The sequence below is a fragment of the Novosphingobium sp. genome (assembly GCF_965228995.1).
Lineage (GTDB): Bacteria > Pseudomonadota > Alphaproteobacteria > Sphingomonadales > Sphingomonadaceae > Novosphingobium.
The window spans coordinates 513,807-570,919 of the sequence record NZ_OZ245852.1 but is presented as its reverse complement, the minus strand read 5'-3'; the positions used below and the strand labels follow the sequence as shown (position 1 = coordinate 570,919).

Annotated in this window: 50 protein-coding genes, 1 tRNA gene and 1 pseudogene (1 of these 52 only partly in view); 34 read left to right on the top strand and 18 right to left on the bottom strand. The window is 65.4% G+C overall.

Going from position 1 to position 57,113, the window contains the following annotated elements; translation table 11 throughout:
* Positions 1 to 41 precede the first annotated feature (41 nt).
* Positions 42 to 1,505, top strand: a complete 1,464-nt coding sequence (locus ACO056_RS02535) for a PQQ-dependent sugar dehydrogenase (RefSeq protein WP_421851351.1) — start codon at positions 42 to 44, stop codon at positions 1,503 to 1,505.
* A 12-nt stretch (positions 1,506 to 1,517) separates the two neighbouring features.
* Here the strand turns inward: ACO056_RS02535 and ACO056_RS02530 are convergent, their stop codons facing one another.
* Together ACO056_RS02530 and ACO056_RS02525 are read right to left on the bottom strand one after the other, a co-directional pair.
* Complete coding sequence (locus tag ACO056_RS02530) at positions 1,518 to 2,339, bottom strand: DUF815 domain-containing protein (RefSeq protein WP_421851348.1); 822 nt, start codon at positions 2,337 to 2,339, stop codon at positions 1,518 to 1,520.
* Complete coding sequence (locus ACO056_RS02525; RefSeq protein ID WP_421851345.1) at positions 2,336 to 4,069, bottom strand: acyl-CoA dehydrogenase; 1,734 nt, start codon at positions 4,067 to 4,069, stop codon at positions 2,336 to 2,338. Before ACO056_RS02525 ends, ACO056_RS02530 begins: the two co-directional genes overlap by 4 nt.
* A gap of 47 nt (positions 4,070 to 4,116) precedes the next feature.
* On the opposite strand from ACO056_RS02525, the gene ACO056_RS02520 reads away from it, so the two are divergent.
* On the top strand, positions 4,117 to 5,064 hold the full coding sequence (locus ACO056_RS02520; protein ID WP_421851342.1) for an L-threonylcarbamoyladenylate synthase: 948 nt from the start codon (positions 4,117 to 4,119) through the stop codon (positions 5,062 to 5,064).
* Here ACO056_RS02520 and ACO056_RS02515 read toward each other — a convergent pair.
* The 8 genes from ACO056_RS02515 to ACO056_RS02480 form a co-directional block, all read right to left on the bottom strand.
* Complete coding sequence (locus tag ACO056_RS02515; RefSeq protein WP_421851339.1) at positions 5,061 to 5,342, bottom strand: hypothetical protein; 282 nt, start codon at positions 5,340 to 5,342, stop codon at positions 5,061 to 5,063. The two genes, ACO056_RS02520 and ACO056_RS02515, sit on opposite strands and share 4 nt — an antisense overlap.
* A gap of 83 nt (positions 5,343 to 5,425) precedes the next feature.
* Positions 5,426 to 6,166, bottom strand: coding sequence for a head GIN domain-containing protein (locus ACO056_RS02510; RefSeq protein WP_421851337.1), 741 nt, complete (start codon positions 6,164 to 6,166; stop codon positions 5,426 to 5,428).
* A gap of 202 nt (positions 6,167 to 6,368) precedes the next feature.
* Positions 6,369 to 6,893, bottom strand: a complete 525-nt coding sequence (locus ACO056_RS02505) for a CarD family transcriptional regulator (protein WP_067906430.1) — start codon at positions 6,891 to 6,893, stop codon at positions 6,369 to 6,371.
* Positions 6,894 to 7,213: 320 nt separating this feature from the next.
* A complete protein-coding gene (fdxA, locus tag ACO056_RS02500) occupies positions 7,214 to 7,552 on the bottom strand; it encodes a ferredoxin FdxA (protein WP_147159436.1) in 339 nt (112 codons plus the stop codon).
* A 20-nt stretch (positions 7,553 to 7,572) separates the two neighbouring features.
* On the bottom strand, positions 7,573 to 7,890 hold the full coding sequence (locus tag ACO056_RS02495; RefSeq protein ID WP_421851334.1) for an RNA-binding S4 domain-containing protein: 318 nt from the start codon (positions 7,888 to 7,890) through the stop codon (positions 7,573 to 7,575).
* Complete coding sequence (locus ACO056_RS02490) at positions 7,890 to 10,415, bottom strand: helicase-related protein (protein WP_421851331.1); 2,526 nt, start codon at positions 10,413 to 10,415, stop codon at positions 7,890 to 7,892. Before ACO056_RS02490 ends, ACO056_RS02495 begins: the two co-directional genes overlap by 1 nt.
* 111 nt (positions 10,416 to 10,526) lie before the next feature.
* Positions 10,527 to 10,871 (bottom strand): DNA-directed RNA polymerase subunit omega, encoded by a 345-nt coding sequence (rpoZ, locus tag ACO056_RS02485; protein WP_298189497.1) that lies wholly within the window; start codon positions 10,869 to 10,871, stop codon positions 10,527 to 10,529.
* 101 nt (positions 10,872 to 10,972) lie between these two features.
* Positions 10,973 to 12,496: a replicative DNA helicase gene (locus tag ACO056_RS02480; RefSeq protein ID WP_421851328.1), complete on the bottom strand. Its 1,524-nt coding sequence runs from the start codon at positions 12,494 to 12,496 to the stop codon at positions 10,973 to 10,975.
* Between the two features lie 148 nt (positions 12,497 to 12,644).
* Here ACO056_RS02480 and ACO056_RS02475 point away from each other — a divergent pair, with 148 nt between their 5' ends.
* The 5 genes from ACO056_RS02475 to ACO056_RS02455 are packed head-to-tail and all read left to right on the top strand — an operon-like array spanning position 12,645 to position 16,114.
* Entirely contained in the window at positions 12,645 to 13,127 is a 483-nt protein-coding gene (locus ACO056_RS02475) for a UPF0262 family protein (protein WP_421851324.1), read from the top strand.
* A gap of 54 nt (positions 13,128 to 13,181) precedes the next feature.
* A complete protein-coding gene (locus ACO056_RS02470) occupies positions 13,182 to 13,880 on the top strand; it encodes a glycoside hydrolase family 25 protein (RefSeq protein WP_421851321.1) in 699 nt (232 codons plus the stop codon).
* Entirely contained in the window at positions 13,877 to 14,320 is a 444-nt protein-coding gene (locus ACO056_RS02465) for a cytidine deaminase (protein ID WP_421851319.1), read from the top strand. The genes ACO056_RS02470 and ACO056_RS02465 overlap by 4 nt, the downstream gene beginning before the upstream one ends.
* A 38-nt stretch (positions 14,321 to 14,358) precedes the next feature.
* Positions 14,359 to 14,913, top strand: a complete 555-nt coding sequence (dcd, locus tag ACO056_RS02460; RefSeq protein ID WP_421851317.1) for a dCTP deaminase — start codon at positions 14,359 to 14,361, stop codon at positions 14,911 to 14,913.
* Between the two features lie 25 nt (positions 14,914 to 14,938).
* Entirely contained in the window at positions 14,939 to 16,114 is a 1,176-nt protein-coding gene (locus ACO056_RS02455) for a saccharopine dehydrogenase family protein (protein ID WP_421851314.1), read from the top strand.
* Positions 16,115 to 16,133: 19 nt separating this feature from the next.
* On the opposite strand, the gene ACO056_RS02450 is transcribed toward ACO056_RS02455, so the two are convergent.
* Positions 16,134 to 16,577, bottom strand: coding sequence for a globin domain-containing protein (locus ACO056_RS02450; RefSeq protein WP_421851312.1), 444 nt, complete (start codon positions 16,575 to 16,577; stop codon positions 16,134 to 16,136).
* An 83-nt stretch (positions 16,578 to 16,660) separates the two neighbouring features.
* Here ACO056_RS02450 and ACO056_RS02445 point away from each other — a divergent pair, with 83 nt between their 5' ends.
* Positions 16,661 to 17,113: an RrF2 family transcriptional regulator gene (locus ACO056_RS02445; RefSeq protein WP_421851310.1), complete on the top strand. Its 453-nt coding sequence runs from the start codon at positions 16,661 to 16,663 to the stop codon at positions 17,111 to 17,113.
* Here ACO056_RS02445 and ACO056_RS02440 read toward each other — a convergent pair.
* Positions 17,097 to 17,519 (bottom strand): hypothetical protein, encoded by a 423-nt coding sequence (locus tag ACO056_RS02440; RefSeq protein ID WP_421851307.1) that lies wholly within the window; start codon positions 17,517 to 17,519, stop codon positions 17,097 to 17,099. The genes ACO056_RS02445 and ACO056_RS02440 overlap by 17 nt on opposite strands.
* Positions 17,520 to 17,672: 153 nt before the next feature.
* Here ACO056_RS02440 and ACO056_RS02435 point away from each other — a divergent pair, with 153 nt between their 5' ends.
* Positions 17,673 to 18,674: an adenosine kinase gene (locus ACO056_RS02435; protein WP_421851305.1), complete on the top strand. Its 1,002-nt coding sequence runs from the start codon at positions 17,673 to 17,675 to the stop codon at positions 18,672 to 18,674.
* A 4-nt stretch (positions 18,675 to 18,678) separates the two neighbouring features.
* Here the strand turns inward: ACO056_RS02435 and purD are convergent, their stop codons facing one another.
* Positions 18,679 to 19,971, bottom strand: coding sequence for a phosphoribosylamine--glycine ligase (purD, locus tag ACO056_RS02430; protein ID WP_421851302.1), 1,293 nt, complete (start codon positions 19,969 to 19,971; stop codon positions 18,679 to 18,681).
* Between purD and xseA the strand changes: the two genes are divergently transcribed.
* The 5 genes from xseA to ACO056_RS02405 all read left to right on the top strand — a co-directional run bounded on the left by xseA (position 19,970) and on the right by ACO056_RS02405 (position 27,686).
* The gene (gene xseA / locus ACO056_RS02425) at positions 19,970 to 21,439 is read left to right on the top strand and encodes an exodeoxyribonuclease VII large subunit (protein WP_421851299.1); all 1,470 of its coding nucleotides are present in this window, start codon (positions 19,970 to 19,972) and stop codon (positions 21,437 to 21,439) included. The two genes, purD and xseA, sit on opposite strands and share 2 nt — an antisense overlap.
* A 42-nt stretch (positions 21,440 to 21,481) precedes the next feature.
* Positions 21,482 to 21,685, top strand: coding sequence for a DUF2093 domain-containing protein (locus ACO056_RS02420; protein ID WP_421851296.1), 204 nt, complete (start codon positions 21,482 to 21,484; stop codon positions 21,683 to 21,685).
* 134 nt (positions 21,686 to 21,819) lie between these two features.
* Positions 21,820 to 22,620, top strand: coding sequence for a M23 family metallopeptidase (locus ACO056_RS02415; RefSeq protein ID WP_421851293.1), 801 nt, complete (start codon positions 21,820 to 21,822; stop codon positions 22,618 to 22,620).
* Positions 22,621 to 22,977: 357 nt separating this feature from the next.
* Positions 22,978 to 26,001, top strand: a complete 3,024-nt coding sequence (locus tag ACO056_RS02410) for a TonB-dependent receptor domain-containing protein (RefSeq protein ID WP_421851290.1) — start codon at positions 22,978 to 22,980, stop codon at positions 25,999 to 26,001.
* Positions 26,002 to 26,114: 113 nt separating this feature from the next.
* Positions 26,115 to 27,686 carry a sulfotransferase gene (locus tag ACO056_RS02405; protein ID WP_421851287.1) on the top strand — a complete coding sequence of 524 codons (1,572 nt, stop codon included), beginning with the start codon at positions 26,115 to 26,117 and terminating at the stop codon, positions 27,684 to 27,686.
* On the opposite strand, the gene ACO056_RS02400 is transcribed toward ACO056_RS02405, so the two are convergent.
* Complete coding sequence (locus ACO056_RS02400) at positions 27,674 to 28,714, bottom strand: hypothetical protein (protein WP_421851284.1); 1,041 nt, start codon at positions 28,712 to 28,714, stop codon at positions 27,674 to 27,676. The genes ACO056_RS02405 and ACO056_RS02400 overlap by 13 nt on opposite strands.
* Before the next feature lie 79 nt (positions 28,715 to 28,793).
* Here ACO056_RS02400 and ACO056_RS02395 point away from each other — a divergent pair, with 79 nt between their 5' ends.
* From ACO056_RS02395 to dxs, 6 genes are all read left to right on the top strand, one after another.
* Positions 28,794 to 29,969, top strand: a complete 1,176-nt coding sequence (locus ACO056_RS02395; RefSeq protein ID WP_421851281.1) for an aspartyl/asparaginyl beta-hydroxylase domain-containing protein — start codon at positions 28,794 to 28,796, stop codon at positions 29,967 to 29,969.
* Between the two features lie 84 nt (positions 29,970 to 30,053).
* Positions 30,054 to 30,356 carry a hypothetical protein gene (locus ACO056_RS02390; protein ID WP_421851278.1) on the top strand — a complete coding sequence of 101 codons (303 nt, stop codon included), beginning with the start codon at positions 30,054 to 30,056 and terminating at the stop codon, positions 30,354 to 30,356.
* Between the two features lie 267 nt (positions 30,357 to 30,623).
* A complete protein-coding gene (locus tag ACO056_RS02385; protein ID WP_421851275.1) occupies positions 30,624 to 30,764 on the top strand; it encodes a hypothetical protein in 141 nt (46 codons plus the stop codon).
* Positions 30,761 to 31,438 (top strand): peptide-methionine (S)-S-oxide reductase MsrA, encoded by a 678-nt coding sequence (msrA, locus tag ACO056_RS02380; protein WP_421851272.1) that lies wholly within the window; start codon positions 30,761 to 30,763, stop codon positions 31,436 to 31,438. Before ACO056_RS02385 ends, msrA begins: the two co-directional genes overlap by 4 nt.
* A gap of 54 nt (positions 31,439 to 31,492) precedes the next feature.
* Positions 31,493 to 31,972: a Fur family transcriptional regulator gene (locus ACO056_RS02375; protein ID WP_421851269.1), complete on the top strand. Its 480-nt coding sequence runs from the start codon at positions 31,493 to 31,495 to the stop codon at positions 31,970 to 31,972.
* An 84-nt stretch (positions 31,973 to 32,056) separates the two neighbouring features.
* On the top strand, positions 32,057 to 33,976 hold the full coding sequence (dxs, locus tag ACO056_RS02370; RefSeq protein ID WP_421851266.1) for a 1-deoxy-D-xylulose-5-phosphate synthase: 1,920 nt from the start codon (positions 32,057 to 32,059) through the stop codon (positions 33,974 to 33,976).
* Positions 33,977 to 33,998: 22 nt separating this feature from the next.
* Here the strand turns inward: dxs and ACO056_RS02365 are convergent, their stop codons facing one another.
* The 4 genes from ACO056_RS02365 to ACO056_RS02350 all read right to left on the bottom strand — a co-directional run bounded on the left by ACO056_RS02365 (position 33,999) and on the right by ACO056_RS02350 (position 39,268).
* Positions 33,999 to 34,667, bottom strand: coding sequence for an NnrU family protein (locus ACO056_RS02365; protein ID WP_421851263.1), 669 nt, complete (start codon positions 34,665 to 34,667; stop codon positions 33,999 to 34,001).
* A gap of 76 nt (positions 34,668 to 34,743) precedes the next feature.
* Entirely contained in the window at positions 34,744 to 36,090 is a 1,347-nt protein-coding gene (locus ACO056_RS02360) for an amidohydrolase family protein (protein ID WP_421851260.1), read from the bottom strand.
* Positions 36,087 to 37,499, bottom strand: a complete 1,413-nt coding sequence (locus tag ACO056_RS02355) for an amidohydrolase (protein ID WP_421851256.1) — start codon at positions 37,497 to 37,499, stop codon at positions 36,087 to 36,089. Before ACO056_RS02355 ends, ACO056_RS02360 begins: the two co-directional genes overlap by 4 nt.
* Positions 37,496 to 39,268: a peptide MFS transporter gene (locus ACO056_RS02350; RefSeq protein WP_421855258.1), complete on the bottom strand. Its 1,773-nt coding sequence runs from the start codon at positions 39,266 to 39,268 to the stop codon at positions 37,496 to 37,498. The genes ACO056_RS02355 and ACO056_RS02350 overlap by 4 nt, the downstream gene beginning before the upstream one ends.
* Positions 39,269 to 39,533: 265 nt before the next feature.
* On the opposite strand from ACO056_RS02350, the gene ACO056_RS02345 reads away from it, so the two are divergent.
* From ACO056_RS02345 to ACO056_RS02280, 14 genes and pseudogenes are all read left to right on the top strand, one after another.
* Complete coding sequence (locus tag ACO056_RS02345; protein ID WP_421851253.1) at positions 39,534 to 39,896, top strand: GntR family transcriptional regulator; 363 nt, start codon at positions 39,534 to 39,536, stop codon at positions 39,894 to 39,896.
* 182 nt (positions 39,897 to 40,078) lie between these two features.
* A complete protein-coding gene (locus tag ACO056_RS02340) occupies positions 40,079 to 40,360 on the top strand; it encodes an integration host factor subunit beta (protein ID WP_298189562.1) in 282 nt (93 codons plus the stop codon).
* Positions 40,361 to 40,521: 161 nt separating this feature from the next.
* Positions 40,522 to 40,606: transfer RNA gene (locus tag ACO056_RS02335), tRNA-Leu, on the top strand.
* Between the two features lie 612 nt (positions 40,607 to 41,218).
* A pseudogene (locus tag ACO056_RS02330) lies at positions 41,219 to 42,655 on the top strand (FAD-dependent oxidoreductase); the annotation flags it as partial.
* Entirely contained in the window at positions 42,652 to 44,325 is a 1,674-nt protein-coding gene (locus ACO056_RS02325) for an FAD-binding protein (protein ID WP_421851250.1), read from the top strand. The pseudogene ACO056_RS02330 and the gene ACO056_RS02325, both read left to right, overlap by 4 nt.
* Positions 44,326 to 44,515: 190 nt before the next feature.
* Positions 44,516 to 45,778, top strand: coding sequence for an aromatic ring-hydroxylating oxygenase subunit alpha (locus tag ACO056_RS02320; protein WP_421851247.1), 1,263 nt, complete (start codon positions 44,516 to 44,518; stop codon positions 45,776 to 45,778).
* Positions 45,766 to 46,371 carry a TetR family transcriptional regulator C-terminal domain-containing protein gene (locus tag ACO056_RS02315; protein WP_421851244.1) on the top strand — a complete coding sequence of 202 codons (606 nt, stop codon included), beginning with the start codon at positions 45,766 to 45,768 and terminating at the stop codon, positions 46,369 to 46,371. The genes ACO056_RS02320 and ACO056_RS02315 overlap by 13 nt, the downstream gene beginning before the upstream one ends.
* Positions 46,372 to 46,821: 450 nt before the next feature.
* The gene (locus tag ACO056_RS02310; RefSeq protein ID WP_421851241.1) at positions 46,822 to 52,740 is read left to right on the top strand and encodes a beta strand repeat-containing protein; all 5,919 of its coding nucleotides are present in this window, start codon (positions 46,822 to 46,824) and stop codon (positions 52,738 to 52,740) included.
* Between the two features lie 99 nt (positions 52,741 to 52,839).
* On the top strand, positions 52,840 to 53,442 hold the full coding sequence (locus ACO056_RS02305) for a response regulator (RefSeq protein ID WP_421851238.1): 603 nt from the start codon (positions 52,840 to 52,842) through the stop codon (positions 53,440 to 53,442).
* Positions 53,443 to 53,466: 24 nt separating this feature from the next.
* Entirely contained in the window at positions 53,467 to 55,272 is a 1,806-nt protein-coding gene (locus ACO056_RS02300) for an ATP-binding protein (protein ID WP_421851235.1), read from the top strand.
* A gap of 131 nt (positions 55,273 to 55,403) precedes the next feature.
* The gene (locus ACO056_RS02295; RefSeq protein ID WP_421851232.1) at positions 55,404 to 55,670 is read left to right on the top strand and encodes a hypothetical protein; all 267 of its coding nucleotides are present in this window, start codon (positions 55,404 to 55,406) and stop codon (positions 55,668 to 55,670) included.
* A 107-nt stretch (positions 55,671 to 55,777) separates the two neighbouring features.
* A complete protein-coding gene (locus ACO056_RS02290) occupies positions 55,778 to 56,005 on the top strand; it encodes an alpha/beta fold hydrolase (protein WP_421851229.1) in 228 nt (75 codons plus the stop codon).
* A 67-nt stretch (positions 56,006 to 56,072) separates the two neighbouring features.
* The gene (locus ACO056_RS02285; RefSeq protein WP_421851226.1) at positions 56,073 to 56,324 is read left to right on the top strand and encodes a helix-turn-helix domain-containing protein; all 252 of its coding nucleotides are present in this window, start codon (positions 56,073 to 56,075) and stop codon (positions 56,322 to 56,324) included.
* Between the two features lie 279 nt (positions 56,325 to 56,603).
* Positions 56,604 to 57,113: the 5' portion of a M10 family metallopeptidase C-terminal domain-containing protein gene (locus ACO056_RS02280; RefSeq protein WP_421851223.1), read on the top strand. Its footprint extends 279 nt past the window's final position; 510 of the gene's 789 nt are visible here — the first part of the coding sequence; the start codon lies at positions 56,604 to 56,606; the stop codon falls past the right edge of the window.

Here is a 57,113-nt window from a genome sequence, read left to right as displayed (position 1 = left end):
GGCCATTGCGGGAAGGTGGTGCGGCCTCTAGACAAGGTGCCATGTCTACCATCCGCAAAACCCTGACCGGGCTCATCGTCGTCCTCGTGGTTCTTGGTCTCGCCGCCTTCTGGCTCTTGCGCGGCGATACCGCGCAGCTTGCACTCGACAAGACCACCGGGCCCAAGCCTGAACTTGCCGAGGCTGCACCGCAGTGGTTTCCCACGATCGGTATCGCCAAGCCCGTGGGCTGGGCCGCGGGTGAGGCCCCCGTCGCTGCCGAGGGCCTGAAAGTCACCCGGTTCGCCGACAAGCTCGATCATCCGCGCACCCTGACCGTACTTTCCAACGGCGATGTCCTGGCCGCCGAAACCAACGGTCCGCCGCAGCGTGGGCCGGGCGGGATCATGGGCTTTGCCATGGGTTATCTCATGTCTGCCGCCGGCGCGGGCGAGGCTTCGCCCAACAAGATCGTGGTCCTGCGCGACAGCAATGGCGACGGCGTTGCCGACCAGCGCTTCGAGATGAGCAATCCCGGCTTGAACTCGCCGTTCGGCATGGTGCTGCGTGAGGGCCGCTTGTATGTAGGCAATCACGATGCGGTGGTGTCGTGGCCCTTCACGCCGGGGCAGACCACGCTCTCAGGCAAGCCGGAAAAGCTCATGGACCTGCCCGGCGGCGGCAATCACTGGGCGCGCAATCTTGTGCTGAGCCCGGACGGCAAGCTGCTCTATGTCACGGTCGGTTCGGCCTCGAACATCGGGGAGAACGGGCTCGACAAGGAGAAGGGCCGCGCGGCGATCTACGAGTACGATTTCGACCGCAAGAGTTCGCGCAAGTTTGCCGAGGGTCTGCGCAATCCCAACGGCCTCGATTGGAACCCGCGCAGCGGCGAATTGTGGACCACGGTAAACGAGCGCGACATGCTCGGCTCCGATCTGGTGCCCGATTACCTCACCAACGTGCCGCTCGGCGCGCAGTACGGCTGGCCGTGGGTCTATTGGAAGAAGAATATCGATTGGCGCGTGACCGATCCGATGCCGCGCGACCTGTTCTTCTATGTCCGCAAGCCCGAATATGGCCTTGGCTCGCACGTCGCGGCACTGGGGCTGGCCTTCGCGCGCGGGGGCAACCTGATGGGCGATCGCTTTGCCAGCGGGGCCTTCGTGGCGCGGCATGGCTCTTGGAACCGCAAGCCGCTATCGGGCTATGATGTGGTTTTCGTGGCGTTCGACAACAACGGCAATGCACTGCCAAAGCCGCCGGTGCCGGTGCTGACCGGTTTCCTCACCAAGGACAGCAAAACGCATGGCCGACCGACCTGGGTCGCGTTTGCCAAGGATGGTGCGCTGTTGGTGAGCGACGATACCGGCGGCGTGATCTGGCGCGTGGTGGCGCCCGGCGCAAAGCCCGCACCCGAAATCGCCGCCATCCCTGCAACACCGATGCCGCCTGCGCCCAAGCCCGGCACCAAGTTCATCGTCAAGCCGACGATGGATTCGGACCTGACGAAGGCGCAGAACTAGAGCGCCCCGGAATTAAAGGCTGCGGCCCACGCGCCCTGCGAGTTCGTTGACGTATTGCCAGGCGACGCGGCCCGAGCGACTGCCGCGCTGCTTGGACCATGCCAGCGCGTCTGCCTCGGCGAATGTGAGGCCGTAGTGCGCGGCATATCCGGCGATGATCGCAAGATAATCATCCTGCGAGCAGGCATGGAAACCGAGCGAAAGGCCGAACCGGTCCGCCAGTGCGAGGCGGTCATCGACGACATCGCGCGGGTTGATCGGGTCGTCCTGCTCGGCCATGTGGCGCTCGACGATGGCGCGGCGGTTGGATGTCACTGCGAGGCGTACGTTCGCCGGGCGGGCTTCGACGCCGCCTTCGAGCCAGGAGCGCAGGCGGCGGGCCGAGCTGGCATCTCCCGCATCGAAGCCGAGATCATCCAGCAGGATCAGGAACCGGCGATTGCTGACGCGCAGCTCGGCGAGCAGGGCCGCGAGGCTCTCGTCCGGCGCGGCCTGGATCAGGGCGATCCCGCCGGGATGCGCTTCCTGCGCGGCGCGGACGGCGGCGCGGACAAGCGCGGACTTGCCCATGCCGCGCGAGCCCCACAGCAGCATGTCGTGCGCCGCCGCGCCGGACGCGAGGCGCAGGACGTTCTCGGCGACGGCGGCCTTCTGGGCGTCGACACCCTTGATCAGCGCAAGCGGCGGCGCTTCGAGCGGATCGACGGCGCGCGCACTGGTACCCGTCCAGACATAGGCAGGATGCACGAGCCAATCAGTGACCGCCGGTGCCGGCGGCGCGAGGCGCTCCAGCGCGGAAGCGATGCGTTCGAGCAGCGGCTCGTCGGCGCTCATCCGGTGAGAGCCTCGCTATCGAGCTCGTAATAGAGCGCCGCACCAGCCATCGCTGCCGCTCCGAGCCCGCGCGCTTCTGGCACGATCGTGCGGTTGAATACTTTGGTGACGCCGGTCTTCTCTGCCGAACCGGTGGCGCGGGCCTGACGGGCGAGCTGCCACCCCGCGACCGCGACGGCGCACATGGTGAGGAATGGCACGCTCCCGGCAAGCTTGTCATCGAGAGTGGCATCGCCGCTCGCCATCCACGTGCCGATGGCGGCGGCATCCTTGGCGAGCGAGGCCACTTCGGGCACGTCCTGCATTTCGGCGGAGATATCGGCCATCAGTGCTTGCAGCACGCCGCCCGCTTCCATGCCGAGCTTGCGGGTGACGAGGTCGGCTGCCTGAATGCCATTGGTGCCCTCGTAGATCGGTGCAATGCGCGCGTCGCGGTAGTGCTGCGCGGCGCCGGTTTCTTCGACGAAGCCCATGCCGCCGTGGATCTGGATGCCCAGACTGGCGACTTCGCAGCCGATATCGGTGCCCCAGGCCTTGAGCAGTGGCACGAGGAGTTCAGCACGGCTCTGCGCGGCCTTGTCACCCAGCAGGCCGCGATCGACTTGTCCCGCAGTGTAGTAGAGCAGCGCACGCGAACCTTCAGTCAGCGCGCGCATGCGCAGGATCATGCGGCGCACATCGGGATGCTCGATGATCGGCACCGGGTTCTTGTCGGGCGAGCCGGCGCGGGCCGACTGGACGCGGTCACGCGCATAGGTTCGTGCCTGCTGAAGCGCGCGTTCGGCGATCTGGACACCCTGGCTGCCGACGTTGATGCGCGCCGAGTTCATCATCGTGAACATGGCCTTCAGGCCTTCGTTCTCGTGGCCCACCAGTTCGCCGATGCATTCACCCCCGGTGGTCGTTCCGTCGCCGTACGACATCACGCAAGTGGGCGAGACATTGATGCCGAGCTTGTGCTCGATGGACACGGCGCGCAGGTCATTGCGAGCGCCGAGCGATCCATCGGCGTTCACGTGGTACTTGGGGACGACGAATAGCGAGATGCCGCGCGATCCCGCAGGCGCGCCGGGGGTGCGGGCGAGGACAAGGTGGATCACGTTCTCGGCCAGTTCGTGCTCGCCCCAGGTGATGTAGATCTTGGTGCCGGCGATGCGGAACTTGCCCGCGTGCGGGCCTTCCTCGATCGGCGTCGCAGTGCTGCGCAGCGCGCCGACATCAGACCCGGCCTGCGGCTCGGTGAGGTTCATCGTGCCCGACCATGCGCCCGAGATCAGCTTGGGCAGGTACATCGCCTTCTGCGCGTCGCTGCCATGGTGATCGAGCGCTTCGATCGCGCCCACGGTGAGCATGGGGAGCAGCGTGAAGCCCATGTTTGCCGCGCCAAGCGTTTCGAGCACGCAAGTCGCGAGCGTGAAGGGAAGGCCCTGTCCGCCGAACTCGGCCGGCCCGGCAATCGAGCCCCAGCCCTGCTCCACGAAAGCCTTGTAGGCTTGCGGGTAGCCAGCCGGAGAGGAGACCACGCCATCCTTGCAGTGCGCGCCTTCGCTATCGCCGATTCGGTTGAGCGGTGCCCATTCGCCTGCCGCGAAGGCACCGATGCCTTCAGCAATCGCCTCGACCACGTCGGGAGTGGCTGCGCCGTAGCGTTCATGCGCCGCGAGCTCGTCGATTCCGGCGCAGATGCGCATGGCAAGGACCTGATCTTCGGTGGGGGCGATAAAGCTCATGCGCTGTTTTCCTTGGCAGCCTCTGCGCAGGCCTATAGCGGCAAGGCATGAACACGCAAACGCCTCCAAAAGTGCTGCCGCCTGATCAGGCCGGGATCGCCGAGGCCGTGCGCGTCCTGGTGGCAGGCGGGACCGTGGCAGTGCCCACCGAGACGGTCTACGGCCTTGCCGCACGCGCGGACCATGCAGAGGCCGTGGCGGCGATCTACCGTGCCAAAGGGCGGCCTGATTTCAATCCGCTTATCGTCCACGTGCCCGATATGGCGGCGGCCGAAGCGCTGGCGGTGTTCGATGCGCGGGCGCGCACACTTGCGGCGGTGTTCTGGCCGGGTCCGCTGACGATGGTACTGCCGCGCCGCGACGATGCGCCACTTGCTGCGGCGGTGAGTGCTGGTCTGCCGACCGTGGCGCTGCGCGTGCCCGCGCACACAGCGATGCGCGCGCTACTTGCGGCGGCTGGACTGCCGCTGGCCGCACCGTCTGCCAACCGCAGCGGCGGGGTGAGCCCGACGAGTGCGGCACATGTCGCGGCCTCGCTTGGCGCGCGGGCTGATCTGATCCTCGATGGCGGGAACACGGAGCGGGGGCTTGAATCAACCATCGTGGCGGTCCGGCCGGGCGGCGGCTGGGAGATCCTCCGACCGGGGCCAGTGACCGAAGCAGAGATTGCCGCCGTGCTCGGCGAAGCGCCGATCGAGGAACGCCGCGGGATTATCGAGGCACCGGGCCAGCTCGCGAGCCACTATGCACCGGGCAAGCCCGTGCGGCTGGGTGCAGAGCAGGCGGAGCAAGGCGAGTTCCTGATCGGATTTGGCGCGGTGGCGGGCGATGTCTCGCTATCGCCATCAGGCGATCTCGCCGAGGCCGCGGCGCGGCTCTATGCGTGCCTCCACGAAGCCGCCTCCGCGGCCGAACCGCGCATTGCAGTGGCGCCGATTCCGGAGGAGGCGATTGGCGCTGCGATCAACGACCGCTTGCGGCGGGCGGCCGTTTAGCGGTCTGCGCGCAGGAGCGTGATCTCGCCGCTGATCTGATTGGCTTCGGCACAAGCTGCTGTTTCGCCGCGGTTGCAGGCTTCGAGGCGGCGGCTGTACTTTTTCTCGAGCTTCCTGATCTTCTCGTCGCGTTTGCGGATGGCGCGGCTGGTGCTTTCGCTGGCATGAGACGTATCGGCCGCCACCGCCACAGGCCCGGTGCTTGCGGCGGCGTTCGTCATCGAGGCCGGGAGAATCAGCGCAGCAATTGCGGCCACAAGCGGCAGGGAACGGGGCAAGGCATGGCCTTTCGGGCAGGGTTTGACCGTGCCTAGCCCAAGCTTCCTTGCATGGACATGACGCGTTCCGCCTCTCCGTGCGTTCAAGGCTCGCAGGTAAGCGTGCCCGAGCCCATGGCATTGACCTTGCACTGTGCGCGGCCCTTCACCTTCACTGAGCCCGAGCCCATGATGTCGGCCTTGACCTGCCCGTCGGAGGCGAAACTCGCATCCCCCGATCCCGCGATCTCGACTTTGGCTTCATCGACGGTGAGACCCGCGAGATCGGCTGAACCCGAACCGGCCAGCGAGATCTTGAGCGATTTCGCCCGCCCGCCAGCCTTGAGATCGCCCGAGCCGATCACTTCGACCTTGAGATCCTGCGTATCGACGATCGGCACGTCGATATCGCCGGAGCCAGCAATGCTGACGCTGGCTGCGTCACCCCGCAGCGCGTCGGCGTGCATCGTGCCGGATCCGGCCATCACCAGCCGCCTCGCGGCGGGCACCGTCACCTGGATCGTGGCGAGATCGTCCGAGCCGCCGATCTTCCAGCCTTCGCGTCCGATCGCGAGTTTGCCGTCCTTGAGCACGAAGCGCAGCCGGTCCTTGGCATCCTGATTGCCTTCGACCGTGATGGCGAGCTTGTCCCCCTGCACGACGCGGACCGTATCGGGGCCGAGCAAGGTGATTTCGTCGGGCGCCTTGGCCGAGAGATCGAGCTGCGCGAGCGGCACGCCCTTCATGCCGCCCATTTCGACCGTCGCGCCACCACAGGCCGAAAGCGAAAGTGCGACGGCGGCGACGGCAATCCCGCCGAGTGTGCGCGCGATATCCTTGATCATGGAGCACTCCTGGAAACTGGTGTATTACCTCTATAACGCACCAAGTGCCTCCACGCCAAGTCGCTCGCCGATCCGGATCGGTTGTTCGCCGGACGGAGCGGACGCAAACTGAAGGCATGAAAAAGGGCCGCCGGATCACTCCGGCAGCCCTTTTTGGTCAGCGTCTCCGCGTCTCCCCTAAGACGCAGCAGCGCAGTTGGCCTCAGGCCGTTTCGTAGTACTTTGGCGCGTGCTCGTTGAGGATCGCGAGGATCTTCTTGAGCGCGGCAGGCTCGTCAGTCTTTTCCATGGCGGCAAGCTCACGCGCGAGGCGCGAGGAAGCGGCCTCGAAGATCTGCCGTTCGGAATAGCTCTGTTCCGGCTGGTCGTCAGCGCGGAACAGATCGCGCGTGACTTCGGCGATCGAGACGAGATCGCCCGAGTTGATCTTGGCTTCGTATTCCTGCGCACGGCGCGACCACATCGTGCGCTTGACCTTGGGCTTGCCCTTAAGGGTATCAAGTGCTTCGCGCAGCGTCTTGTCCGAAGACAGCTTGCGCATCCCGATCGCTTCAACCTTGTTCACGGGTACGCGCAGGGTCATGCGTTCTTTTTCGAAGCGCAGCACGTAGAGCTGCAGCTTCATGCCCGCGATTTCCTCGTTTTGCAGTTCCACTACACGGCCAACGCCGTGCTTGGGATAGACGACGTAATCCCCAACATCGAAGGCAAGTGCCTTGGTTGCCATTGCTTATCCTTTCGGCGCAGCAGGAACGATTGCAAAGTGGGGCAGACACGCCCCCGGACAGCATTCCGGGCCCTTTGGGGGAGAGGTCCGGCAAACGACCGTCTTTAAACGCGGTCTACAAGTACTGCGATCCGTTTGCCGATTGTCCTGCCTTAGCGTGTTGTTGGCGACCGGGAGGAACGTTCCGCCCAGCGCTTGCGGGCGTATATAGCAGCTCTGTCACAAAAATGCCAGAGGTAAGGGCACGCTTACTGCGCCAAAATGCCGCAATTCCGGGGGCGCAGGCCTTTTCGACCTCTCCCGCGCCCTTGGCAGGGCGATCAGTCGCCTTCACCAGGCTCGGCAGAGAAGTACTTTTCGAACTTGCCGTCCTCACCCTTGTGGTCGTCAGCGTCGGCCGGTGCGTCCTTCTTGGTGGTGATGTTGGGCCACTCGGCCGAATACTTGGCATTGAGCTCAAGCCACTGCTCGAGGCCGCTTTCGGTATCGGGGAGGATCGCTTCTGCCGGGCATTCCGGCTCGCACACGCCGCAATCGATGCATTCGCTGGGGTTGATCACCAGCATGTTGTCACCCTCGTAGAAGCAATCCACCGGGCAAACCTCGACGCAATCCATGAACTTGCAGCGAATGCAGGCTTCGGTAACGACATAGGTCATGGCAGTGGCAGTCCCTCAGCTTAAGGATGGGCAGGGTTGATTTCCTGACCTGCTAGAGGGGGTGAGCCCGCCGCGTCAAGCACCTCATAGCAACCCCTGGCTTCTTCGACAGGCCCGCGGCGCCTGGGCAGTGTCCCGACCGCGATCACCTTGACACCTGCGCGGAGCGGCAGGACCAGCACATCACCGCAGCGCACCGCGGTGCTGGCACGCTCGATGCGGCGGCCATTGAGGCGGATATGACCTTCCGCGACCCAGTCCTGCGCGAGGCTGCGTGATCCCGCAAAGCGCAGAAACCAAAGCAATTTATCGATGCGCAGGGAGCTTTCGCCCGTCATCAGCGGATAAGCTCGGCAAGGGCGGCAAAGGCGCCGTGCGGCGGCGGCGGCCGTGTCGCTGCTGTGCGCTCTGGTACACTGCGGGGCGGGCGCCAATCCCACATCGGTGGGGCCGGGGGTCCGTGTGCGGTATCTGCCAGCAGACGCGCCATATGAACGCGAAAACCGGCGGCGCGCAGCAGCGCGGCGTAGCCAGCCGTGGCAAGCCCCATCGAACGGGCGAGCGCCGGATCGAGCGGATAGCGCTTGCCCGCCGCCCCGATCCGGCGGCGGTGGGCGGCCTGGAGCAGCTTCTCGGCCATGTCGACGCGGATCGCCTGTGCCCCCGCACGGCGATAGCCGGCTGGCGGCACCTTGGCGGCAACCACGGGTGGCAGATTGGGCGGCGGCTGCACCGGCGCTTCGCCGCGCAGCACCGCCAGCCGGCACCACAGGCCGAGCGGACCGGGCTTGAGCACGCCTGGGACAAACAAGTCGAGCGCGCCGGTCCGCACGCCGAGCCGGCGCAGCGCATCGCGCTGGCGGGGATCGAGTCGCTCGAGCGCAGCCTCCTCGCGCGGAAGCACGCCGCCTCCTGCAACCAGCCGCAGCAGCAGGGCGCGCAGATCGGGGCCCGATTCAGACGCGCGCGCTGCCTCGGCAAGACGAACCAGCGGCCCAAGGTCGGCCAGGATCGTGCGCGAAAGCCAGCCTTCCAGCGCGGCGACAAGCAGCGGGCGCTGGCGAGCCGAGAGCAGGCCCAGCGACGCATCCAGCCGCAGACGCGGTTCCAGCACGGATTTGCCCGGCTCGAGCCGCCCGACCACCAACCCGTTCCAGGCGAGCGCACCGTCTTCGAGCTCGAGGCCGCCCGGTTCGCCAGCGGCGGCGATCAGGGCATCGGCGCGGGCCAAGAGCAGACCCGGCAGATGGCGCTCGGCAGCTGCCAGCAGTAGCTTGCGGTCTGCCGCGCGGGCCAGCGGATCGACGACGAAGCGGAAGCCTTCGAGGTGGCCGATGGGTTCATCGTCGACCAGCACCGCGCCCGCATCGCTGATTCGCACTGGCAGCAGCGATGCATCACCGCCCGCCTTGCGCATCAGCACAGTGGTGCGGCGATTGACGAAGCGTTCGGTGAGGCGCGCGTGGAGCGCATCGGACAGGCGCGTTTCGACCGCACGGGCGCGTGCGGCCATTTCATCGCGCGCGAGCACCCAGTCCGGGCGCTGGGTGATGTAGGCCCATGAGCGGACCGCAGCGATGCGGCCCTGCAGCGTGTCGATATCGCCGGACGGATTGTCCTGCTGCGCGATCGCCTGCGCGACATAATCGGCGCCGAGGTAGCCGTGGCGCAGGTCCTGCCACAGCCGGGCGACGAAGCGGGAATGGGTCTCGGCCCCTTGCTGGCGGAAATCGGGCAGCGAGCAGACCTGCCAGAAGCGCTGCACCGAACCGCGACCGCGAACTGTGCCAGCGATATCGGACTCATCGGCAAGGCGCTTCAGCACGGCAAGATCAATGGAAGGCGGCGCGGCAGAAAGCTCGGGCTGCGGCGGCGGGCTTTCAAGGTCATCGATCAGCGTCGTCAGACTATCGAAGCGGGGCTCGGACTCGCGCCAGAACAGGCGGGTGAGCGGGGGGAAGCGATGCTCCTCGATCGCGTAGACTTCCTCGTCGGCGAACTCCGGATCATGCCCGCCCATTCCCGCGAGCGTGCCGAACGTGCCGTCCTTGTGGTGGCGCCCGGCGCGGCCGGCGATCTGCGCCATCTCGGCGGAGGTCAACCGGCGGTGGCGGTGGCCGTCGTACTTGGAGAGGCTGGCAAAGGCGACGTGGGTGACATCGAGGTTGAGGCCCATGCCAATCGCGTCGGTCGCGACGAGGTAATCGACCTCGCCCGCCTGATACATCGCGACCTGGGCGTTGCGCGTTTGCGGGCTGAGCGCGCCCATGACGACGGCCGCACCGCCGCGGAAGCGCCGGAGCATCTCGGCCATGGCGTAGACTTGCTCGGCGGAGAAGGCGACGATGGCGCTGCGCGGTGGAATGCGGCTCAGCTTCTTTGACCCGACATGGCTCAGGGTGGAAAAGCGCGGGCGGCTGACGACGTCGACCCTGGGGACGAGCGCGCGGACCATCGGCTCGAGCGTCTGCGAGCCGAGGAGCATGGTTTCCTCGCGCCCGCGCGTGTTGAGCAGCCGGTCAGTAAACACATGGCCGCGCTCGGGATCCGCCGCGAGCTGGGCTTCATCGAGCGCGACGAAGGCGAGGTCCGGCCTGCTGGGCATGGCTTCGACTGTGCAGAGGTGCCAGCGCGCGTTCGGCGGTTCGATGCGCTCTTCGCCGGTGATCAGCGCGACATTGGCCTCGCCCTTGATCTTGCAGACGCGGTCGTAGACCTCGCGTGCGAGCAGGCGCAGCGGGAAGCCGATCGCGCCGGAGGAATGGGCGCAGAGGCGTTCGATGGCGAGGTGAGTCTTGCCCGTGTTGGTCGGGCCGAGCACGGCCTTCACCGGCGGGCCGGTGCGGTCAGCGCGCGGAGGCATGGGGCTGGCCATGCCTCTGAATGTGGCAAGGCCGCCTGCGCGGTGCAAGCGGCCTTTGGGGTTTTATCCCCCTCCCGTCATTTCTTCCGAACTCCGCGAGGGAGCAGGCCCTCAGCCGTCGTAATCAGCGCCGAGCGAGGTGTTGCGCACAGGCGCGGCTGCGGTGATGCGCAGCGCTTCGGCCGACTGCGAGAGCGAGCCGATTTCATCGACCTGATCGTCGTCGTCCGGCAGCACGCGCTGAAGCGACTGGATGAGGTTTTCCTTGAGCACGGTGGGACGCACGGTGGCGTCCGCGATCTCGCGCAAGGCGACGACCGGGTTCTTGTCGCGGTCACGGTCGACAGTGAGTTCCGCGCCGCCCGAGATGGCACGCGCGCGCTCGGCGGCGAGCAGCACGAGATCGAAGCGGTTGGGGATCTTGTCGACGCAATCTTCGACAGTAACGCGCGCCATGCGGTGCACTCCGAGAAACAGGAATGGATGGAAGAGCGGCGAGCTAGGGCGCACCTGCCCGAAAGTCAAGAAAATGCGGTCTAGCCGAGTCGCGTGCCCGCTCACTCGTCGCCGTAGTCGTAGGCCATGTGATCGGGTGCGAGGTCGCTGAAGCGGGTGATCCGCGCCTCGAACTTCAGGCGCACCTTGCCAGTCGAGCCGTGGCGCTGCTTGGCGACGATCAGTTCGGCAAGGCCGAACACGCGCTCCATTTCGGCCTGCCAGGCGGCGTGGGCTTCCTGCACCTTGGCGTCGTCGGTCCCTTGCGGAACCTTGGGCTCGCGCGAGGCGACGTAATAATCCTCGCGGAACACGAACCACACCATGTCCGCGTCCTGCTCGATCGAGCCCGATTCGCGCAGGTCCGAAAGCATCGGGCGCTTGTCGTCGCGCTGCTCGACCGCGCGGCTCAGCTGCGAGAGCGCGATCACCGGTACGCCGAGTTCCTTGGCCAACGTCTTGAGGCCGCGGCTGATTTCCGAGATTTCGTTGACGCGGTTGTCGTTCGCGCGGCCCGAACCCTGCAGCAGCTGGAGGTAGTCGACCACGATGAGTCCAATATCATGGCGGCGCTTGAGACGGCGCGCGCGGGTGCGCAGTGCGCCGATGGTGAGCGCGGGCGTGTCGTCGATATAAAGCGGAAGCTCGGCAAGGCGCTGGCTGGCAAAGGACAGCTGCTGGAAATCCTCCCGGCTGATGCGGCCCATGCGCAGCGCCTCGGAACTGATGCCCGATTGCTCGGCAAGGATACGCGTGGCGAGCTGGTCGGCGCTCATTTCGAGGCTGAAGAAAGCGACGCTTGCGCCGACGCGTTTGTTCGCGGGGGTTCCGTTCTGCTCTTCTTCCATCCATCGCGCGGCGCAGTTGTAGGCAATGTTGGTGACAAGCGAGGTCTTGCCCATGCCGGGACGTCCGGCGAGGATAATAAGGTCGCTGTCGTGCAGGCCGCCGATCTTCTCGTTGACCGACGTAAGCCCGGTCGTCTTGCCCGAGATATGGCCGCCTGAAAGCAGCGCCTTCTCGATCATCTCGAGCGAGGCGCGCGTGGCAATGCCGAAGCTCTGCGCCTCGTTCCCGGACTGCGCGCCTTCCGCCACGGCATAAAGCGCGGCTTCTGCGTGCTCGATCTGCTTGAGCGGCGCCACCGTTTCGCTCGTGTCCATCGCGCCGGAGACGAGATTGCGACCGACGGTGATAAGCTCGCGCAGCAGAGCCAGATCGTAGATTTGCTCGGCAAGTTCCTTCGGGGCGAGCAGGCCCTGTCCGTCGGCAGTCAGCCGCGCGAGATAGGCGGTGCCGCCAAGCTCCTTGAGGCCTTCGTCCGCTTCGAAATAGGGCTTGAGCGTGACGGGAGTTACCACCGCCTTGCGGTCAATCAGCGCCTGGATGCGTTCGTAGACCCGGCCGTGCACCGGTGCGAAGAAGTGCTCGGCACGCAGCGGGGTGGGCAGCTCCTCCAGAATCCGGTTGTCGATCAGAACCGCACCGAGAAACGCGGCCTCCGCCTCCACGTTGGCAGGAAGCGAGGCGGCGGCGGAACCGGATTGATCGGGCTCACGCAAGGGGATTGACTGGACAACGGACATCCCCTCCTTGTGAAGGACCGCCGCCCTCGCGGCAAGCGGCGCGGATGCCACACCGCCTGTGGATAGCGGGGAGGGATGAGGAAAGAGCGCGGATTCCTTGCGCAAATGGCTTGCCCGCGCGGGAACCGTCTGCAAGACACTGGCCGCCATGGCCGACCCGCGCATTTCGCATATCGAGCTCGACGAAGCGACGATCGTGTGGCGCAATGCCGATATCGAGCAGGAACGCCGCATCGCGATCTTCGATCTGATCGAGGAAAACACGTTCCGCCCGGTGCGCGCGGCGGCAGCGGGATTTGAAGGCCCCTATCGTCTGCGGCTCTCGGTGGATGACGGACGGCTGGCGCTGGCAATTGCGGCGGACGATGGCAGCCCGCTCGAGACGATCGTGCTCGGGCTCGGCCGGTTTCGGCGTCCGATCCGTGATTATTTCGCGATCTGCGATTCGTATTACCAGGCGATCCGCCGCGCGACCGCGCAGGAAATCGAAACGATCGACATGGCGCGCCGCGGCGTCCACAACGAAGCAGCCGAAATGCTCCTGGAGCGGCTGGAGGGCAAGATCGAGACCGATTTTGCCACCGCGCGGCGGCTCTTCACCCTGATTTGCGTCCTGCATATCAGGGGATGATTGGCCCCCGATACTGAACCCGGCCCAAGACTAGATAAGGCAAGGCGACTCAGCGTGAACATCCCCGGAAAGCCAGCGCGTCGGCGCGTTTGGATCCTGCTGGCCGTGCTGCTGCTGGCCGGCTTGGCCGCGGCTGTCTGGTGGGAAGCGCGGCATTGGGAGCCTGATCGCGCGCGCTTTCCCGTGCAGGGCGCCTGGCTCGATGCGCATGACGGCGAAGTCGAATGGCCGCTGATCAAGGCGCATGGGGCGGATTTCGTCTACCTCACCGCCAGCGAAGGCGCGGGCCGGCGTGACGATACGTTCACCGCCGGACTCGAAGCGGCGCGCAAGGCCGGGCTGCAGGTTGGCCCGGTTCATGTCTACGATCTCTGTGCCCCGGCCGATGCGCAGGCGGGCAGTTTCGTCACCGTGGTGCCGCGCGATGATGCCCTGCTGCCGCCCGCAGTGTCGCTCGATCTCGATTCGCGGTCCTGCCCGCAGCCACCCGGGGAATCGGCGATGCAGAGTGAACTGACGACGTTCCTCAACCAGATCGAGAAGCACACCGAACGCCCGGCAATCCTGATGGTCTCGCGCTCGTTCGAGGCGCGCTATCACTTGGCCGGGCGAGTCGATCGCAATCTCTGGCTCGCGGGAGATTTTCTCGAACCTTCCTACGCCGGGCGGCCCTGGGTGATGTGGACCGCGACCTCGCGGCTGCGTCTGGCTGGCGCGGCTGGCCCGGTGCGGTGGGTGGCGGTGCATCGATGAGCGCGCCGCCGGTTTCCGAACTGGTCGAAGCGGCCACGGCAGCGGCGCGCGGCGCTTATGCGCCCTATTCGGGCTTCCATGTCGGTGCGGCGCTGCTGTTTGACGATGGCGCGGTGGTGGGCGCGGCCAATGTCGAGAACGCCAGCTATGGCCTCTCGCTCTGTGCCGAGGCCAATGCCGTGGCCCGCGCGATGGCTGAGGGTCGTCGGGGCGGGCTGGTTGCCGTCGCCATCGTGGGCGGACGGCCGGATGCGGCGGGCGCAGTGGTGCCGGGCTCTGCGCCGGTCATGCCGTGCGGGCGCTGCCGACAGATGCTGCACGAACTGGCCGCGCTTGGCGGCACCGATCCCGAGGTGATCGGGGTGGCGGAGGGCGGTCATACCCGCTTGCCGCTTTCGGCCCTCTTGCCCCATGCGTTCGGACCGGCCAATCTGGCCTGAACTTCCAACTTCCCTTCCCATCATTCCGGAGCGCCGCATTGGCCATTCTTTCCGACAAGTGGATCCGCACGCAGGCCACGGAACACGCCATGATCGAGCCGTTCGTGGAGAGCCAGCGCCGCGAAGGCTGCATTTCCTATGGCCTCTCGTCCTATGGTTATGACGCGAGGGTGGCGGACGAGTTCAAGATCTTCACCAACATCGATTCGTCGGTGGTGGACCCGAAGGATTTCGACTCCAACTCGTTCGTCGATCGCAAGACTGACGTTTGCGTGATCCCGCCCAATTCCTTCGCGCTGGCGCGGACGGTGGAATACTTCCGCGTGCCGCGCGATGTGCTGGTCATCTGCCTCGGCAAATCGACCTACGCGCGCTGCGGGATCATCGTGAACGTGACGCCGCTCGAGCCGGGCTGGGAAGGCCACGTGACGCTGGAGTTTTCCAACACGACGCCGCTGCCTGCTAAGATCTATGCCAACGAAGGCGCGTGCCAGTTCCTGTTCCTGCAGGGGAACGAGCCCTGCGAAGTGAGCTACGCCGACCGTGCGGGCAAATATATGGGGCAGCGCGGGGTGACCCTGCCGAAGCTGTGAACACAAACAATAACGGGAGAGAGAAATGGCAACGACCAAGGCCGAACGGCCCTTCGATATCATCGTCTATGGCGCCACCGGCTACACTGGGCGGCTGGTGGCTGAATACCTGGCGCACCATTACGGCAACGACGGCCCGCGCTGGGCCATGGCCGGGCGCAGCGCGGAGAAGCTTGCTGAGGTGCGCGACCTGATCGGCGCGCCGGCCGATACGCCGCTGGTCGTTGCCGATTCGAGCGATCCCGCCAGCCTTGCCGCGATGGCGGAGCAGACCCGCGTCATCGTCACGACGGTCGGCCCGTACCAGCTCTATGGCGAGCCAGTGCTGCGTGCCTGCGTTGCGGCGGGGACGGACTATGCCGATCTCTGCGGTGAGCCGGTGTGGATGCGCCAGATGGTCGATGCGCTGCATGAACAGGCGAAGGCGACGGGCGCGCGGGTGGCGTTCTCCTCGGGCTTCGATTCGATCCCCTTCGATCTCGGTGTCTTCATGCTGCAGCAGGAAGCCATGGCCCGCTTCGGTGCGCCGGTGCCGCGCGTGAAGTGCCGCGTGCGGGCGATGGTGGGCGGTTTCTCTGGCGGTACGGCGGCGAGCCTGGGTGCAACGCTCAAGGCGCTCGGCGCGAACCCTGCGCTGATCCCGATCATGACCAGCCCCTTCGGCCTGACGCCGGGCTTCGAGGGGCCGCCGCAGCCCGCGGGTGACAAACCGTTTCTCGATGACGCCACGGGCAGTTGGGCCGCGCCCTTCATCATGGCGGTGATCAACACCAAGAACGTTCACCGCACCAATTTCCTGCGCGGTCACCCTTATGGCGCGGACTTCGTCTATGAGGAGATGATGCTGACCGGGCCGGGCGAGCAGGGTCAGGCGATTGCCGAGCATATCACGAAAACACCGATGATCGGTGGGCCGAATGATCCCAAGCCCGGCGAAGGCCCCACGGCGGAAGAGCGGCTCAACGGGCACTATGACGTGCTGTTCATCGGCGAGACGGCGGATGGACGTGAGATCCGCTATGCCGTCAAGGGTCGCTACGATCCGGGCTACGGCTCGACCAGCCGCATGCTGGCCGAGACCGGCATTGCGCTGCTCTCCTGCGAGGCGGAAGGTGCGATCGCCACGCCGGGGGCCCTGCTCGGCGAAGCGCTGGTCGAACGCCTGCGCGCCCATGCCGAGATCGCGTTCGCGCCGGAATAAGGATTAACGGACCGCCGGTTCAGGCAGCTTCGGCGTAAGCCTCGGCTTCGGCGGCAATCAGGATATCGGCGAGCATCCAGTAAGCCTCACCCCAGGCGGCGAGCACTTCGTCGGTGGCGACCTCTGCGCCTACGACATCGCGAATCGCCGGGAGCAGCGCCTCTGCGACATGGGGATAGTGCTCCGCCTTGACGCCGGTCTCGACATGGCGGCGGACCATCTTGCCAACGGCCGAGCCAAGCTTCTCGAGATGATCGATGTTCTTGGCATAGGCGAGAATCGCGTTGGCCAAACGGCGCGGCTGCTCGCCGCTGTCCTGCGCGGCGGCATCGAACATGGCCTTCACATCATCGTTCACGAACAGGCGCTTGTACATCGCGGTGGTGATGGCAAGCCCGTGCTTTTCGATCACGGGAGCGGTGGCCTTGACGATGGTGCGGGCATGTTCGGAAGCAGTGCGCATGGCGTTCTCCAATCAGGTATTACAAATACCGGTATTTAATCTGCTTGATTCAGGCAAGCGAAAAATGGATTCGTGAAAGTGCGATGCAACTCACCCAGCACACCGATTTCGGCCTGCGCCTGCTGATCGTGCTCGCCCGCGAGGGCGCCTCTATCAGCCTGCCTGCGTTCTCCGCGCAGCAGGGACTGAGCTATCATCATGTTGCCAAAGTGGCGCAGGCGCTGGTCTCTGCGGGGTTTGCCGTCTCACACCGCGGGCGCAGTGGCGGAATCGCGTTGGCGCGGCCGGCAGCGCAGATCACCGTCGGCGAAGTGGTGCGTACGCTCGAAAAGGGCCTGCGGCTCGCCGATTGCGCAACATGCGCGCTGCGCGCCGATTGCGCGCTCAGCGGCGTTCTGGCCGAGGCGCTGGACGCTTTTCTCGGCGTGCTGGATCGCTACACGCTGGCGGATGTTTCGCGGGAAGGTGTGGCGGCCTTTGCGCCCTGGGCCATGCTTCCAGCGCCGGCTACGTGCGCCGTTAGTGAGGCTTCCTGAGCGCAGCCACGCAGGCCGCCCGATCGACATCGCGCCCGTCGCCGCGCCGCGCATCGACATACGTCGCGGCCGCGCGGCCACCACCATCGGGCGGATAGAGGTAAGCATCGAGCACGCAGGGGCTGCCGCTCCATTGCAGCTTGCGCGCATCGCCCTCGCGTACGTCAAGCCGTGGCGTGCCGAACTGGCGGGTCAGCGCCTCGGTATCAGCTCCGATCACACCTTCGAGCCCCGGCAGCACTTGAATGCGCGCATGGGGACGCTGGGTCTGGATCGCCGCCGGGGGCGCGGGGCGGACCAGTTTTGGCGGCGGCGGCGCCGGGAGCGGGCGCACCGCATCGGTGCTACCGCCGCAGGCGGCGAGCGCAAGCAGCGCGGGAAGGGCAAGCAGGTGACGTCCGTTCATCGCCCGGGTGAATCGCCGCTGAGCCGCGCCCTGTCAACGAATCGCCGCACGGCGCAGCGCGGCGTTGCACCATGTCGCCCCGCCCGCTACGGCCCGACACAGAGATTCACACCCGAGAGCAGCACGCCCGTGTTGCCAGTCTGGAGTTACCGGATGAGCCCTGCCCCCGCGCGTTTCGACGTCATCGCCATCGGGAATGCCATCGTCGATGTCATGGCCCCGGCCGCGGAAGTCGATATCGAACGGCTCGGTCTCGCCAAGGGCGGCATGACGCTGATCGACACGGCGCGTGCGCATGAGCTTTATGAAGCGATGGGCCCCGCGCGCGAGATTTCCGGGGGTTCTGCGGCGAACACGCTGGCGGGTCTTGCGGCGCTGGGCGCGAAATGCGGCTTCATCGGCCAGGTTGCCGATGATCAGCTCGGCGAAGTCTTTGCACACGATATCCGCGCTGGCGGGATCGCGTTCGATACGCCGGCACGCGGTGATGATCCGGCAACCGCGCGCTGCCTGATCTTCGTGACGCCCGACGGGCAGCGCACGATGAACACCTACCTCGGAGCCTCGCAGTTCCTTCCGGCGACCGCGCTCGACGAAGACACCATCGCGGCGGCTTCGGTCCTCTATCTTGAAGGCTATCTCTGGGATCCTGAAGAGCCTAGGCAGGCGATGCGCCGCGCCATCGGCGCCGCGCGCGCCGCCGGGCGTCAGGTGGCTTTCACGCTGTCCGACGGCTTCGTGATCGCCCGCCACGGCGATGATTTCCGCGCGCTTATCGAGGCGGGCGAGATCGACATCCTGTTCGCCAACGAACACGAGCTGGCAGCGTTGACCGGTGAGGATGACTTCCACGCCGGTATCGACAAGCTGGCCCCCAAGGTGCCGGTGCTGGTCGTCACCCGCAGCGAGAACGGCGCGCACGCCGTGGCGCATGGCGAGCATGTCCACGTCCCCGCCGAGCCGGTGGAGCGTGTGGTCGATACGACCGGTGCGGGCGATCTCTTCGCGGCCGGGTTCCTGTTCGGCCACGTGCGCGGTCGCAGCCTTGCGGACTGCCTCAAGCTGGGCGCGATCTGCGCCGCCGAGATCATTTCGCACTACGGTGCACGGCCCGAGGCGGACCTTGCCGCGCTCGTGGCTGAACGGGTGGGCTAAGGGTTCAGGCCTGCCGCGCCAGCTCGCGCCAGCCTATATCGCTGCGCGAGAAGCCGTCGCCGAAACGGATCTCCGCCAGCGCGGCGTAAGCGCGGTCGCGCGCCTGCCGCAGAGTTGCACCACTCGCCGTGACGTTGAGCACGCGCCCGCCCCTGGCGACGAGCTTGCCTTCTGCCGTTTCAGAAGTACCTGCGTGGAACACCTTGGCGCCGTGCGCTTCGGCAGCGGGGATGTTTTCGATTGTGCCGCCACTTGCAGGCGCGGCGGGATAGCCCCTGGCTGCCATGACGACGGTGATCGCGCTTTCGGCTGACAGCGCAGGCGTGGGGGTTCCTGCCAATTCGCCCCGCGCGCAGGCATCGAGCAGCGCCACGAGATCGCTTTCCAGCCGCATCATCAGCACCTGGCATTCAGGATCGCCAAAGCGGCAATTGTATTCGATCAGTTTGGGGCCGTTCGCCGTCAGCATCAACCCGGCGAACAGCACGCCCGAATAGGGCATACCGGCATCCGCCATGGCCTTGACGGTGGGGGCGATGATCTCGGTCATGGCGCGGGCTTCGAGCTCTGCCGTGAGCACTGGCGCCGGGCTGTAGGCGCCCATTCCGCCGGTGTTGGGGCCAGTATCGCCCTCACCCACCCGCTTGTGATCCTGCGCCGAGCCGAACAGGGCGATGGCGCTGCCATCGGTGAGCGCGAAGAGGCTCACTTCCTCTCCCTCGAGGAATTCCTCGATCACCACTTCGGCCCCCGCCCCGCCGAAAGCGCCGCCGAACATGTCATCGATCGCGGCGGCGGCCTCCTCGGCCGTCTGGGCGATGACCACGCCTTTGCCTGCCGCCAAGCCATCAGCCTTGATCACCACCGGCAGAGAGAACCCGGTCAGCGCGGCGTGGGCGTCTGCGGCGGTCTTTGCTCGGACATAGCCGGCGGTTGGAATCCCGGCGCGGGTGCACATGTCCTTGGTGAAACCCTTGGAGCCTTCGAGCTGGGCTGCGGCCTTGCCCGGCCCGAACACCGCAATACCGGCGCTGCGCAGCGAATCGGCAAGGCCATCGACCAGAGGCGCTTCGGGGCCGACGACCACGAGCGCGATCGCATGTTCTGCGCAGAACGCGGCAACAGCGGCGTGGTCGGTGAGCGTGAGCTCTACGCAGCCGCCCTCCCTTGCCCCGATGACCTCGGCGATGCCGGGGTTCCCCGGCGCCGCCCACAGCTGCGCGCAACGCGGCGATTGCGCGAGCTTCCATGCCAGCGCATGTTCGCGTCCGCCCGAGCCGATGAGCAGGATATTCATGCCAGACATGCCGCCTTACCGTGAAGAAGATGCTGGGCTGTTAGCCGTACAGACCGCAGGCGACAACGCCCCGGCGCTTTCGATCAGCGAGATTTCCCAGCTGCTCAAGCGGACGGTCGAGGACCGCTTCGGGTTCGTGCGCGTGCGCGGCGAGCTTTCGGGCGTGAAGCGGGCGGCTTCGGGGCACCTCTACCTCAGCCTCAAGGACGAGAACGCGCGGCTCGACGGGGTGATGTGGCGCGGCGGCGCGCAGCGGCTGGGCTTCGTGCCGGAAGACGGCGTCGAGGTGATCGCGACCGGCAAGCTGACGACCTATCCGGGACGTTCCAACTACCAGATCGTGATCGAGCGGATGGAAGTGGCCGGCGAAGGGGCGCTGCTGGCGCTGCTTGCCAAGACCAAGGCGCGGCTGGAAGCGGAAGGCCTGTTCGCGCCTGCGCGCAAGCGGCCCCTGCCCTATCTGCCGCGCGTCATCGGCGTAGTCACTTCGCCCACTGGCGCGGTGATTCGCGATATCCTGCACCGGCTTCGCGACCGGTTTCCCACTCATGTCGTGGTCTGGCCCGTGCTGGTGCAGGGACCGGGCGCGGCGGCGCAGATCGCGGCTGCCGTCCGCGGCTTTTCGGCGCTGGAGCCGGGCGGTCCGGTGCCTCGCCCCGATCTGGTGATCGTCGCGCGCGGGGGCGGCTCGATCGAGGACCTGTGGTGCTTCAACGACGAGGACGTGGTCCGCGCGATCGCCGCGAGCACGATCCCGACAATCAGCGCGGTGGGGCACGAAACCGACACCACGCTGGCCGATTTTGCGGCCGACGTGCGTGCCCCGACGCCGACTGCGGCAGCCGAGATCGCGGTGCCCGTGCGCGGCGAATTGATGGCGGCTCTAGCGGACTTGCACGCCCGCAAGAGCCGCGCGGTGGTGCGGCTGCTCAGCCTGTCGCGCGAACGTCTGGAACAAAGGGCGCGGCGGCTCCCCCAGCCGCAGGCCCTGCTTGAGGGACAAGCGCAGCGACTCGACGATCTCGGCGACCGGCTGCGCCGCGCGCTGGTGCACCGGACAGGCCTCGCCGCCACGCAGCTGGCGCAGCGCGCAGCGGGGCTAAGGCCCGCCGTGCTCGAGGCGCGGCTGCGGCAGGGGCAGGACCGGCTTGCCGCGCAGCGTCTGCGGCCCGCGCTGGTGCTGCAGCGGATCGAGGCGGCGCGGACCGGGCTCGCCGCGCTGGACCGGGTGCGGCGTTCGCTCGATCCCAAGGCACCGCTGCGGCGCGGTTATGTACTGGTGACCGATGCTAACGGACAGCTGGTCCGTTCGCACAAGGTGGCCGAGGCGGCGGGCCTGCTTCGCCTAGAATTCAGCGACGGGCTGCTCGATGTCGTGCCCGGAAGCGCACCGCCCTCCGCCGCTCCTCGTCCCGCGCCGAAACCGCGTGGGCCCGCGCCGGGGGATACGCAGCCGAAATTGCTTTGAGCCGAAATTGCTTTGCGGGGCATCACGCACTAGATTGTCCGCATGCTGATGAATCCTGCCAACCGCCTCGCGCGCCTGCACTACCTGCCTAGCCATTTCCGCCAGATCAGTGCGGGCGATCACGTGCTCTGCGCAGTGAGCGGCGCGCGCATCGGCCTCGACATGTTGCGCTATTGGAGCGTGGAGCGGCAGGAAGCCTACGCCAGCGCCGAAATCGCGACGCGCCGCTTGCTCGGCGAGGAATGATCCGGCCGGGGATGTCTCCCCTGGGCGCTGCCATGCGCGGCGCGCTTTCTGCCATCGCTGTGCTGGGCGCATGTGGCGCGAGCCAGGGGCCCGCCTTATCCGCTCCGCCCGCGGTTCCACAGCCCGCCAAATTGTTGGCCCAACCCGCCCCCGATCCGGCGACGGTCGCTGTCGGCGGCGTCCAGTATCGCGGAAAGTTGACGCAGGGCGGCCGGATCCGCGGCATCGCCCCGGCCGGCACGCGAAGCGTCGCGCTGGCCGGAACATCGCTTCCGCTGGCAAGCGACGGCACGTTCTTCGCCGCCTTTGATCGCGATGCGCCCGCAAGCCTCGCCCTCACGGTGACGGCAGCCGATGGCTTCTCGCTTTCCACCGAACTCGCCGTGGCCCCGCGCAGCTGGCGCATCGAAGCCGTCAATGTGGCCAAGCGTCCCGGCGCGCTGCCCGATGCCGAGTTCAAGCTCAAGCGCGCAGCGGAACTAGGCCGAATCGGTGCGGCGCGCGCGAAGGGCAGCGGCGCAGACGGGTGGCGCCAATCCATGATCTGGCCGGCAATCGGCCGCATTTCCGGTGAATTCGGCGCGCAGCGGATCTATCGCGGTGAACCCGGTGCTTATCATGCCGGCGTTGATCTCGCCGCGCCGCAGGGTGCGGAGATTCGCGCGCCGGCCGACGGGGTGGTGACACTGGCCGCCAATGATGCGCCCTTCACGCTCGAAGGGCATCTGCTGATCCTCGACCACGGCATGGGGCTCACGTCAGCGTTCCTCCATTGCTCCGATCTGGTGGTGCATGAGGGTGACACCGTCACTCAGGGTCAGCTGATCGGACACGTGGGCATGACCGGCCGCGCAACCGGTCCTCATTTGCATTGGGCGCTGACCTGGCACGGGCGGCGGCTGGATCCGCAGCTGTTTGCGCTCCCAGCGCGTTGAATCTGCAGGGCTGCGCACATTTCTTTCCTGAAAACGCAGACATATCGCAAAAAATTATCGCAGGACCGATCCGGATGTAATTAACGAGCGCATCCGGTTCTACCCAGTATGACAGCCTTGCGTTGCGAACTGCTGACAGCCTGTTGCAATCTCGCCACACAAGAGGGACGTTTTGATGTTAGCATGCAGAACCTCCTTCCAAGAACCCGGCTAAATCTCCCAGTAAGCCTCATCGTTCCTCGCAGATCGAATGTCATCTTCCGTGCCCGGCGCAGACTGGGCGAGAGACAGTTTCGATAGAGGGGCTTCTTCCGGCGGTCTTGGGGATCGAGGCCGCCCATTGAAGGGACTGGACACGTGAAGACCAACAACAACGCCGCCTTGAAGGCGGGTGCCGCGCCTTTCGCACTCGCGCTGGCGCTCGCTTCTGCCCCCGCTTTCGCACAGCAGGCCGCTCCGCAGGCTGACGCCGCTACCGAGACGAGCGAGCCGACCGCGATCGTCGTGACCGGCAGCCTCATCCGCAACCCCAACCTGGTTCAGGCCAACCCCGTCAACGTCACCACGTCCGAGGAAATCCAGCTCAAGCAGTCGAACACGGCTGAAGAAGTTCTGCGCGATGTTCCGGGCATTGTTCCGAACCTCGGCTCGGCCGTGAACAACGGTTCGACCGGTGCTTCGTACGTCGATCTTCGCGGCCTCGGCTCGAACCGCAACGTCGTCCTGCTTGATGGCCAGCGCATCGTTCCGTTCGGCCTGTCGGGCGTGGTCGATCTCAACAGCATCCCGCTCGCGCTGGTCGACCGTGTCGACGCGCTGACCGGTGCAGCCGTGACGACCTATGGCGCGGACGCGATCACCGGCGTGGTCAACTTCGTCACCAAGAAGCACTTCACCGGCATGGATCTGACGGTCAGCGACCAGATCACTCAGCGCGGTGACGGCAACTATTTCCGTGGCGACCTGACCGTCGGTTCCGACTTCGCGGATGACCGCGGCAACGCGGTCCTGAGCCTCGGCTACCAGGATGCCAACCCGGTTTATCAGGGCGATCGCGATTTCTCGCGGACCGCGATCGACAGCTTCTCGGGCACCGCTGGTGGTTCGGGTACGCCGACCCCGGCGCGCATCTCGCTGCAGGATCAGGGGACCTCGAACTCGATCGACCCGGCGACCGGCAAGATCGTCAAGGGCTACATTCCCTACAACTTCAACCCGTTCAACCTGCTCCAGACCGGGTACAAGCGGTACAACATCTTCGCGCAGGCCAACTACCAGGTTTCGGACGCGATCGAAGTCTACACCCGCGCGCTGTTCACCAAGACCAAGATCCTTTCGGTTCTTGCGCCGGGTGGTTCGTTCTCGACCAACGTCGATATTCCGCTCAGCAACCCATTCCTGCCCGACGCGGCTCGTCTGCAACTTTGCGCAGGCAACCGTGCAGCCAACTTCCACGGTGCGATCGCGGCAACGGAAACCACCCCAGCCCTCGCCGCGTCGCCGCTCACCCTGGACGAGTGCAACGCCGCCGCGAACGCCAACAGCCCGTCTGACCCGAATTATCGGACGATCAACACCACCATTCGTCGCCGTACGCCCGAAGCCGGTACCCGCGATTACCGGTTCAGCACGACCACGTTCGACGTGATGTTCGGTTTCCGCGGCAAGATCACCGATCACCTCGATTGGGATCTCCACGGTTCCTACGGTGAGAACGAAAACTCGCAGGTCATCTCGGGTTACCTGCGCACGTCGCGTCTGAAGGAGGCTCTGCTTGCCACCAAGACCGGCTGCGTCAGCGGCAACGCCGCCTGCGTGCCGTTCAATCTGTTTGGCCCGACCGGGTCGATCACGCCGGAAATGGTCGCCTTCCTCACGGCGCCCTCCACCACCTCGATCAAGACCAGCCTCGCGCAGGTTCATGGTCAGGTTTCGGGTGACCTCGGCTTCAGCTCGCCTGCGGCCTCCACTCCGATCAGCATCGGCGTCGGCGGTGAATTCCGCAGCTACACGGCGAGCCAGGATGCGGACGTGCTCTCGACCATTCCGGGCGAGTTCAGCGGTACGAGCGGGTCGACCCCGATCTATCACGGCGCCTACAAGTCTTACGAAGGCTTCGCCGAACTGATCGCGCCGCTGGTTGAAGACAAGCCCGGGTTCAAGAGCCTGACGGTTGAAGGCGGCGTGCGCTATTCGTCTTACTCGGTCCAGGGCCGCGTCACGAAGCCGAATACGACCACCTACAAGGCCGGTCTCTCGTGGGAGCCTACCGACGGTATCAAGTTCCGCGCGAACTATGCCCGCGCCGTGCGCGCTCCGAACATCCTCGAGCTGTTCCTTCCCAGCACGACGCAGCTGACCAACCTCTCGGTTGATCCGTGCGCCGGCGCTGCTCCGCTGACCAACGCCACGCTCAAGGCAGTCTGCATCGCGCAGGGTGCTCCGGCCAACGTGATTGGCCAGATCAGCCAGCCCTCGGGCGGCCAGGCCAACTACTACGGCGGCGGCAACATCAACCTGAACCCGGAAAAGGCCAACACCTGGACCGGCGGCGTTGTTCTGCAGCCCTCGCAGGTGCCCGGGCTCAACCTCTCGGTCGATTACTACAGCATCAAGGTGAACAACGTCATCGGCACGCCGCTGCCGGGTGACGCGCTGTCGGCTTGCTTCAACAACCCCGATCCGGCCAGCGCCGCGTGCCTTGCGATCCGCCGCGATCCCAAGACCGGCGGTCTTGACGGTGACGCCTCGACCACTCCGGGTCTGCCGCTGAACTACAGCAACCTGGGCCGTCTCGACACGGCCGGTATCGATCTCACGATCAACTATCGGCACACGTTCGGTGCGGTGAAGTGGACGCTTGGCATCACGGGCAACCACACCCTGCACTCGCGCTACCAGGCCACTCCGACCTCGGTTAACCGCGAATGCGTGGGTTACTACTCGATCAATTGCTCGTTCACCGGCTCGCTGCAGCCCAAGTGGCAGTGGTCGGTCCGCAACACCTTCTCGGTGGGCGGCTTGGATGCCTCGCTGCTTTGGCGCCACCTCTCCGGCTTCAAGCAGGAGCCGCAGTCGATCCTCGAAGGTTCGGCGACCGAAGCGTTCCATGGCACGCTTGGCAATGATTTTGGTTCGCTTTCCGGCCAGACCGTCGATTTCCGTCGTACGCCTTCGTACAACATCTTCGACCTGACCACGCGCTTCAAGGTCAACGACAACTACGCGTTCACCTTCGCCGTGCAGAACCTGTTCGACAAGGGCGCGCCGCTGACCGGCTACAACATCGGTTCGACGACGTTCAACAGCGGCAACACCTACCCCTCGACCTACGATACTCTGGGTCGTCGCTTCGCAGTGTCGTTCAACGTCAAGTACTGAGCCTCACAGAAGCTTACCGGGTAAAATCGGGGGCGGGCAGCAATGCCCGCCCCCTTTTTGTGCGAGCGCCGGACCCTTGACCGCAGGCGCCGTGCATCCGATGGCTGGGCATCATGGCCGAAGACCTTGAAATTGCCGCCCGCCGTGCCGCCGCTGCCCTTGGTGCCGGGCGCGGAACTGCGGCGGATCTCACCACATTAGGCTGGTACCGTGTCCTGTCCGGCGAAGCCGGCGAGGCCGCTGCACTGTTCGAACGCGCGATCGCGCTGAACCCGCGCGAGGTAGAGGCCATGGTCGGCCTCGCCAGTCTGCACAGAACCGCTGGCCGCCTGCGCGATGCTGCGCTTTCCTGCGATGCCGCGCTCGCCATTGTTCCGGAATATGCCGAGGCCTGGCTTGAGCGGGCCTATGTCATGGCAGCAGGCGGGGCGATGAACGAGGCCAGGCGCTGCTACGGCGAAGTCCTCGCCCATGCGCCGGTGCATGGCGCCCACCGGGCGGCGGCGCATGCGGGGATGGCCACGATTGCCGCGCGGGACGGTGAAGCCGAGGGTGGACGCCGCCATGCCCACGCGGCGCTCGCGATCGATGCTGGCAATACCGGAGCCGTAGCCGCGCTGGCGACGATCGAGCTCGAAGCGGGCGACGCGCAGACCGCGCACGACCTTGTGGAGCCAGCCCTCGCACGGATGGCCGCCCCCTCGCTTGAGCGCATGGAACTGCTCCACACACTCGGCGACGCCTGCAACCGCCTGCGCGACCATCCCGCCGCCTTCGCCGCCTACGGCCGCGCGAAGCAGGACTTTGCGGCGATCCACGCCGCAACTTTCGCGGGAAGGCCGCCTCACCGGGAGTTCATCGACGGCGTCGCGGAAGGGCTGGCCGCGATGGACCTCTCCGGCTGGCCCGGTACCTCAACGCCGGGCGTGAATGCGCATATCTTCGTGCTTGGCTATCCGCGCAGCGGCAACACGCTACTCGAGAATGTGCTGGCCTCGCTCCCCGGCACGGCCGCGATCGAGGAAATGCCGACACTGCGCGAGGCAGACATGGCCTTTCTGGCCGAACCCGGCGCGCTTGCGCAGTTCGCCCGCCTCGATGAAGCGGCGCTCGCGCCCTATCGCACCGCCTATTGGCAGCGGGCGGGCCAGACATTGGGACGAGATCCTGCAGGCAGCAGCCTCGTCGACATGGATCCGCTCAAGTCCATCCGTTTGCCGCTCATCGCGCGGCTGTTTCCTGCGGCCAGGGTGCTGCTGGTGCGCCGCGATCCGCGCGATGTGGTGTGGAGCTGCTTTCGCACCAGCTTCGCGCTGACCAATGCGGCGATGGATTTCACCACGCTGGAGGGGGCCGCGCGGCATTATGATGCGCTGATGCGGCTGACCGAGGCGGCGCTCGCCAGATTACCCATGGCCGTGCTCGAAGTGCCCTATCACCGCATGGTGCAGGATTTTGATGCCATGACGCTCGAGATTTGCCGGTTCGCCGGCCTCGAATGGACCGAGGATCTCAAGCGCTTCGACCGCACCGCCCGCGCACGCGGCGTTTCGACAGCCAGCGCGCGGCAAGTCCGGCGCGGGCTGTTCGACGGTACCCGCCAGTGGGAACCCTATGCTGAATATCTCGCGCCGGTCATGCCGATCCTTCAGCCGTGGATCGAGAAGCTGGGTTACGCGGCCTGAAGTAGCGGGCTGGGTGCATCCATGGCGATGCCGACCTGCTGCGCCACCTGCGCTGCCCAGTTGAGCACCATGTCGATCTCGTCGGCATGGGCCGTGCGGGCAGCAGCATATTCGTCGCGGCGCTGTGCGGGCGTGAAGGCGGCGCCGGACTTGGAATGCCGGGTGAAGGCAGGCCCCGCTGCGATCCGTTCAATGGCTGCGGGCCCGATCGCGAGGCCATAGTGCGCGGCCGCGGCGCCGATCACGCGTACCGGATCGCCGGTCAGCTGCTCCGACGTTACGGTGCGAAGCCGCGCCGGACCGACCTTGCGCGCAAGTGCGGCAAACAGGCGGTGCTGCGCGAGCCAGCCGGTCGCGGCGACTTGCAGGTCGCTCTGCCGAAAGACGTCTTCGGGCGAGATGCCGAGCGGCTGGACGATGCCTGCCCCGAGATAGCCTGCCAGCAGTTCGCGAACCCACAGACGGCAGGGCAGACCCTTGCGGACGACCGAAACAAGGAAGGTTTCGAGCGGGGCATAGAGGAACAGGGCGCGCGCATCCGGAGCCAATGCGAGCAGCAGTTCGGCAAACGGATTCAGCAAGTTGGAGGGCTTCACCACCACGCCCTCCCCTGGCGCGAAGGGCCGCGCGAGCAGGCGCAGCGCGAGGTCTGCCGCGCGGGCAACTGCGGCAGGCGGTGCGCCGCGGATGCGCATGCCGACGACGTCGTTGAGGATCACCGGCTCGGAAAGGCCCATGGCTACACCCGGCTCCGCCAGGGCGCGCGTCAGCAGGGTCGAGCCGCAGAAGGCCGAATGGAACAGCAAGCCGAGCGGAGCCTCGCCGAATTGCGCAAGGAGCGGGGCGGCGGGCACATCGACTTGCGGCGGCATGGCGCCGAAATGCGCAGCGAATTCAGCGTCGGTCAGGAAGGCCATGGCGGCATGGGCCCCGCGCGGAACGTGCGCAAACCTGACCGCATCCGTCCCTTCGACCAACCGGTGCGCGAGCCATTCGGCATCGACAGGATTGAATGCGGGGGACGCCATGGGCCAAGCTCTACGGCGCGGATTGCAACGCTGCAACGCCGCTTGCCTGACGGGCGCGACGCTGTAGACAGTTTTGACGATGACATCGCAACCCATCGACCGGGCAAGAGCCCACAACGCCAACACCCGCGCCATGGCGGCGCTGCGCGCTGGCGATGCGCCCACGGCGATCCTTGCCGCGCGAGAAGCGGCTGACGCTGATCCCGAAGCCATTTCGCTGTGGATCAATCTTGCGCTTGCCTGCCGCACGGGCGGTGACACACCCGGCGAGCGGATCGCACTGGAACGCGCCCTCGATCTCGACCGGCTCGATTTCACAGCACAGCTGCGGATGGCGCAGTTGCTCCAGCGCGAGGGCGAGGAAACCAAGGCGCTTATTGCCTGGGACGCAGTGCTGCAGCTGGCGCAGCGTTTCCCGGGTCTGCCCGATCCGGTGCGCACAGAACTGGCGGCGGGCGAGGCCTATTGCGATAAGCTGCGCGCGCGGCTGGCAGTGGCGGCGCGAGCGGCGCTGGAGGCTGTCCAGGAAGGGACTAGCGAGACAGAGCGGCGACGCATCGGTGCCTTTGCGGGCATCGCACTGGGCGAGCGGCGCATCTATCAGAATGAATGCGCAGGATTGCATTATCCTTTTCTGCCTGCCGACGAGTTCTTCGATCGTGGCCACTTCCCGTGGTTTGCGGCGCTCGAAGCCGAAGCAGGAGCAATCCGCGCCGAGCTCGACGCCTTGCTGATGGAGCCTGGTGAGGTCATCCGTCCCTATGTGCGGATGGAGCCGGGCAGCCCCGAGAACAAATGGACCCCGCTGGATGGGTCGCTCGATTGGTCTGCCTGCTTTTTGTGGGAATACGGCGTGCCCAATGCCGCAGTCATCGAACGTTGCCCGCGGACCGCCCGGATTCTTGAAAGCCTGCCGCTGGCCCGTATCCCGGGGCGGGCTCCCAATGCTTTCTTTTCGGTGCTGCGTCCGCGCAGCCGCATCCCCGCGCACACCGGGGTGACCAACACGCGTGCCATCATCCATCTGGCACTCGATGTGCCGCCCGGATGCGGCTTTCGGGTTGGCGGCGAAACGCGCGAATGGGTCGAAGGCGAGGCCTTCGCGTTTGACGACACCATCGAGCACGAGGCGTGGAATGACAGCGATGCCCGCCGGGCCGTTCTGATCATCGATGCGTGGAATCCGCATCTCAGCGAACGTGAGTGCGCCAGCATCAATGCCTACTTTGCGGCAAATGACATTGCGCTGAGTTGAGAGGCACTTGGCTTGCCTGCCCAAGGGCTGACCGCTAGAGCTTGCGTCCCAAATGACCGGTCATGATCGGAAGGAGTCCTGCCCATGATGCCGATGATGTTGTTCGCGCTTGCTGCTGCTGCGAGTGAGCCCGTTACCCTCGCGCCTCTGACGCAAGATCCCCAGAAGATGTCGCAATCCGAAATACGTGCCTACAACACCGGCCGTTCCTCCAGGGATCCCGACTATATTCGCTGCATCCGCTCGGAGACGACGGGCTCAATCGTGCGCAAGGTCGTCACGTGTCACACGAACAGCCAGTGGGCGGTCGTTGAAGGGATCGGGAACCAGAACGCCCGCGATGCCTATGGCTCCGTGCCGAGCGCAGGGACCGCGCAGTCGAATTGAAGCGCGAACGCATCGTGCGATGAAGGCCTGGCGCAAAGCAGGCCGCACTCTGGTTTGCCCAACGCGCCGCCCAGCCCGGCAAGCTGGGCCATGTCTATGGTGCTAGGCACCTTGTATTTCCCCGGCCCGTAACCATTTGCCTCAAATCGTCGAACCGCAATGCAGCGGGACTGCGCCGGGCTTCACACGCGGCACAGGATCGATGCGGTAAGGTCGATGCCGGAGCGCTGACATGCGCGTGGCAGATTCAAGGTCGGACACTTCAACATGATGCTTTTCGGTAAGGATTTCGTTCGTTCGCTGGTGCTGGGCTTTGCCGTCGGATCAGCAGCGATGGCGATCACATTCAGTGCGGATACGGCCCGTGCGGCTCCCGTCGCCGCTCCGATCGCGGTGATCGGGTCATGATCCGCGTGCGCGTCCTGATGGTGGCTGTCGCCGCCACGCTGGCCTCATCATGCCTTCAGCCAGCCCAGGCCGAGGCGGTTGTTTCGGCGCCTGCTTCGGTGGTGCAGGCCAAGGAAGCCAAGGGCCTCAAAACAGCGGTTTTCGCCGGTGGATGTTTCTGGGGTATGGAAGCGGTGTTCAGCCATGTGAAGGGCGTGAGCAGCGTGGTTTCCGGCTTTGAAGGCGGAAAGCAGGCGGATGCGCACTATGAGATCGTGAGCACCGGCACGACCGGCCATGCCGAATCCGTGCGAATCACCTATGATCCGGCCGTGGTGCGGTATGACCAGCTGCTGCAGGTGTTCTTCTCGGTGGCAAGCGATCCCACCCAGCTCAACCGCCAGTACCCTGATACCGGCACCCAGTATCGCAATGCGATTGTCCCGCAGAGCCCCGAGCAGGCGCGCGTCACGGCGGCCTATCTGGCGCAGCTCAAGAAGGCGGACCTGTGGAAGCGCCCGATCGTCACCGCGATCGAACCCAATCGCGGCTTCTTCGCGGCAGAGGACTATCATCAGGACTTCGCGCTGAAGAACCCGAACCATGGCTATATCCGCATGTGGGATGCGCCCAAGGTGGCTGCGCTGAAGCGTGTTTTCCCCGGCCTGTGGAAGCCTGATTTCACGCGCGGGTAAACCGGATCCGCGCCGGGTTTGCGATCTGGCGCAAGGCGGTTTAATTCAACCCTCATGGCGGGCCATCACAACCATCACGATTTTGCGGGCGACATGCTTGTCGATGCAGCGCGGGGCGCGTTGCAGGCGGCGGGTGAGCAGTGGACTGACATGCGCAGCGACGTGTTCGAAGCGCTGGCAGCGCACGAGAAACCGGCGTCGGCCTACGACATTGCAGAAAGCGTTGGCGCGCGGCGCGGCAAGCGGGTCGCGGCGAACAGCGTCTACCGGATACTCGACCTGTTCGTGCGCACCAATCTCGCGCGGCGGGTCGAAAGCGCGAATGCCTATGTCGCCAACAGCCATCCCGGCTGTCACCACGATTGCATCTTCCTGATCTGTGATGCCTGCGGCGAGGCGACGCATATTGACGATGATACCCTGACCGGCGCCTTGCGCGATGCTGCCCAGCGTGCGGGATTTGCGGCTGTTCGGCCAGTGGTCGAGATCCGCGGGCGCTGCGGCGCTTGCGGCGCGGAGGACAGTCCGGCCTGACCAGACGGAACAACGACCAGCCCCCTTTTACTTTCACCGCAAGACGGGTTCGACAGAGCCGATACGAGAGTGTAAGACACCTTAATGTCAAATCCGGTTACGCCGCTGCTCGATACGGTCGATACGCCTGACGACCTTCGCAAGCTTCAATCCACGCAATTGCGCCAGCTGGCGGATGAACTGCGCGATGAGATGATCGCGACGGTTGGCCAGACCGGGGGGCATCTTGGTTCGGGTCTTGGCGTGGTGGAGCTGACGACGGCGATCCACTATGTGTTCGAGACGCCGCGGGATCGGCTCATCTGGGATGTCGGCCATCAGGCCTATCCGCACAAGATCCTCACCGGCCGCCGCAGCCGGATGCGCACCTTGCGCCAGGGCGGCGGGCTATCGGGCTTCACCAAGCGCAGCGAGAGCGAGTACGATCCGTTCGGTACGGCGCATTCCTCCACCTCGATCTCGGCGGCGCTGGGCTTTGCGGTGGCCAACAAGCTCTCGGGCCAGCCGGGCAAGGCGATCGCGGTGATCGGCGACGGCGCGATGAGCGCCGGCATGGCCTACGAGGCGATGAACAACGCGGCGGCGGCGGGCAACCGCCTTGTCGTCATCCTCAACGACAACGACATGTCGATCGCGCCGCCCGTCGGCGGGCTCTCGGCCTATCTGGCGCGGCTGGTGTCCTCGCGGCCGTTCCTTGAACTGCGCGAGATGTTCAAGGCGATCTCGCGCCGCCTGCCCGAGCCGCTGCACAAGGCGGCCCGCAAGACCGACGAGTTCGCGCGCGGCATGGCGATGGGCGGCACCTTGTTCGAGGAGCTGGGCTTCTACTACGTCGGCCCGATCGACGGGCACAGCCTCGATCAGCTGATCCCGGTGCTGGAGAATGTGCGCGATGCGGCCGAAGGGCCGTGCCTTGTCCATGTCGTGACGCAGAAGGGCAAGGGCTATGCCCCGGCCGAGAACGCGGCGGACAAGTATCACGGCGTGCAGAAGTTCGATGTGATCACCGGCGAGCAGGCCAAGAGCGCTGCCGGCCCGCCGAGCTATACCAACGTCTTTGCGCAGGCCCTGCTGGCCGAGGCCGCGCGCGATGCCACCGTCTGCGCGATCACTGCGGCGATGCCTTCGGGCACCGGGCTCGACAAGTTCGCCAAGGCCTATCCCGAGCGGCTGTTCGATGTGGGCATTGCCGAGCAGCATGCCGTCACCTTCGCCGCCGGGCTGGCCGCGCAGGGCATGCGCCCGTTCTGCGCGATCTACTCGACCTTCCTGCAGCGCGCCTACGATCAGGTGGTGCACGATGTGGCGATCCAGAACCTGCCGGTGCGCTTCGCGATCGACCGCGCCGGGCTGGTCGGCGCCGACGGCGCGACGCATGCAGGCAGCTTCGACGTGACCTACCTCGCCACGCTGCCCAACATGGTGGTGATGGCCGCGGCCGACGAGGCCGAACTGGTCCACATGGTCCACACCGCCGCGATGCACGACAGCGGCCCGATCGCGTTCCGCTATCCGCGCGGCAACGGCGTGGGCGTTGAGCTGCCCGCGGTTCCCGAGCGGCTCGCAATCGGCAAGGGCCGGGTGGTGCACGAAGGCAGCAAGGTGGCGATCCTCTCGCTCGGCACGCGGCTGGGCGAGGCGCTCAAGGCGGCGGACCTGCTCGATGCCAAGGGGCTCTCCACCACGGTGGCGGACCTGCGCTTTGCCAAGCCGCTCGATGTGGCGCTGATCCGCCGGCTGATGGCCTCGCACGAGGTTGTGGTGACGGTGGAGGAAGGCTCGATCGGCGGCCTCGGCGCGCATGTGCTGACGATGGCGAGCGACGAGGGCCTGACCGACGCGGGCCTGCGCATCCGCACGATGCGCCTGCCCGACGTGTTCCAGGACCACGACGCCCCCGACAAGCAGTACGACACCGCAGGCCTCAACGCCCCCCAGATCGTCGATACCGTCCTCAAAGCCCTGCGCCACAACAGCGCTGGCGTGCAGGAAGCACGGGCTTAATCAGCGCGCGCGACCTGCTGCCTCAGTACGTATCGAACCATAGCCACAAGCCGGCGGGAATCAGCGCCAGCTTGAGGTGAAGCCACGTGAACAGCAGCCAGACAGGAATCGCGCCCAGCCAATTGAACCCGAGATGGCCAAGGGCCGCCGGGTTCGGCAGGAAAGGGGTACGCTTCATCCATACGCGCCAATCATGCCCGTAGAGCGCCACTTTCTTGGCATCCTGAGCTCGCGAGCCGATCACTGCGAGAGCGATCACACCCGTGCAGAGGATCGCGGTGCGAGCGCTTGGCGCAACAAGGATGTGCGCCACGCCCCACAGCGTGAACGCCGACATCATGGGATGGCGGGTGACCTTGAAGGCGCCATGCGGCAGTCTGGTCGAGAGGCCCGAGATATCCGTTCCCGGTAGCGCCGGATTACCGACGAGCGAGGCGAGGAACAGGGCTAGAGCCACGAGGGTAAGCACCGAGGCAAGGACCCATGGCACCAATGCCTGCCCATCCCACAATTGCGGCGTGGGCGATGCCTTTCCGAAAGCAACTACCGCACCGCTGAGCGTGACCAGCGAGACGAGGGAGTATATTCCCAGAAAGCCGCCCTGCCCCAACTGACGCACCATTCCGGCGCGCCACGGATGGGACATGAGGAGGTGTGTTCCGACAAATGCGGACATGCTCAAAGCGAGCATCAAAGTTGCTAAATCCACGGTTTAACCCCTCCGTGTGCTTATTGTTCGGTTCATGGCATGCGAGCACTTCGCATGATCATTCGTACGCTTTAGGCAACGCTCCTTCGCTTGGGCGACGGTATCTTTGGCGCAACCTTGACTGGTGGTTTACCAATGACTGTGGCCTACCATCGATATAGATTGCAACCGAAGTGGATGAAACTTCCAGTGGATCACCGTCCCAAATTACGACATCTGCCGCGAGGCCGGGCTTGAGACTGCCGAATGCAGCGCTCTCGCCAAGGATGTCGGCCGGGATCGACGTGATGGCGGCAAGCGCCTGACCCCAGCTCAGCCCGGTCGCTCCTGGCACGCGCGAGAGGCCGACGAGATTGCCTGCGAACTGCGGCGCGTAGCGAGGCTGGTCGAGATCGTAGAAGCCACCTAGCGCCACTTTCACACCCGCCGCCGTCATCCGGCCAACGTTGGACTGCGTAGCGGCCAAGGTCTCGAAGCTGCCCGGCAAGTCCGCCAATGCGCTGGCCAGTACCGGCACTTTCGCGGCTGCCAGTTCGCTGGCGACGCGCCAACCCTCACCCGCGCCAACGATCACCAGACGCAGCGCGGGGAACTCGCGGCCGAGCGCAAGCACGCCGCGGATATCGGCCGCGCGCTCGACATGCACGAAGAGGGCCTGCTTGCCCGTCACCACCGGGATCAGCGCGGCGGCATCGACGCGGGTCAGCAGCGCATCGCCAGGCTGTCCCGGGGTCTGGTCGCCGCTGTCCTTGCCGGGCTTGCGCTGTGCAAGCTCGCGCGCTTCGCGCAGGGCATTGCGCAGGAGGGCCTGCGCCGCGACCCGGCTGCCACCGGCGAGGTCAGCTCCGCGCTCTCCCAGTTCGACGAGCTGGAACGCGCGCGGCACGATCACATCAGGCCCGTTCTGCGCCAGATCGATCACGGCGCCTTGCCCCGCGAAGATCGCGTTGGCGGCAATCGGCGCCACACCGGCGCGGGTGACCCCGCTTGCACGGCTCACTGCGACCGGCGGCGCATCAGGATCGATCGCCAGCGAGACATCGAGCCCCGCGGAGAAGCGCGCGGTCCCGGCGGAACTGTCGTTGCTTTCATTGACTGCGCCGACATCGACGAGGCCAAGGTCGGTCATCGCGGTGACGAGACCGGGCGTGACCCATTTGCCCGTACCGTCGATGACCGGGACCCCGGCAGGGACCACCACGTTGCGGCCAGCCGCCACGATCTTGCCGCTGCGCACCAGCACGGCCCCGCCCTCGATCGGCGCGCTGCCGTCGCCGATGGCTACGGTGGCATTGGTAACCGCGAAATCGCCCGACGGGAGCGTGGCCGGCAAATCGGCCGCGCAGGCGGGAAGCGCTGCGCCGGTGAGCAGCAGCGCAGCAAGCATGAGAGAGGCCCGCTTCACTTCACGTCTCCCTCACCCGGCAGGCCGAGTTCGAAATCGCTGACCGGCCTCCGTTTTGGATCAGATAGGTCGAACAGCAAGGCGCCATCGATCCACACCTTTTCGGGCCGTGAATAGACCGAGAGCGGATTGCCGTTCCACAGCACGACGTCGCCCATCTTGCCTTGCGTGAGGCTGCCGGTCTGCTTGTCGATGCCAAGCGCCTTCGCAGGGTTCAGCGTGATCCAGCGGATCACCTGGCCATCGGATATGTTGATGCCGATTCGCCGCCCCGCCGCGCGGGCCTTGGCGGCTTCCTGGTTGAGCCGCTGGATGCCGTTGGCATCGTCCGAATGAACGATCACGCAGGCGCCCGCATCGGCCAGCAGCGCCGCGTTTTCAGGAATACCGTCGAAGGCTTCCATCTTGAAGCCCCACCAATCGGCCCAGATCGCCGCGCAAATGTCGTTTTCCTTGAGCAGGTCGGCGATCTTGTATGCCTCGACCGCATGGTGGAACGCGGAGACCTTGTAGCCGAATTCCTTGGCCATATCGATGACCTGCGCCATCTCGTCGGCGCGGTAGCAATGGTTCTGGACGAGGATCTTGCCGTCCAGCACATCGGCCATCGTGTCCATGGCGAGGTCACGCTCGGTGAGCTTACCCTCGGCGCGCTTCTTGCGGTATTCGGCGGCCCTGATCCATGCCTGCCGGTCCACCGCGAAGTTGCCCATGCGGGTGGAGGGCATCTGGCCCTTCGCGCCATAGACGCGCTTCGGGTTCTCGCCGCAGGCCATCTTCATGCCATAGGGCGCGCCGGGGAACTTCATCGCCTGCACGGTGCGCGCATAGACGTTCTTGAGCACGACCGAGCGCCCGCCGATGAGATTGGCCGAACCCGGCAGAATCTGCATCGTGGTGACGCCGCCATTGGTGAGCGCGCGGCTGAAGCCTGGGTCCTGCGGCCAGACGCTGTGTTCTGCCCAGACTTGCGGTGTGGTGGGCGAGGTTGCTTCGTTGCCGTCCGAATGCGCCTGGACGGCCGGGCTCGCGTAGACACCGAGGTGGCTGTGAATGTCGATCACCCCGGGAGTGACGAACTTGCCCGTGCCATCGATGCGGCGGAAGCCATCCGGCACGGCAAGACGAGCGTCTCCGACTCCGACGACCTTGCCGCCCTGCAGCAGCACCGTGCCGTTCGCGATTTCGCCGCCCGTTCCATCGAACACCGTGGCGCCGACGATCGCGGTGGGTTCTCCCGGATAGGGCTTGTAGGTCGAGGGGTAGGGGTTTTCCTGCCAGATCGGGGTGGCCGCCGGGGCCGCCTTGGTTTCCGCCATCCCCGAAGTGGACGAGGCGAGCAGGGCTAGGCCGGCCAGCAGATGTGTGGCCGCGCGGCCCAATCTACGCAGCGAAGTCGTTCGTGTCATTTCACACCATGCATCAGCCGCTTGAGCGGAATCGACAGCGCCAGCAGCAACAGGCCGATTACCGCCGAAACTTCGCCGATGGTCTGGAACACGCCGACGTAGGTCTCAAGGCTCACTTTGAGGTTGGTCACCTCGCCGCCAACGGTCTCGACATTGGCAAATTGCGCCACGACGCCAGCGACATACTGGGCAACCGCGATGGAGAGGAACCAGGTGCCCATCATCAGTCCGACGATGCGCGCGATCGAAAGCTTGGTGACCATCGACAGGCCTACCGGCGAAATGCACAGCTCGGCCATCGAGTGGATCAGGTAAAGCCCGGCCAGCCACCACAGCGCGACCTTGTAATCCGGCCCGGCGAACTGGGCGCCCCAGACGAGGAACAGGAAGCCCGCGCCGACGCCAACGAGCGCCACGCCGAACTTGACCGGAATGCCAGGCTCCAGCCCACGCCGCGCCAGTGCGCCCCACAGCATCGAGAACAGCGGCGCAAGCGCGACGATGAAGAACGCATTGAAGAACTGCGTCTGCCCCGCCGTGATCGAGAACAGGCCGAACACGCTCATGTCGGTATTGCGATCGGCGAACAGCGTCAGCGAGGAACCTGCCTGTTCGAACAGGGTCCAGAACACGGTGTTGAACGTGATCAGCACCATGGCGGCTACCATCATCTGGAACTCGCGCCTGTCGCCATTGAAGAATGACCAGGCGAGGATCCCCGGCACCGCCACGATGAAGGTGCCGAACATGATCTTGCCCATGATCGGCAGGCTGGCGATGTAGCCAAGAATGCCGCTGCCTGCGGGCGGCTTCACATAGGCCATGAGGTTGGCGAAGAGCAGATAGGCCAGCGGAATAGCGAGGATCGCCCCGGCATAGACAAGCATGTCGCGCGACCTGCTTGCCCCTGCTGGCGGTTCGCCATAGCCATCAAGCTTGCCGCCATCGAACTGGAACAGCAGCCACGAAACCGCCATCCCGGCTGCGGCGAGCGCAAATCCTGCCCACCAGCCAAGGCCGCCCCACGAACCCATTCCGACTGCGAGCAGCGGGCAGAGGATTTGCGAGAACAGCGAGCCGAGGTTGATGCCCATGTAGAAAATGGTGAAGCCGGCATCGCGTCGCCGGTCGCCCTGTTCGTAAAGTTCGCCGACGATGGTCGAGATATTGGGTTTGAAGAAGCCGTTGCCGACCGTGACGAAGGCAAGGCCGACGATGAGCAGGAACGTGTAAAGCGGATTGCGTTCCCCGCCGCCCTCGAACTTGCCTGCCTCGATATGGCGCGCTTCGCTGCCATCCGCGCGCAGCAGCGAGACGGTCTTGTCTTCGTTGCCCTTGATCCGCAGCGTGGCGCCTTGATCGGTGACATACTGCCGCCGCGCATCGCCGCTGCCTTCCACAGTCACTTCGTAGCGCGTGCCCTCGATCATCGCGTAGGGTTTCGCGGCGCCGCCGGTGCTCGAGAAGCAGAGCACCACATAGCCCAGGCTCATCAGGATCGCGCCGAACTTGACCGAGCGCTTCGAGCCGAGGAAGCGGTCCGCCATCAGGCCGCCGATCAGCGGGGTGAGGTAAACCAGCGCGGTGAAGCCGCCGTAGATCCCGGTGGTGGTCGTGTCGCTGAACAGGAAATGCTGAGCAAGATAGAGCGTGAGCAGCGCCCGCATGCCGTAATAGCCGAACCGCTCCATCGCCTCGGTCGTGAACAGCCGCGCCAGCTGGGAGGGGTGCCCGAACCAGGCGGTATCGCGCCTGACCGGTGCGGACATTCCGGCGTCTGCTGCTCCAAGCGGTTCTGACATGGCGTGAACTGGCTCCCCTCGGGTATTTTGCGGCGAATTTGGCGCCATGATTAACGCCTAACCTCGGCTTGGGAAGGTGATTGTCGAGGTTTTCCAAGCCGATTCAAGGTGCAAGCTACTTTCGTGCGCAAGGCAGGCCTTGCTTGATCAAGCGCTGCGCCAAACCGTTACCTCAGTGAAACTTTGTTTCGTCCGATTGCGTGCCTCGCTGTGTTATGGCACTGCACCACCTATGACATCGTTGAGTTCATCCGCCGGGCGGCCCGTCTATCTCAAGCTGCGCGACCAGATCGCTGCTGCGATTCTGGACGGCACTTTTGCTGAAGGCGCAATGCTGCCGTCAGTCCGTGCCTTTGCGGCGGCGGAGGCCGCAAATCCGCTGACGGTTGCCAAGGCCTACCAGCAGTTCCAGGCCGAAGGACTGGTGCAGGTCCAGCGCGGGGTTGGCATGTTCGTGGCGCCCGGCGCGGCGGCGGTGCTGCGCGCGCGGGAGCGCGAGGCCTTTCTGCGCCACGAATGGCCCGAGATCAGGGCCCGCATGCGGCGGCTCCATCTTGATCCTGCACGCCTGCTCGGAGAGGCGGAACGGACCTGAGCCGGATTCTTGCGCTAATCCCTTGCGGTATAACGATTGATAAGTTGCCGCCCCTTCAATGCTCTGGCACTATTACGTTACTCCAGCGGACCGGGACTCGCCCGGAAAGGAGTGATGCCGGCGGCACGGATCAAGCCCAAAGGGTACCCGATGGTGCCGGCAGCAAAGTAGGGGGGATGCGGATGATCCGATCCGAATTGTTGCAGGCGCTTGCCAAACAGAGCCCGAGCATGCGCAGCGAAGAGATCGAGCGCGTTGTTGACGTGTTTTTCGATGAGATCGCCAAGCGGCTTGCTGAAGGGGGACGCGTGGAATTGCGCGGCTTCGGCGCCTTTTCGACCCGTGAGCGCGATGCGCGCAAGGGCCGCAATCCGCGGACCGGAGATTCTGTCGAGGTTCCCGGCAAGCGCGTGCCTTATTTCAAGCCCGGCAAGGACATGCGGCTCCGGCTCAACGCCGAATAGCCGCGGTCCAGCAGTCGCAGGCCGGGGCCATCGCCGCTCCGCCTGATCCCGAGCGACCTTCCAGCGCGCCTGATTGGCCGGGTGACCGTTGCCGTGCGCGCTGCTCTGTGCCATCGCCGCGTTTGCCGATCAACTTCGGCCCACCTGGTGGGCTTCCATGTGCGGACGTGGCGGAATGGTAGACGCAGGGGACTTAAAATCCCTTGAGCTCAGCTCGTGCGGGTTCGAGTCCCGCCGTCCGTACCAGCTTAACTTTCTGGAAATTAAGCGGAAAGCTTCCGGCGACGACTAATGGCTCTCACCCTGCCGGCCCATTGCGGGGGACAAGGCGGGCGTCAGAATGTTGCGCAAGGCGCTTTGTGGATGCAGGCCGATCGGCCCAGTGGGCCCTCCAGAAGCCCCCTATCTCATGCCCAAGACACCCATACGCCGATCCTACCTGACACTTTAGGATGCGCGGAAATGTAAAGGGTAGTCTCGTCATCGCGTTATCGAGCTTGATCCAGGCACTGGACCGGATCGCACCAATCCGCGGTCACTTGCGCGGCACAGGATTCGAGCCAAATCAGATCCTGCGGGCGCTGAGGCGCAAAGGGGCATTTCTCGACCAGAGCCGGACGTTAAGGTGGGCCATGACGAATGCCATGTTCCAGGCAAATGCCGCCGATGGCATGAGACAAAGCGGCCAGCCTGCGCAGCCCGTCGTGAGGACGGGACAACTAGGCTGCGCTTTTTGGTAGTTTTTCTCTCCAAGCCGTTATGCAACATATGTTGCATAACGGCTTGGAGTCTCGACGACTTGTTCGCAGGCTTACGGTCTAAGCGCGCAGCGGAAGCAGGCGCAATGCGGAGGAACGGAAGATGGGCGAGTGGGATCGCGCGGTCGACGTAGTGGTCGTGGGGCAAGGGATCGCCGGTGCCTGCGCCGCGCTTGAAGCGCACCGGGCCGGGGCTGAAGTGCTGGTGCTGGAACGAGCGGGTGGTGGCGGCGGGGCCAGTGCGCTCTCCGAGGGCATTTTCTATCTCGGCGGGGGAACGCCGGTGCAGCACGCATGCGGGTATGAAGACACGGTGCAGAACCTGTACGATTTCCTCCGCGCCAGCACCTCGCACCCCGATGATGCCTTGGTCCGCACCTTTGCCGAGGGCGCGCGCGATCATTTCGACTGGCTGGAACAGCAGGGCGTCCCCTTCACCCGCACGGCTTTCCCCGGCAAGGTTGTTTCTGTGAGAACGGCCGACTGCCTGCTGACCACCGGCAACGAAAAGATCTGGCCGTTCAAGGATGCCGCACGGCCCGTACCCCGTGGCCACCAGGCGCGCAGCGACGAGGTTAACGGCGGCCTGTCGGCTATGCGAGCGCTGCTGGCCACTTGCGAGGCGGAGGGTATCGAAACGATCTGCAACGCCGCGGTGACCGGACTGGAAACCGACGCAGTCGGCCGCGTGGTGGGAGTGACGGCCACCATTGATGGCGCGCAGCGGCGGATCGGCGCACGCCGCGGAGTGGTGGTCGCCACCGGAAGCTTCACCAACAATGCCGAACTCGTGCAAAAGTGGCTGCCACTGCTGAGCGAGACGTCCTCGCCGCTCGGCGTCCCATCCAACGATGGTGCTGGCCTGAAGCTGGCGCAGCAGGCGGGCGCGGCGCTCGCGGGGATGGACGGGGTGATCGCCACTGCATCGATTTATCCGCCGGAAAACCTGATCAAGGGGATCGTAGTGAATGCCAATGGCGAGCGCTTCGTGGCCGAGGACAGCTACCATGGGCGGCTGGCTGGCTTCATCATGGAGCAGCCGGGCCAGAAGGCCTACCTGATCGTGGACAGCGAGATCTTCGCCTACCCAGAGGCTGAAGCTGCCAGGCACGTGCTGATTGACGGCTACGAGACGGTCGCGGACATGGCGACCGGGCTGGGCCTGCCCGAAGGCGCGCTCGAACGCACGATGGACGAATACAACAGTGACGCGGAGCTGGGGGAGGATAGGCGCCTCCACAAGCAGCCGCCTTGGCTCAAACCGCTCGATCAGGCACCTTACGCCGCGTTCGACATTTCCTTCGACCGCTCAATCTACCTCTACATCACGCTGGGCGGGATCAACACGGACGCCCGGGCGCGGGTCCTCGATCCCTCAGGCATGCCGATTGCGGGGCTCTATGCCGCAGGCGCCTGCGCGGCGCATATCCCTCAGAATGGCAAGGAATATGCCAGCGGGCTGAGCTTGGGGCCGGGTTCGTTCTTTGGCCGCGCGGCCGGGCGTGAGGCGGCGGCCAATGCCGGCGCGTCGCAATGAATGCCGGGGGCGAGCAAGCACCTGACGGCGGCCATGATTTCATCGTCGTCGGTAGCGGCGCGGCAGGGCTGGTCGGTGCGATTTCGGCCCGGCTCGCCGGACTGCGACCGCTGATCATAGAGAAGTCCGACCGTTGGGGCGGAACAACTGCGCTGTCGGGCGGGGTGCTGTGGATCCCGGCGAACGACGCCATGATGGCTGAGGGTGTCGACGACCCAATTGATCGGGCGCGTGCCTATCTTGCTGGCCTGCTTGGCCCCGATGCGAACGAACGCGAGCGCGCCAAGGCCGAGGCGTTTCTTGACCATGCCCCGGCGATGGCCCGTATGCTGGAGGGCGAAGGCCTGAAATGGGTCCGCAACCGCGATCACCCCGATTACTATCCCGAAGTGGATGGCGCGGGGGCAGGCCGCACGCTGGAAGCCGCCCCTATCGACGGGCATCGGCTGGGTCAGCGGCTTGCTACCTTGCGCGGGGTGGAGCTTAATGTCCCGGCGCTGACCAGTGACAAGTTCGGGCCGGCTGTGCTCGCCAAGACCGGCATTCGCCCGGCCATGACCGGAGCGGGCATCATGCTGCGGCATTACCGGGACAAATTGCGCGGACGCAAGCCGCTGGGTTCGGGCCGGGGGCTGATTGCCTCGCTCATGCTTATCGTCGACCGCCTCGGGATTCCCGTTCGTCTGTCCACAGCGCTGGCTGACCTGACGATCGAGCGCGGCGCTGTCACAGGTATCGTCGTGGAGCATGGCGGTCGCCGCGAGACCCTTCTGGCGCCGGCGGGCGTGTTGCTCGCCGCTGGCGGGTTTGCCCACAACCCGGCGCTGCGGCGCGAGTTGCAGGGCTTCGCCGAAACGTGGAGCAATGCCTCGCCCGAGGATCAGGGCGATGCGTTGGTTGCGGCCCGCGCGATTGGCGCCGATACCGAACTGCTGGATGATTGCTGGTGGATGCCGACGCTCGAAGTCGGACCGGACACCCGTGCACTTGCGCTCGGCCTGCGTGCCCTGCCCGGCAGCATCGTCGTCGACCATCACAGCAAACGCTATATGGACGAGGCCCGCTCCTACATGGCGACGGGCCGGATCATGCGCGAGCACGGTGCAGCGGAGCATCGCCACTGGCTGATCATGGACGAACGCTTCCTGTCGCGGCACATCTTTCCCGATCTTTCTCCACCCGGCGCGCGCGCGGCGATGATGGCGGGCGGCACACTCAAGCGCGGCGAAACAATCGCCGAGCTGGCGGCTGCTTGCGGGCTCGATCCCGCCACCCTGTCCGCCACGGTGGAGCGGTTCGACGGGTTTGCCCGCGCGGGCGTGGACGAAGATTTCCGCCGCGGCGACACGGCTTATGACCGTTACTGGGCCGATCCTGCCCACCGGCCCAACCCGAGCCTTGGCCTGATTGAACGGCCGCCGTATTGGGCTGCCGTGCTGCGCCCGGGCGATCTCGGCACCAATGGCGGTGTGAAGACCGATGCAGCAGGCAGGGTGCTGGACGGCACAGACAGGCCGATCGAAGGGCTCTATGCTGCTGGCAACGGCAGCGGCTCGCCATTCCGCCGCAGCTATCCCGGGGCAGGGGCCACCATCGGCGCAGCGGCGACCTATGGCTTCATTGCAGCGCGGCACGCCGCCAAGCGCCGGGTCAACGCTCCGTCGGACTGAACGATGCGCAGATGCGGCCGCCTCCCGCGCGCCGGCGTGTAACGATTTTATTCGCGGATCGATCGGGGCAACCTTGTGTACCTCTCTATCCGAATCACCTCGATTTATATGCAACATTTGTTTTATAACGGGGCGCAAATTGCTAGAGTGCGAAGATCGAATGGTCTCGGAAGAGGGCGGCGCGATGCAAATGAGCTACGTTGACGGGGTAACCGCGGCCGCATCGGAGCCGGTTGGCGCCGATGCTCGCAAGACGCTCGAACAGCACGCCGCCGCGCTGCTCCGTCATACGGCCGAGGGGACCTTCCCGCTGGCGAGCGAAGTCATGGCTTTCGGCGCCGACCATTACACCTCCCCGGAGCGTTTCGACGCCGAGAAACGGCGCATCTTCCAGCGTGTTCCGCTGGTGCTGGCCGCCTCGTGCGAATTGCCCGGTGCCGGGGCCTACAAGACGCTTGAGGTCGCCGGGATCCCGGTGCTGCTGGTCCGCGACCGGCATGGCAAAGCCCACGCGCTGCTGAACGCCTGCACCCATCGCGGCGCGGCAGTGGCAAGCGGCTGCGGCTCGGCTGGGCGCTTTACCTGCCCCTATCACGGCTGGACTTTCGCTCAGGACGGCGCGCTGCTCGGTGTGGCCAGCCCGGCCGATTTCGGCACGGTCGACAAGGCGATGCTGGCGATGAAACGCTTTCCGGTCACCGAGCGCGGCGGGCTGATCTGGGCAATCCTCGATCCGGCGAGCACGCTTGACCCGGCAGCCATGCTGGGCGGGATCGATGACCTGATCGCAGGTTTCAATCTCGCAGATTGGACCATGATCGAAAGCCGCACGCTTCACGGCCCCAACTGGAAGCTGGCCTTCGATGCGCACCTCGAGTTCTACCATTTACCAGTCCTGCACCGCGACACCTTCGGGCCGGAGCGGAGCAATCGGGCGTTCTACTTTGCACAAGGGCCTCACCAGCGGGTGATTGCGCCGCAGGGCCGCCCCGGGACGACGGTGCCGGACGATCTCTACGCCCTCGCACGTCTTCCTGCCCCGGGCGAGCCGCTCGATCCGCTGTTGATGGGCGAGTGGATTCTGTTCCCCGGCACCTCGATCAACACCTTCTACATTGGCGGCATCCGCTGCGTGCTGGTATCGATCGTGGTGCCCGGTGCAGAGGTGGGGACTTCGACAACCACGCAGACCTTTCTTGCCGAAACGCCTCCCGATGAAGAAAGCCGCGCCGCAATGGCGAAGTTATGCGCCTTTCTCGCCCACGTGGTGGGCGACGAAGACTTGCCCACCTCAGCCTTCCAGCAGAAGGTGATGGCGACGGGTATGATCGGCGAAGTGCGGTTCGGGCGCAACGAGGGCGGCTTGCAGCATTTCCACCACTGGCTTGATCGGGTGATTGCAGCGGACAGCACCGAACTGGCGAACCTGCTGGCGGCTCCATGCCGGCCGTAATTGATCACGCTGCCCGCCGCACCGCGCTTGCCGAGATCGCGGCCGATCTGGTCGCGACCGGCGGCTCGGAGGCAGCGACAGTGCGCGCCGTTGCCGCCGCAGCCGGGTTCAGCACCAAGGCGGTGACGCATTATTTCCCCGACAAGCGCGCGCTGATGCTGCTCACCTATCGCCATGCGGCCCTGAGTTCAAAGGCCCGCACGGATGCCTCGCAGCCCAAGGACGGGGGCGATATCACCGCCTTGCTCCACGCCCTGCTGCCGACCGATCCCAAAGTGGAACGGGATTGGCGGGTGTGGTTTTCCTTCTGGGGGCTCGCTATCGCCGACCCCGAGTTCGCCGACGAACAACGCGAACGAATGCGCGATTTCGTTGGGCAGATTACTGCCATCCTCGCGGCCGATCCAGATTGTGCCCATCTGACCGCGGAGCAACGCTCCGTCATCGCCAGCGCGCTGCTTGCCGCGCTGTTCGGAACCGTAACCCAGGCAATTTTCGATCCCGCAACATGGCCCGCTGCGCGGCAGGGCGCAGCGATTGACGCGGCGCTGATGCAGATCGCGGGACTGCCTTTCGATCGCAAGGAGGCTTGAAGGTTGAGGGAACGCTAGACAGGCAAGACAGCGCCCACCACTGGCGCCGTCGGCGGCACCGAAGCTCGGTTCGGCATCCGCGCTGTCGGTATCGCGCCCGGCCAGATCAATACGCCGATGCCGCGCAGTACCGGCGGAGACCGTATTAACACCAAGTCGCAGCATCTTGCTACCGATCACGCACCGGGCTCGTAGCCTGCTGGCCCAGCAATTTTCGCACGAATTTGTGCATCGCACCGCATCGCCCACATGCCTCAATAGGCGATTGAGCATGATTGGCCGTTCGACTAGCCCTGCGAGCAACAACGGGCGCGCTTAAATGTGTGAAATGTAGGCCGAAAATACTCGGCCATTTCGCAGTTTTTGCCAAAAAAGTCTCTCCGAAAAAATCGAAAACTGCGCGCTTCGCGAGACGACGCTGCTTGTCTGCGAACAACCCGGGAGCGAGATATGAGCCTTCAGATGCATCACACGGTTCGGCGCAAACTGTCACTTGGCGCTGGTGTATTGGCTTTGGGGGTGGCGCTGGCATCGCCCGCAAGCGCAGGCGCAGCTGCACCATCGGTCAGCAACAACACTCTCGGGCTTTCTGCTCCCCAGGCGACTGGCAGTGACAGTCTGGCCGTCGGCGATGGCGCACGTGCGAACGGCACCAAGGGCGTCGCGGTCGGTGAGGCTGCCCAATCCGGAACGCAAGACAGCACTGCGGTCGGCGCACATGCCAACGCGACAAATGCCCAATCAACCGCATTCGGTGCCAATTCGCTGGCAACTGACAGCGCAACCGCCATCGGCGGTTATGCGCGTGCTGAGCAGGGCGGCGCGACTGCAATCGGGAGCTATGCCGGTGCCACTTCAACAGACGCCATCGCCATCGGCGCGAGCGCCCAGGCCGACGCCAACTCGAGTATTGCCATTGGCCATAGTGCTTATGTCGACACGGATGGCTCTGTGGCGCTCGGCAGCCTGTCACGCGCGGACGGGGCAAATGTCGTTTCGGTCGGCAACAACGATCTTCAGCGCCGGATCACCCATGTGGCAGCGGGCACGGACGCGACGGATGCCGTGAACCTTGATCAGGTCAACAATCTCATCTCCGCAGCCTCGGGCGGAACGGCGGCCTTCGCGGCCGACAACACCGGCGCACAGGCTGATCCGGATGCGAGCGGCACCGATGCAGTCGCGGGGGGCTACGGCGCATCGGCCACGCAGGCCAACAGCACCGCGATCGGCACCGGGGCGACCACCGGTGTCGGCTTTGCAGCGAAGCGCGACCGAAGCACGGCCGTGGGCGCCCATGCCGACGCGAAAGATGGCAGCTCCACCGCGGTTGGTGCCTATTCCGCGGCTGAGGGATTCGGGGCGGCGTTGGGCGATTCCGCGACCGCCGGCTACGAAGCTGTTGCCATCGGCAGCGGGGCGAATGCCAAGGCCGATGGCACGGCAATCGGCACCCGCTCGGTTGCGGGCACAACCGGCATCGCTTTGGGCGTGGAATCCGATGGCACGAGCGGGATTGCCATTGGCTACCGCGCCAAGACATCGCATGATTCGGGTGCGGACGGGATCGCCATCGGCACAGACGCCAATGCCGCAGGCCGCTTGTCGAACGTGATCGGCGAAGGCGCCACGGGCACAGGCCTGGCCAGCACCGCGCTCGGCCACTCCGCCCAGGCACTTGCCGAAGGCGCGATTGCGTTTGGCGAATCGAAGGCGAGCGGGTTCAACGCGATAGCCATCGGCGAAGGCGCGCTCGCAACGGCCGATCACAGCGTGGCGCTGGGTTCTTATGCCATCGCGGACTTGGCAAACACGGTTTCCGTCGGCGATTCCAGCAATGCGGGCTTCGGGCCAGCCACGCGCCGCATCGTGAATGTTGCGGCAGGCACCGGCGCGACTGACGCGGTCAACGTTGCGCAGCTCAATTCGGCTATCGCCGGAGTTTCCGGCGGCGGGGGAACCACCTACCCGGTCGCTTCCAACAACACCGCCGCTCTGGCCGCTCCCACAGCTGCCGGTGCCAACGCGCTTGCGACAGGGTATGGCGCGACCGCCAGCGCTGCGAAGGCGGTTGCGCTCGGCACTTCGGCAAGCGCTGCGGGAGCGAATGCAACTGCCGGCGGTGCATCTTCATCGGCGGCAGGGGTGAGTGCTTCAGCCTACGGCACGGGCAGCAGCGCCAGCCGTGATTTCACCAGCGCATTTGGCACCGGTGCCAACGCGACCGGCATTGGCGCGGTGGCGATCGGCGAACAGGCGGCTTCGTCCAACGGCGAAACCGTCGCGCTGGGGGCATTCTCGTCGGCAACGCAAAACAATTCCATCGGCATCGGCAGCCACGCTGCAGCAACAGGCTTTGCCTCGCTCAGCGCGGGCGGGGCCTCGGCAGCGGCGGGTTCCGAGGCTGTGGCGTTGGGACTGAACGCCAGCGCCAGCCAGACGCGCAGCGTTGCGCTTGGCAGCCGTTCGGTTGCCGATGCGGCCGATGTCGTTTCGCTGGGCAATGTGACAACAATCCTTGTTGAAGGCACTCCCACCCCGACCGAATATACCCGCAAGATCATCCACCTGACCGCCGGCACTGATGCAACCGATGCGGTGAATGTGGCGCAGCTCAATGCCGCCGTGCAGATCGGCAACCCTGGGTTTGCCGCAAACCGGATCGGGAACACCGCGAAAGCCAGTGCAACGGGGGCCGGCTCAGTCGCTTCGGGCTACGGCACGGTGGCGCAGGGCGCAGACGGCATCGCCATTGGCGGCGGCAGCGGGCAGACCATTGCAACGCGCGACCGCACCATCGCGATCGGCACTGGCACGAATGCGTTTGCCGAAGATTCGGTGGCAATCGGCTCACTCGCTGAGACACAAGGCGATCAGGCGGTGGCACTTGGGGCAAATTCACGAGCTGACGGCCTGCACAGCGTGGCGCTTGGCTTCGGCTCGATTGCAGGCGATGCCAACACCGTCTCGATCGGCCAGACTGGCCAGGAGCGCCGCATCGTCAATGTGGCGGCGGGAACCGGCGGCACCGACGCGGTGAACCTGACGCAGCTCAACTCGGCCATCTCCAGCTTGCCGACCTATCTGATGGCAGGAACGATTTCGGGAACGCACGTCCTTCCCACCGCGAGCGGCGCGAACGCGCTCGCTTTTGGTGCGGATGCAAACTCGGCCGGCGAAGATGCTGTGGCGCTCGGCTTCAACACAAATGCCAGTGCGTTCAGTGCGATTGCTATCGGCAGAGACAGCAAGGCGTCCACAGCGGACGCCGTGGCATTCGGTGTTGCTACCAAAGCCGATGGATTCAGGAGCAGCGCCATTGGACCGTTCGCGCACGCCAGCGGTTCCGAGGCCTTGTCGGTTGGGGATAGTTCGGTCGCTTCCGCGACCAATAGCGCTGCGTTTGGCTATCTGGCTTCAGCCACAGCTGGCAACAGCACGGCGATCGGGTATCAAAGTCTGGCAGACCAGAACGATACGGTGTCGGTGGGCAATGCGACGACCAAACGCCGCATCGTCAATGTGGCAGCGGGAACCGGCGGCACCGACGCGGTCAACCTGACGCAGCTTAACACCGCAATTGCCGGGGTGGCGGCGGGAGCGATCAATCCCGCGTTTGCGTCCAACAATTACTACAATGCGGCACCCGCCGCAGCCACCGGGAACAACGCGCTTGCGACCGGCTATGGTGCCAGCGCAGCCGGGGTGCAAAGCGTCGCCAGCGGTGCGGGTGCCAGTGCCAGCGGGTATGGTGCGGTTGCATTGGGCCGGGGATCGCTTGCCACGAAATCAGACAGCATGGCATTTGGCGACCAGGCCTTTGCCACAGGTGTCAACGCGCTGGCGGTCGGCTACCAGTCATCGGCGGTCGGGCAGGAAAGCATGGCGATCGGCCGCTACGCCGATTCGCAGGGCCGGGCAGGCATTGCCATCGGCGAGCTGGCGATCGCCAATGCCGATTATTCTTCGGCAATCGGCTATGGTGCAGCCGCAGGGGCGCTCGGCAGCAGCGCGTTCGGCATCGACAGTCGTGGTCTGGGGATCAGCAGCACGGCGCTCGGCGACACCAGTTTGGCCAACGGCACCGGTGCCATCGCACTGGGCGGGCAGGCTACTGCGGGCAACAGCGCGGGCACGACCAAGGGCGACATCGCCATCGGCACCTCCACGGGCATTCTGGCCACCGGCAGTAACGGCGGCACCTTGACCACAGCCAGCGGCGGCAATTCGATTGCCATCGGCACCGGGGCACAAGCGACCGGGGCTGGCTCGCTCGCGCTTGGAGCGCTGAGCAGCGATGGCGGAATTGCCAACGTCGTATCAGTCGGCAGCTCGACCAATCAGCGCCGCATCGTGAATGTCGCGGCGGGCACGAGCACGACAGATGCGGTAAATCTGGGGCAGCTCAACAGCGCGATTGCCGCGATCCCGCCAGGCGGGGCGGCAGGGTTCATCGCAGCCAGCAACACAAGGGGGGCGGCGAATGCTGTGGCCACAGGACCAAACAGCGTTGCCGATGGCTACGGTGCCAGCGCCACCGGGGATGCGAGTCTTGCCATCGGCGGCAATGCGAAAGCGAGCCGCCAGACGTCGATAGCAATCGGCGACAATGCGATCGCAAGCGGGCTGCAATCCACCACGATTGGTGCCGAGTCCCAAGCGACCGGGCTGGCTTCCCTCGCCATCGGCGGCTTTGCCAAAGCCACAAACACATGGGCCGAAGCCTTTGGGGGCGAAGCAAGCGCACAAAGCGCCACGGCCATCGGCAACGCGTCGCTGGCCAGCGGATTGAAGAGCGTCGCACTCGGCGCAAATTCGGTCGCCGATCAGGCCAACACCGTGTCGATCGGCGCGGTTGGCAGCGAGCGACGCATCGTCAATCTCGCGGCAGGAACCGCAGCTACCGACGCGGTCAACCTCGGGCAGGTCACCGCGCTGGTGGCCGCAGCGCCGCACGGTGACGCAGGTTTTGCCGCGAACAACTCCGCCGGGCGCACCGCCCCGACTGCAGGCGGCACCAATGCGGTGGCAGGCGGATACGGAGCGAGCGCAAGCGGCAACAGCAGCGTGGCGCTGGGCACGGCGGCGACTGCAACCGGGAGCAGCGCCACTGCACTGGGCGCGGCCGCGACTGCCGGTGCGGGCGCTACCGCGCTGGGTGCGAATTCCGCAGCCAGCGGATCGTTCGCCAGCGCGATCGGCAGCGGATCCACCGCATCCGGCGCATCGGCCAGCGCAATCGGTCTCGACAGCCGGGCAACGGCGGATCGCAGCGTCGCGCTGGGATCGGGCTCGGTGGCCGATCAGGCGGATACGGTCTCGGTCGGTTCTGCGACATCGCAGCGCCGCATCGTCAACCTTGCGGACGGTATCGGCGCGCACGACGCGGTTTCGTTGCAGCAGCTGACCACGGCGATTGCCGCAGTGGGCATTACTAGCTCAGCGCAGGATGGCAGCTTCTCGGCCGGTGCCGGCGCATCGAGCAGCGGCGACGGCAGCGTGGCGATCGGCCAGGGTTCCACGAGCAACAACGCTGGATCGATCGCTCTCGGTCACAACGCGCAGGCGACCGCTGATCCGACAACGGCCGTGGGAGACTCGGCGGTTGCTTCGGCCAACAACGCAGCGGCGTTTGCCGCCAGTGCGCAGGCAACGGGCGTCAATTCGGTGGCGCTCGGCTATCAGGCGAAGGCTGAGGCTGCAAACTCGGTGGCGCTCGGGGCAAATTCGGTCGCCACCAGGGCAAACACCGTGTCCGTCGGATCGGCGGAACAAACGCGGCAGATCGTCAATCTCGCGGCAGGCTCGATCGCGGCGGGCTCGACCGATGCGATCGATGGCGGCCAAGCTTATGATCAGGCGGCCAGCGTGGCGAGCGCGCTGGGCGGCGGCAGCGCGGTGGCCGATAACGGCACCGTTACCGGGCCGACCTATGCGGTGGGTGAGAGCACGTACCACTCTGTCGGCGCAGCGTTCGCAGCCTCAAACGCGCGCGTTGCGAATATTCAGGGGCAAGTTTCTTCGCTCAGCGCATCTGTGGCATCGTTGCAGAGCCAGGTCGGCGCGCTGGACACCTCGTTCAAGGCGCTGAACACCTCGGTCGGCCAGTTGCAAACCTACACGCAGGAAGCCCGGCGCGAATCGCGCTTCGGCATCGCGCAGGCCATGGCGATGACGGCCGCTCCGCTTCCCTCCGAACCAGGCAAGACATCGTACACGTTCAACCTCGCGACGTTCCATGGCCGATCGGCCGCGGGCCTTTCGATGGCGCACCGCTTCGCCACTCAGTCACCTTTCGCGATTACCGGCGGTGTTTCCTACAGCGCTGACTCTACTGCGTACCGCGTCGGCGTGGCAGGCGAGTTCTGAGCGGGCGGCGAGGTGCACGGTCGCTATCGACATGTCCCTCGCCGTCAGGTCCAAGATCACATACAATCCATTTTGGACTGACATGAGGGGAGGCCATTGATGAGCGTGCAGATCCTCCTCATCGACGACCACCCGCTGTTTGTGGACGGCTTCGTCGGAATGGTCCGCGAGAGCAGACCGAACTGGCATGTCGACGCCTTCCTGACCGCCGCCGACGGATGCGCCGCATTGGCCGGACGGTCGCACTGGGACCTTGCTATCGTCGATATCCAGCTTCCCGACGCCGACGGCTTCGATACGATTGCCAGAATGGCCGAACTCAATGCGGCAGTCCCGCGCATCATTATTTCGGGCCGTGAAGACGAGGCAGCACGGTTCCGCGCGCGGCGAGCAGGGGCCAGCGGCTTCATCGTCAAATCATTGGCGGCCGATGCCATGCTGGGCGTGATGGACAACGTGCTGTCGGGCGCGATGGGCTTTGCCGATTCTGGGCCGGATCGCGGCGTTCCCAACCTGTCGCAGCGCCAGATCGATGTGCTGCTGCTGCTCGCCGAAGGCCACGCCAACAAGGTTATCCGGCACCGGCTCGGCATCGCGGAGCGAACTGTCCGCTCGCACCTGACCGAACTCTACCAGGCGCTGGGTGCCCATTCGCGCGTCCACGCGATCCTGCGTGCGCGCGAGATGGGCGTGATCGAATGACGGCGTTCGCATGATGATATTCCCATGACAGCAGTGGGTCGATCCGCCGATCTCGTTCATACGCAGATGATCGAGACGCAATATCAGCAGGCGCGCAACAACATTCTCGCCGAGAATGTCACGCTGGTGTTCATCGTCGTGAGCGGGTTGCTGCACAATTCCTGGAAGACTGTTCTCCTCTGGACGCTGTGCGAGGTTTCAAGCCAGATCTACCGCACGATCTTCATGCTCAGGCCTTATGCACGCGGTTGGCCCGAGGTCGATTTCGCGCGATACTGGGCGCGCCACCACGCCATTTACCAGACCACGATCGGGGTCGTCTGGGGGGCGTCGATGTTTGTGTTTGCGCACGCGTCGGACCCGGAATCGGTGGTCCTCACGGTCACGGGGCTGGTGGTCATCGTCAGTGGTGCAGTGCCCGGACTAGCCTATAACCAATTGGCCATGCGCGGTTTTTTGGTGACCTCGTTCGGCCTGATGGCTATGCGGCTGCTGCAATTCGGCGGCATCGACTATATCATCCTCGCCGCCGCGCTCACGCTTTACGGCGGTGTGCTCTGGCTGATGGGAGCGCTGCAGAGCCGGAATGTCGAGGAAGGTATTCGCATCCGTTTCGAAAACATCGAACTGCTCGAAGAACTTTCGGCGCAGACCCGGCAGGCGCGTGAAGCGCGCGAGATTGCCGAAGCTGCCAACCTGGGGAAGTCCCAGTTCCTCGCCGCCGCAAGCCACGATTTACGTCAGCCGCTCTATGCGCTCAGCCTGTTTTCGGAATCGCTGCAAGCCCTCTCTCTTTCGGACAAGGCCCGGGGCATCGTCACCCAGATGCAGGGCAACCTCGATGCGCTAGAACGGCTGTTCAGCGGCTTGCTTGATATCTCGCGGCTCGATGCTGGCGTGGTCAAGCCGCAGTGGGAACCAATCGCCTGCGATGTGCTGTTCGACCGGATCGATCACTACTTGCGCCCGTTGGCGATCCAACTGGGCCTTGATTTGCGATATCGGTCCGACGGGTCGGTGCTTTTCAGTGATCCGGCGCTGATCGAGCAGATCCTGGTGAATCTGGCAACGAACGCGCTGCGCAACACCGCGCAAGGCGGCGTTTTGATTGTGAGCAGGCGGCGGGGAGGGCAGATCAGGCTTGAGGTGTGGGATACCGGATCGGGGATCGCCGAGGCTGATCTCGAACGGATCTTCGACGAGTTCGTCCAGGTCGGAAATCCCGAGCGCAATCGGCGCAAGGGCATGGGCCTCGGCCTCGCGATCGTTCGCCGCGCGGCATGGCTCCTTGGAACGACGATTTCGGTGCGGTCCGTGCCCGGGCGCGGATCGTTGTTTTCCCTCATGCAGCCGATAGCGCAAAGCGACCAGACGCCGGAAAACACGACTTTCGCTGAACTCGATGACCCGATCAGCGGGTTGTCGTTGCTGATCGTCGAAGATGATCCGGATGTCCGAACCGCTCTCGCGACGCTGACCCGCCAGTGGGGGATGCTCGCCGACGTCGTGGGCACGGCCGACGAAGCGCTCGAAGCGCTCGCCGGGCCCTCGGATTACGCCATCATCATGAGTGACTATCGACTGCCTGGCTCGTTGAACGGGTTAGAATTCCTGCGCCACTGCAAGGGGCTGAACGGACGCGCAGCGCATTGTCTGATCACAGGGGATCTTGATCCTTCCATCTTGGCTGAAGCGCAGGCGACCGACATTCCTCTGGCCCACAAGCCGCTGCCACCCGCGCGCTTGCGCGCGCTGCTCATTCATCTGGCGAGCAAAAGCGCGATCAAAGCCAAGCATGCAGCCGCTCTGCACGAGGGAGGCCAGCGGTAATGCCGTCCCAGCGAGGAAATGCCGGGAGGCTCTTGCCAACCATCTCAAGCCATTCAGCAGCGGCCGCGTGGACGTCCGTTTATCCCGCGAAGAGTCGCGATCTGAAATTGCCGAAATGATATGGGCATGAGATGAAGTTTGCCCTCGGCAACTGGAAGGATGGCGGATCAATGGCGAGGTTTCTCAAGACCATTGTTGGCAGTGGCGCCACCGTACTTGCCACAACCGCGGGACTGGCTGCGTTCACCGCATGGAACCGCAAGCGCGCCGAACAGCTGGTGCCGCCCGAAGGGCAATTCGCCGATGTTAAAGGTGGCCGCCTGCACTACCGCGCCCTTGGTGAAGGAGCGCCGATCACGGCCTTGGCGGGCAGTTGCGCAACTTCACGTATGCCTTGAGCGAGCTTCTCTCGCCGCACCATCGGCTGATCCTGGTCGACCGGCCGGGGTCGTGATATTCGACCTACCGAGGTGACGGCCCTTGCGGTCTTGCCGCGCAGGCGGCGATGATTGTCGAGCTGATTGACCAGCTTGCGCTGGACCGGCCGTTGGTGGTGGGCCATTCGCTTGGCGGTGCTGTGGCCCTGGCGATGGCGCTATTGGCGCTGGCGTTCGCCGCCCCGCCAAGCGCCACCGACCCAGTCCCTGTGGCCGCCGCGTGCGCACTGCCCGAGGACACCACGAGAGAGGGGTTGGCACCCGTGCCGGCCACGCCCGATACTTGCGCGAAATAGCCGAATGCCGATCCGCCTACGGTGGCGGCGCTGGCTGTTGCGCCCACGGCCGCGCTGAAATTGCCGGTTGCGCCCGCCTGATTGCCCATTGCGGTGGCCATTCGAACTGACTCCTGCGGAAATCCGCGTGTTCGAACAGATTTCTGCGGGACGGACGACCAAGGAAGCCGCACTGGCGCTCGGCGTGGCGCAAAGCACCGTCAGAACCCACCTGCTGCGCCTATTCGAAAAGACCGGAGTCAATCGCCAGGCAGACCTGATCCGTATGGCCCATTCGCTCGCATCGCCAACGGTACCTGGAGTGCAACGGAAAGCCTGACACTGCGGCTTCCGCTGAAATGCCAGAGTCCTTGGCCTGGTGCTCAATTGCAAAATTTAAACTCTTGAGCTCAGCTCGTGCGGGTTCGAGTCCCGCCGTCCGTACCAATCGGATCAAGCTGCCGCGTGCATCGCACTGCGGCGCGCGCAACCGTCCGCCCGCCGTGACAAAAGCTCCGCCCACCGCAGGGGCACTTGGTTAGTCTGAGGTAACGATATCTGTTGCCAGCAGGTTAATGCGACCAACGCAAACCAGCTGCATGCAGCAGGGGGGCTGGCCATGGCGATCATCAAAGGCACGAACTTCGTCGATACACTGAACGGGACGGTCGATCCGGACCAGATTTCCGGTCTTGCCGGCAACGATATCCTCAAGGGTCTCGGCGGCAACGACCTGCTCGATGGCGGGCTTGGTGACGACATCATGTACGGCGGCGCGGGCGACGACATTTACATTGTCGATTCCATCGCTGACAAGGTTATCGAGCTGAACGGCGAGGGGATCGATCTCGTCAAGGCGAGCGTGAGCTTCACGCTGGGCAACTTCGTCGAAAACCTGATGCTGACCGGGACTGCGGCGATCAATGGCACCGGCAACGCGCTGGCGAACACGATCACCGGCAATAGCGGGAACAACATCCTCAAGGGCTTTGCCGGCAACGATATCCTGAGCGGCGGGGACGGCGCGGACATACTCGTCGGCGGTACCGGTATGGACACCATGACCGGCGGCACCGGGAACGACAAATTCGTGTTCGCTGACGGCGATTTTTCCAGCGCCACTTCGACC

Coding starts and splice junctions, on each gene's coding strand:
- ACO056_RS02535 (WP_421851351.1), top strand. CDS start 42: ATGTCTACCATCCGCAAAACCCTGACCGGGCTCATCGTCGTCCTCGTG.
- ACO056_RS02530 (WP_421851348.1), bottom strand. CDS start 2,339: ATGAGCGCCGACGAGCCGCTGCTCGAACGCATCGCTTCCGCGCTGGAG.
- ACO056_RS02525 (WP_421851345.1), bottom strand. CDS start 4,069: ATGAGCTTTATCGCCCCCACCGAAGATCAGGTCCTTGCCATGCGCATC.
- ACO056_RS02520 (WP_421851342.1), top strand. CDS start 4,117: ATGAACACGCAAACGCCTCCAAAAGTGCTGCCGCCTGATCAGGCCGGG.
- ACO056_RS02510 (WP_421851337.1), bottom strand. CDS start 6,166: ATGATCAAGGATATCGCGCGCACACTCGGCGGGATTGCCGTCGCCGCC.
- ACO056_RS02505 (WP_067906430.1), bottom strand. CDS start 6,893: ATGGCAACCAAGGCACTTGCCTTCGATGTTGGGGATTACGTCGTCTAT.
- fdxA (WP_147159436.1), bottom strand. CDS start 7,552: ATGACCTATGTCGTTACCGAAGCCTGCATTCGCTGCAAGTTCATGGAT.
- ACO056_RS02495 (WP_421851334.1), bottom strand. CDS start 7,890: ATGACGGGCGAAAGCTCCCTGCGCATCGATAAATTGCTTTGGTTTCTG.
- ACO056_RS02490 (WP_421851331.1), bottom strand. CDS start 10,415: ATGCCTCCGCGCGCTGACCGCACCGGCCCGCCGGTGAAGGCCGTGCTC.
- rpoZ (WP_298189497.1), bottom strand. CDS start 10,871: ATGGCGCGCGTTACTGTCGAAGATTGCGTCGACAAGATCCCCAACCGC.
- ACO056_RS02480 (WP_421851328.1), bottom strand. CDS start 12,496: ATGTCCGTTGTCCAGTCAATCCCCTTGCGTGAGCCCGATCAATCCGGT.
- ACO056_RS02475 (WP_421851324.1), top strand. CDS start 12,645: ATGGCCGACCCGCGCATTTCGCATATCGAGCTCGACGAAGCGACGATC.
- ACO056_RS02465 (WP_421851319.1), top strand. CDS start 13,877: ATGAGCGCGCCGCCGGTTTCCGAACTGGTCGAAGCGGCCACGGCAGCG.
- ACO056_RS02455 (WP_421851314.1), top strand. CDS start 14,939: ATGGCAACGACCAAGGCCGAACGGCCCTTCGATATCATCGTCTATGGC.
- ACO056_RS02450 (WP_421851312.1), bottom strand. CDS start 16,577: ATGCGCACTGCTTCCGAACATGCCCGCACCATCGTCAAGGCCACCGCT.
- ACO056_RS02445 (WP_421851310.1), top strand. CDS start 16,661: ATGCAACTCACCCAGCACACCGATTTCGGCCTGCGCCTGCTGATCGTG.
- ACO056_RS02440 (WP_421851307.1), bottom strand. CDS start 17,519: ATGAACGGACGTCACCTGCTTGCCCTTCCCGCGCTGCTTGCGCTCGCC.
- ACO056_RS02435 (WP_421851305.1), top strand. CDS start 17,673: ATGAGCCCTGCCCCCGCGCGTTTCGACGTCATCGCCATCGGGAATGCC.
- xseA (WP_421851299.1), top strand. CDS start 19,970: ATGCCAGACATGCCGCCTTACCGTGAAGAAGATGCTGGGCTGTTAGCC.
- purD (WP_421851302.1), bottom strand. CDS start 19,971: ATGAATATCCTGCTCATCGGCTCGGGCGGACGCGAACATGCGCTGGCA.
- ACO056_RS02420 (WP_421851296.1), top strand. CDS start 21,482: ATGCTGATGAATCCTGCCAACCGCCTCGCGCGCCTGCACTACCTGCCT.
- ACO056_RS02405 (WP_421851287.1), top strand. CDS start 26,115: ATGGCCGAAGACCTTGAAATTGCCGCCCGCCGTGCCGCCGCTGCCCTT.
- ACO056_RS02400 (WP_421851284.1), bottom strand. CDS start 28,714: ATGGCGTCCCCCGCATTCAATCCTGTCGATGCCGAATGGCTCGCGCAC.
- ACO056_RS02395 (WP_421851281.1), top strand. CDS start 28,794: ATGACATCGCAACCCATCGACCGGGCAAGAGCCCACAACGCCAACACC.
- ACO056_RS02390 (WP_421851278.1), top strand. CDS start 30,054: ATGATGCCGATGATGTTGTTCGCGCTTGCTGCTGCTGCGAGTGAGCCC.
- ACO056_RS02385 (WP_421851275.1), top strand. CDS start 30,624: ATGATGCTTTTCGGTAAGGATTTCGTTCGTTCGCTGGTGCTGGGCTTT.
- msrA (WP_421851272.1), top strand. CDS start 30,761: ATGATCCGCGTGCGCGTCCTGATGGTGGCTGTCGCCGCCACGCTGGCC.
- ACO056_RS02375 (WP_421851269.1), top strand. CDS start 31,493: ATGGCGGGCCATCACAACCATCACGATTTTGCGGGCGACATGCTTGTC.
- dxs (WP_421851266.1), top strand. CDS start 32,057: ATGTCAAATCCGGTTACGCCGCTGCTCGATACGGTCGATACGCCTGAC.
- ACO056_RS02365 (WP_421851263.1), bottom strand. CDS start 34,667: ATGCTCGCTTTGAGCATGTCCGCATTTGTCGGAACACACCTCCTCATG.
- ACO056_RS02355 (WP_421851256.1), bottom strand. CDS start 37,499: ATGACACGAACGACTTCGCTGCGTAGATTGGGCCGCGCGGCCACACAT.
- ACO056_RS02350 (WP_421855258.1), bottom strand. CDS start 39,268: ATGTCCGCACCGGTCAGGCGCGATACCGCCTGGTTCGGGCACCCCTCC.
- ACO056_RS02345 (WP_421851253.1), top strand. CDS start 39,534: ATGACATCGTTGAGTTCATCCGCCGGGCGGCCCGTCTATCTCAAGCTG.
- ACO056_RS02340 (WP_298189562.1), top strand. CDS start 40,079: ATGATCCGATCCGAATTGTTGCAGGCGCTTGCCAAACAGAGCCCGAGC.
- ACO056_RS02325 (WP_421851250.1), top strand. CDS start 42,652: ATGAATGCCGGGGGCGAGCAAGCACCTGACGGCGGCCATGATTTCATC.
- ACO056_RS02320 (WP_421851247.1), top strand. CDS start 44,516: ATGAGCTACGTTGACGGGGTAACCGCGGCCGCATCGGAGCCGGTTGGC.
- ACO056_RS02315 (WP_421851244.1), top strand. CDS start 45,766: ATGCCGGCCGTAATTGATCACGCTGCCCGCCGCACCGCGCTTGCCGAG.
- ACO056_RS02310 (WP_421851241.1), top strand. CDS start 46,822: ATGAGCCTTCAGATGCATCACACGGTTCGGCGCAAACTGTCACTTGGC.
- ACO056_RS02305 (WP_421851238.1), top strand. CDS start 52,840: ATGAGCGTGCAGATCCTCCTCATCGACGACCACCCGCTGTTTGTGGAC.
- ACO056_RS02300 (WP_421851235.1), top strand. CDS start 53,467: ATGACAGCAGTGGGTCGATCCGCCGATCTCGTTCATACGCAGATGATC.
- ACO056_RS02295 (WP_421851232.1), top strand. CDS start 55,404: ATGAAGTTTGCCCTCGGCAACTGGAAGGATGGCGGATCAATGGCGAGG.
- ACO056_RS02290 (WP_421851229.1), top strand. CDS start 55,778: ATGATTGTCGAGCTGATTGACCAGCTTGCGCTGGACCGGCCGTTGGTG.